This window comes from Ramlibacter sp. Leaf400, from assembly GCF_001424545.1.
Classification (GTDB): domain Bacteria; phylum Pseudomonadota; class Gammaproteobacteria; order Burkholderiales; family Burkholderiaceae_C; genus Ramlibacter.
Map to the genome: position 1 here is coordinate 53295 of NZ_LMQL01000006.1, position 55921 is coordinate 109215.

50 protein-coding genes (2 of these 50 only partly in view) are annotated in these 55921 nt (G+C 71.4%); 25 read left to right on the forward strand and 25 right to left on the reverse strand.

Annotated elements, in window-relative coordinates; genetic code table 11:
* From ASG30_RS05730 to ASG30_RS05750, 5 genes are all read left to right on the forward strand, one after another.
* On the forward strand, nucleotides 1-645 hold the 3' portion of the coding sequence (locus ASG30_RS05730; RefSeq protein WP_055893913.1) for an AEC family transporter. The gene continues 321 nt to the left of window position 1, outside the view; the window shows 645 of its 966 coding nt (coding positions 322-966); its start codon lies beyond the left edge, outside the window; it ends in the stop codon at nucleotides 643-645.
* A 146-nt stretch (nucleotides 646-791) separates the two neighbouring features.
* Nucleotides 792-1427 (forward strand): biliverdin-producing heme oxygenase, encoded by a 636-nt coding sequence (locus tag ASG30_RS05735; protein ID WP_156385437.1) that lies wholly within the window; start codon nucleotides 792-794, stop codon nucleotides 1425-1427.
* The gene (locus ASG30_RS05740; RefSeq protein WP_055893917.1) at nucleotides 1408-3615 is read left to right on the forward strand and encodes an ATP-binding protein; all 2208 of its coding nucleotides are present in this window, start codon (nucleotides 1408-1410) and stop codon (nucleotides 3613-3615) included. Before ASG30_RS05735 ends, ASG30_RS05740 begins: the two co-directional genes overlap by 20 nt.
* Before the next feature lie 35 nt (nucleotides 3616-3650).
* Nucleotides 3651-4109, forward strand: a complete 459-nt coding sequence (locus ASG30_RS05745) for a response regulator (protein WP_055893919.1) — start codon at nucleotides 3651-3653, stop codon at nucleotides 4107-4109.
* Complete coding sequence (locus ASG30_RS05750; protein ID WP_055893920.1) at nucleotides 4102-6066, forward strand: hybrid sensor histidine kinase/response regulator; 1965 nt, start codon at nucleotides 4102-4104, stop codon at nucleotides 6064-6066. The genes ASG30_RS05745 and ASG30_RS05750 overlap by 8 nt, the downstream gene beginning before the upstream one ends.
* A gap of 188 nt (nucleotides 6067-6254) precedes the next feature.
* Here the strand turns inward: ASG30_RS05750 and ASG30_RS05755 are convergent, their stop codons facing one another.
* Both ASG30_RS05755 and ASG30_RS05760 read right to left on the reverse strand, forming a co-directional pair.
* Nucleotides 6255-6557: a hypothetical protein gene (locus tag ASG30_RS05755; RefSeq protein ID WP_055893922.1), complete on the reverse strand. Its 303-nt coding sequence runs from the start codon at nucleotides 6555-6557 to the stop codon at nucleotides 6255-6257.
* Between the two features lie 92 nt (nucleotides 6558-6649).
* A complete protein-coding gene (locus tag ASG30_RS05760) occupies nucleotides 6650-7834 on the reverse strand; it encodes a PGAP1-like alpha/beta domain-containing protein (RefSeq protein ID WP_055893924.1) in 1185 nt (394 codons plus the stop codon).
* A gap of 228 nt (nucleotides 7835-8062) precedes the next feature.
* Between ASG30_RS05760 and ASG30_RS05765 the strand changes: the two genes are divergently transcribed.
* Both ASG30_RS05765 and ASG30_RS05770 read left to right on the forward strand, forming a co-directional pair.
* On the forward strand, nucleotides 8063-8377 hold the full coding sequence (locus ASG30_RS05765; protein WP_055893926.1) for a hypothetical protein: 315 nt from the start codon (nucleotides 8063-8065) through the stop codon (nucleotides 8375-8377).
* Nucleotides 8378-8642: 265 nt separating this feature from the next.
* Nucleotides 8643-9656: an asparaginase gene (locus ASG30_RS05770; protein WP_055893927.1), complete on the forward strand. Its 1014-nt coding sequence runs from the start codon at nucleotides 8643-8645 to the stop codon at nucleotides 9654-9656.
* Nucleotides 9657-10469: 813 nt separating this feature from the next.
* Here ASG30_RS05770 and ASG30_RS05775 read toward each other — a convergent pair.
* From ASG30_RS05775 to ASG30_RS05810, 8 genes are all read right to left on the reverse strand, one after another.
* Nucleotides 10470-11618, reverse strand: coding sequence for a YeeE/YedE family protein (locus ASG30_RS05775; RefSeq protein ID WP_055893929.1), 1149 nt, complete (start codon nucleotides 11616-11618; stop codon nucleotides 10470-10472).
* 90 nt (nucleotides 11619-11708) lie between these two features.
* Nucleotides 11709-13124, reverse strand: a complete 1416-nt coding sequence (locus tag ASG30_RS05780; protein ID WP_055893931.1) for an enolase C-terminal domain-like protein — start codon at nucleotides 13122-13124, stop codon at nucleotides 11709-11711.
* Complete coding sequence (locus ASG30_RS05785) at nucleotides 13117-13965, reverse strand: sugar phosphate isomerase/epimerase family protein (protein ID WP_055893933.1); 849 nt, start codon at nucleotides 13963-13965, stop codon at nucleotides 13117-13119. Before ASG30_RS05785 ends, ASG30_RS05780 begins: the two co-directional genes overlap by 8 nt.
* Nucleotides 13962-15488, reverse strand: coding sequence for a tripartite tricarboxylate transporter permease (locus tag ASG30_RS05790; protein WP_055893935.1), 1527 nt, complete (start codon nucleotides 15486-15488; stop codon nucleotides 13962-13964). Before ASG30_RS05790 ends, ASG30_RS05785 begins: the two co-directional genes overlap by 4 nt.
* A complete protein-coding gene (locus ASG30_RS05795; RefSeq protein WP_055893936.1) occupies nucleotides 15488-16006 on the reverse strand; it encodes a tripartite tricarboxylate transporter TctB family protein in 519 nt (172 codons plus the stop codon). The genes ASG30_RS05790 and ASG30_RS05795 overlap by 1 nt, the downstream gene beginning before the upstream one ends.
* 4 nt (nucleotides 16007-16010) lie before the next feature.
* Nucleotides 16011-17021 (reverse strand): Bug family tripartite tricarboxylate transporter substrate binding protein, encoded by a 1011-nt coding sequence (locus tag ASG30_RS05800; RefSeq protein ID WP_055893938.1) that lies wholly within the window; start codon nucleotides 17019-17021, stop codon nucleotides 16011-16013.
* A 105-nt stretch (nucleotides 17022-17126) separates the two neighbouring features.
* Nucleotides 17127-18194: a dihydrodipicolinate synthase family protein gene (locus ASG30_RS05805; protein WP_055893940.1), complete on the reverse strand. Its 1068-nt coding sequence runs from the start codon at nucleotides 18192-18194 to the stop codon at nucleotides 17127-17129.
* Nucleotides 18195-18366: 172 nt separating this feature from the next.
* Nucleotides 18367-19404: an NAD-dependent epimerase/dehydratase family protein gene (locus ASG30_RS05810; RefSeq protein ID WP_235579741.1), complete on the reverse strand. Its 1038-nt coding sequence runs from the start codon at nucleotides 19402-19404 to the stop codon at nucleotides 18367-18369.
* Nucleotides 19405-19550: 146 nt separating this feature from the next.
* Here ASG30_RS05810 and ASG30_RS05815 point away from each other — a divergent pair, with 146 nt between their 5' ends.
* On the forward strand, nucleotides 19551-22268 hold the full coding sequence (locus tag ASG30_RS05815) for an excinuclease ABC subunit UvrA (protein WP_082521927.1): 2718 nt from the start codon (nucleotides 19551-19553) through the stop codon (nucleotides 22266-22268).
* 45 nt (nucleotides 22269-22313) lie between these two features.
* The gene (locus ASG30_RS05820) at nucleotides 22314-23018 is read left to right on the forward strand and encodes a TerC family protein (RefSeq protein ID WP_055893945.1); all 705 of its coding nucleotides are present in this window, start codon (nucleotides 22314-22316) and stop codon (nucleotides 23016-23018) included.
* 79 nt (nucleotides 23019-23097) lie between these two features.
* On the opposite strand, the gene ASG30_RS05825 is transcribed toward ASG30_RS05820, so the two are convergent.
* On the reverse strand, nucleotides 23098-23655 hold the full coding sequence (locus ASG30_RS05825; RefSeq protein ID WP_055893947.1) for a hypothetical protein: 558 nt from the start codon (nucleotides 23653-23655) through the stop codon (nucleotides 23098-23100).
* Nucleotides 23656-23668: 13 nt separating this feature from the next.
* A complete protein-coding gene (locus tag ASG30_RS05830) occupies nucleotides 23669-24823 on the reverse strand; it encodes a zinc-dependent alcohol dehydrogenase (RefSeq protein ID WP_055893949.1) in 1155 nt (384 codons plus the stop codon).
* 95 nt (nucleotides 24824-24918) lie between these two features.
* Between ASG30_RS05830 and rocF the strand changes: the two genes are divergently transcribed.
* Nucleotides 24919-25839, forward strand: coding sequence for an arginase (rocF, locus tag ASG30_RS05835; protein WP_156385438.1), 921 nt, complete (start codon nucleotides 24919-24921; stop codon nucleotides 25837-25839).
* Between the two features lie 96 nt (nucleotides 25840-25935).
* The gene (locus tag ASG30_RS05840) at nucleotides 25936-26541 is read left to right on the forward strand and encodes a lysozyme inhibitor LprI family protein (RefSeq protein WP_055893953.1); all 606 of its coding nucleotides are present in this window, start codon (nucleotides 25936-25938) and stop codon (nucleotides 26539-26541) included.
* A gap of 24 nt (nucleotides 26542-26565) precedes the next feature.
* On the opposite strand, the gene ASG30_RS05845 is transcribed toward ASG30_RS05840, so the two are convergent.
* Together ASG30_RS05845 and ASG30_RS05850 are read right to left on the reverse strand one after the other, a co-directional pair.
* On the reverse strand, nucleotides 26566-28281 hold the full coding sequence (locus tag ASG30_RS05845) for a RecQ family ATP-dependent DNA helicase (RefSeq protein ID WP_055893954.1): 1716 nt from the start codon (nucleotides 28279-28281) through the stop codon (nucleotides 26566-26568).
* A 3-nt stretch (nucleotides 28282-28284) separates the two neighbouring features.
* Entirely contained in the window at nucleotides 28285-28665 is a 381-nt protein-coding gene (locus tag ASG30_RS05850) for a hypothetical protein (protein WP_055893956.1), read from the reverse strand.
* 129 nt (nucleotides 28666-28794) lie between these two features.
* On the opposite strand from ASG30_RS05850, the gene ASG30_RS05855 reads away from it, so the two are divergent.
* From ASG30_RS05855 to glpK, 5 genes are all read left to right on the forward strand, one after another.
* A complete protein-coding gene (locus ASG30_RS05855; protein WP_156385439.1) occupies nucleotides 28795-29145 on the forward strand; it encodes a hypothetical protein in 351 nt (116 codons plus the stop codon).
* A 31-nt stretch (nucleotides 29146-29176) separates the two neighbouring features.
* Nucleotides 29177-33574 (forward strand): PAS domain S-box protein, encoded by a 4398-nt coding sequence (locus ASG30_RS05860; RefSeq protein ID WP_055893959.1) that lies wholly within the window; start codon nucleotides 29177-29179, stop codon nucleotides 33572-33574.
* An 88-nt stretch (nucleotides 33575-33662) separates the two neighbouring features.
* The gene (locus ASG30_RS05865; RefSeq protein WP_055893961.1) at nucleotides 33663-33929 is read left to right on the forward strand and encodes a DUF378 domain-containing protein; all 267 of its coding nucleotides are present in this window, start codon (nucleotides 33663-33665) and stop codon (nucleotides 33927-33929) included.
* 120 nt (nucleotides 33930-34049) lie between these two features.
* Nucleotides 34050-34271, forward strand: coding sequence for a DUF2945 domain-containing protein (locus tag ASG30_RS05870; protein ID WP_055893963.1), 222 nt, complete (start codon nucleotides 34050-34052; stop codon nucleotides 34269-34271).
* Between the two features lie 74 nt (nucleotides 34272-34345).
* Nucleotides 34346-35839, forward strand: a complete 1494-nt coding sequence (gene glpK, locus ASG30_RS05875) for a glycerol kinase GlpK (RefSeq protein ID WP_055893965.1) — start codon at nucleotides 34346-34348, stop codon at nucleotides 35837-35839.
* Between the two features lie 19 nt (nucleotides 35840-35858).
* Here the strand turns inward: glpK and ASG30_RS05880 are convergent, their stop codons facing one another.
* The 3 genes from ASG30_RS05880 to ASG30_RS05890 form a co-directional block, all read right to left on the reverse strand.
* Nucleotides 35859-37019 (reverse strand): PAS domain-containing sensor histidine kinase, encoded by a 1161-nt coding sequence (locus ASG30_RS05880; protein WP_055893967.1) that lies wholly within the window; start codon nucleotides 37017-37019, stop codon nucleotides 35859-35861.
* On the reverse strand, nucleotides 37019-37822 hold the full coding sequence (locus ASG30_RS05885; protein ID WP_055893968.1) for an alpha/beta fold hydrolase: 804 nt from the start codon (nucleotides 37820-37822) through the stop codon (nucleotides 37019-37021). Before ASG30_RS05885 ends, ASG30_RS05880 begins: the two co-directional genes overlap by 1 nt.
* Nucleotides 37823-37904: 82 nt before the next feature.
* Complete coding sequence (locus ASG30_RS05890) at nucleotides 37905-38597, reverse strand: YggS family pyridoxal phosphate-dependent enzyme (RefSeq protein WP_055893970.1); 693 nt, start codon at nucleotides 38595-38597, stop codon at nucleotides 37905-37907.
* Between the two features lie 44 nt (nucleotides 38598-38641).
* Here ASG30_RS05890 and ASG30_RS05895 point away from each other — a divergent pair, with 44 nt between their 5' ends.
* The 4 genes from ASG30_RS05895 (at nucleotide 38642) to ASG30_RS05910 (ending at nucleotide 42471) form a co-directional block, all read left to right on the forward strand.
* Nucleotides 38642-39685, forward strand: coding sequence for a type IV pilus twitching motility protein PilT (locus ASG30_RS05895; RefSeq protein ID WP_055893971.1), 1044 nt, complete (start codon nucleotides 38642-38644; stop codon nucleotides 39683-39685).
* Nucleotides 39686-39828: 143 nt separating this feature from the next.
* Complete coding sequence (locus ASG30_RS05900; protein WP_055893973.1) at nucleotides 39829-40965, forward strand: PilT/PilU family type 4a pilus ATPase; 1137 nt, start codon at nucleotides 39829-39831, stop codon at nucleotides 40963-40965.
* 151 nt (nucleotides 40966-41116) lie between these two features.
* Complete coding sequence (locus ASG30_RS05905) at nucleotides 41117-41536, forward strand: tautomerase family protein (protein WP_055893975.1); 420 nt, start codon at nucleotides 41117-41119, stop codon at nucleotides 41534-41536.
* 32 nt (nucleotides 41537-41568) lie between these two features.
* Nucleotides 41569-42471, forward strand: a complete 903-nt coding sequence (locus tag ASG30_RS05910; protein WP_055893977.1) for an NAD(P)-dependent oxidoreductase — start codon at nucleotides 41569-41571, stop codon at nucleotides 42469-42471.
* A 77-nt stretch (nucleotides 42472-42548) separates the two neighbouring features.
* On the opposite strand, the gene ASG30_RS05915 is transcribed toward ASG30_RS05910, so the two are convergent.
* From ASG30_RS05915 to ASG30_RS05925, 3 genes are all read right to left on the reverse strand, one after another.
* Nucleotides 42549-43184, reverse strand: a complete 636-nt coding sequence (locus tag ASG30_RS05915) for a BON domain-containing protein (protein WP_055893978.1) — start codon at nucleotides 43182-43184, stop codon at nucleotides 42549-42551.
* The gene (locus tag ASG30_RS05920) at nucleotides 43181-43780 is read right to left on the reverse strand and encodes a phosphoheptose isomerase (RefSeq protein WP_055893980.1); all 600 of its coding nucleotides are present in this window, start codon (nucleotides 43778-43780) and stop codon (nucleotides 43181-43183) included. The genes ASG30_RS05915 and ASG30_RS05920 overlap by 4 nt, the downstream gene beginning before the upstream one ends.
* Nucleotides 43781-43843: 63 nt before the next feature.
* A complete protein-coding gene (locus ASG30_RS05925) occupies nucleotides 43844-44239 on the reverse strand; it encodes a YraN family protein (protein WP_055893982.1) in 396 nt (131 codons plus the stop codon).
* Between ASG30_RS05925 and rsmI the strand changes: the two genes are divergently transcribed.
* A complete protein-coding gene (rsmI, locus tag ASG30_RS05930; RefSeq protein ID WP_055893984.1) occupies nucleotides 44239-45159 on the forward strand; it encodes a 16S rRNA (cytidine(1402)-2'-O)-methyltransferase in 921 nt (306 codons plus the stop codon). The two genes, ASG30_RS05925 and rsmI, sit on opposite strands and share 1 nt — an antisense overlap.
* A gap of 28 nt (nucleotides 45160-45187) precedes the next feature.
* On the opposite strand, the gene ASG30_RS05935 is transcribed toward rsmI, so the two are convergent.
* A complete protein-coding gene (locus ASG30_RS05935) occupies nucleotides 45188-47236 on the reverse strand; it encodes a primosomal protein N' (protein WP_055893986.1) in 2049 nt (682 codons plus the stop codon).
* 342 nt (nucleotides 47237-47578) lie between these two features.
* On the reverse strand, nucleotides 47579-48670 hold the full coding sequence (gene hemE, locus ASG30_RS05940) for a uroporphyrinogen decarboxylase (RefSeq protein WP_055893988.1): 1092 nt from the start codon (nucleotides 48668-48670) through the stop codon (nucleotides 47579-47581).
* 38 nt (nucleotides 48671-48708) lie between these two features.
* Between hemE and ASG30_RS05945 the strand changes: the two genes are divergently transcribed.
* The 3 genes from ASG30_RS05945 to ASG30_RS05955 all read left to right on the forward strand — a co-directional run bounded on the left by ASG30_RS05945 (nucleotide 48709) and on the right by ASG30_RS05955 (nucleotide 51870).
* Nucleotides 48709-49809, forward strand: coding sequence for a tetratricopeptide repeat protein (locus tag ASG30_RS05945; protein WP_055893989.1), 1101 nt, complete (start codon nucleotides 48709-48711; stop codon nucleotides 49807-49809).
* 112 nt (nucleotides 49810-49921) lie between these two features.
* Complete coding sequence (gene galK, locus ASG30_RS05950) at nucleotides 49922-51055, forward strand: galactokinase (RefSeq protein ID WP_082521928.1); 1134 nt, start codon at nucleotides 49922-49924, stop codon at nucleotides 51053-51055.
* 11 nt (nucleotides 51056-51066) lie between these two features.
* Nucleotides 51067-51870, forward strand: a complete 804-nt coding sequence (locus tag ASG30_RS05955) for a general secretion pathway protein GspB (protein WP_055893990.1) — start codon at nucleotides 51067-51069, stop codon at nucleotides 51868-51870.
* A 4-nt stretch (nucleotides 51871-51874) separates the two neighbouring features.
* Here ASG30_RS05955 and ASG30_RS05960 read toward each other — a convergent pair whose 3' ends face one another.
* From ASG30_RS05960 to ASG30_RS05970, 3 genes are all read right to left on the reverse strand, one after another.
* Nucleotides 51875-52498: a DedA family protein gene (locus ASG30_RS05960; RefSeq protein ID WP_055893992.1), complete on the reverse strand. Its 624-nt coding sequence runs from the start codon at nucleotides 52496-52498 to the stop codon at nucleotides 51875-51877.
* A 280-nt stretch (nucleotides 52499-52778) separates the two neighbouring features.
* Nucleotides 52779-54101 carry an O-acetylhomoserine aminocarboxypropyltransferase/cysteine synthase family protein gene (locus ASG30_RS05965; RefSeq protein ID WP_055893994.1) on the reverse strand — a complete coding sequence of 441 codons (1323 nt, stop codon included), beginning with the start codon at nucleotides 54099-54101 and terminating at the stop codon, nucleotides 52779-52781.
* A 19-nt stretch (nucleotides 54102-54120) separates the two neighbouring features.
* Nucleotides 54121-54612 (reverse strand): CoA-binding protein, encoded by a 492-nt coding sequence (locus ASG30_RS05970; protein ID WP_055893996.1) that lies wholly within the window; start codon nucleotides 54610-54612, stop codon nucleotides 54121-54123.
* 158 nt (nucleotides 54613-54770) lie between these two features.
* Between ASG30_RS05970 and ASG30_RS05975 the strand changes: the two genes are divergently transcribed.
* Nucleotides 54771-55921 carry the 5' portion of a glycoside hydrolase family 5 protein gene (locus tag ASG30_RS05975; protein ID WP_235579742.1) on the forward strand. The gene runs 1258 nt beyond the window's last position, so 1151 of the gene's 2409 nt are visible here — the first part of the coding sequence; its start codon is at nucleotides 54771-54773; the stop codon falls past the right edge of the window.

Here is a 55921-nt window from a genome sequence, read left to right on the forward strand (position 1 = left end):
TTCATGGGCGTGCCCCTGCTGGTGGCGTTGCTGGGCGCGCAGGCGGCCGGGCCGGCCATCCTCACCATCCTGATCGACCTGGTCATCACCTCTTCGCTGTGCATCGCCCTGTCGCGGCTGGACAGCGCGGACGAGCACGGCGCTCGCGAGGCGGCTCGCAAGGCGCTCAGGGGCATGGCCACCAACCCCATGCCCTGGTCCATCGCCCTGGGCGGGCTGTCGTCCTGGCTGGGCTTGCAGCCCATCCAGCCGGTGATGGCCACCCTTGGCCTGCTGGCCGACGCCGCCTCGCCGGTGGCGCTCTTCACCATCGGCGCCGTGCTGGCCCGCTCGCAGCGGCTGGCGGCGGCCGAGGAGCACGAGCCGCTGCCCTGGCGCGATTTCGTGCCGGTGGCCCTGGCCAAGCTGGTCGCTCATCCGCTGGTGGTGCTGGCCGCCGGCAGCGGCGCCATCGCGCTCGGGCTGGGCCTGGACCGGTTCGCGCTCACCGTCATGGTGCTGGTGGCCGCGCTGCCCAGCGCCAGCAACGTGTCGCTGCTGGCTGAACGGTTCGGCGCCGACAACGGGCGCATCGCCCGCATCATCCTGCTGACCACGGCCGCGGCCTTCCTGACCTTCTCCGGGGCGGTGGCCCTCCTGCGCTAGAGCTGGCCCCGGTCCCGCGTGAAACCGACGGCTTTTGTGGGAGCCGTCCTACACGGCGGCCGGAAGGCCTCTGGCATGCTCGGCCCGTCTCCGCGAGGGTGGCGTTCGCCGCTCCCTCATCTTCCCACCCCGACAACAACTCCCCGATGGCTGGTCCCCAGCAGTACACGACATCCATTGGCACGCCTGTGGCGGCCGCGAAAGACACCCTGGCCGCGCTGCGCGAGGCGACGGCAGGACACCATGCCCGCATCGAATGCCTGGTGGGCCTCGGCGGCCCGTTCGGCCGGGGCCACTACGGCCGCGTGCTGCAAGGCTTCGGCGCTTTCCTGCACGGCTGGGAGCCCGCAGTGGCCCGGGCCCTGCCTCGGCCGATGCTGCCGTGGTTCGCCCGCGGGCGCCGCGCGTTCCTGGTCGACCAGGACCTGGCCGCGCTGGGCCTGCCGGTGGTGGGCCCGCAGCTGGCGGTGGTGCCGGCGCTGGCCGATCGCGCCGAGGCGCTGGGCTCGCTCTACGTGATGGAAGGCTCGGCCCTGGGCGGGCAGCTGATCGCGGCCAGCCTGCGCCACCGGCTGGGCATCGACGCCGACAACGGCGGCGCCTATTTCAACGGCTGCGGCAGCGGCACCGCCGCGCGCTGGCGCGAGTACCGCGGGCTGGTCCAGGAGCACCTGGACGACGACGCCCGCGCCCGCGCCCGTGCGGTCGACGCCGCCGTGCGCACCTTCGAGGCCCTCATCGCGACCTTCGAGACCCTGCTGGATGAACGCGCCGCTGCCTGACCTGCTCCTGTGCGCGCAGGAGCCGATCCGGGTGCCGGGCGCGATCCAGCCGCACGGCTGGATGGCCGTGCTCTCGTCGCAGGGCAGGCTCGCGGCCTGGAGCGCCAACTGGCGCAATGCCGACCGCGCCGCCGAGGCCGCGGCCCTGGTGCGCGACCCGCTGGGCGCCCTGCAGGCCGGTGAAGGCCCGGCCGCGCTCGGCTGCATCGAGCTGGGCGGCACCGCGCTGGACGTGGCCGGCCACCGCAGCTGCGAGCTGACCGTGCTGGAGTTCGAGCCGGCCTCGAAGGAAACCGGCACGCAGGCCCCGATCTATTCGCTGGCCCGCCACTTCCTGCCCCAGCTGCAGAAGGCCGACTCGGTTCCGATGATGGCCACGCTCGCGGCGGCCGAGATCAAGCGCCTGACCGGCTTCGGCCGTTCCCTGGTCTACCGCTTCGACGAGGAAGGCCACGGCGAGGTGCTGGCCGAGGCGATCGATCCCGGCTACGACTCCTACGCCGGCCACCGCTTCCCGGCTTCGGACGTGCCGCCGCAGGCGCGCGAGCTGTACCTGCTCAACCACATCCGCCTGATCCCCGATGCCACCTACGAGCCGGTGCCGCTGGTGAGCGGCGACCCGGCCTGGGACGCGCGCGCGCTCGACCTGTCCCATGCGGGCCTGCGCAGCGTGTCGCCCGTGCACCTGGAGTACATGCGCAACATGGGCACGCTGGCGTCGATGTCCGTGTCCATCATGGTCCAGGGGCGCCTGTGGGGCCTGATCTCCTGCCACGACCACGCGCCTCGCCACCTGCCCTTCCAGACGCGGGCCGCCTGCGAGCACCTGGGCCGGCTGCTCTCCATGCAGATCGGCGCCCGCGAGGACACCACCGAGGTGGCCGCGCGCCTGGAGCTGCGCCAGCTGACGCTGAACATCGTCTCGCACCTGGCCGACGGCGACGCGACGCTGCATCGCATGGTGGCCGAGCCGGCCCCGCTGCTGCGCCTGGCCCAGGCCGGCGGCGCCGCGGTGCTGCTCGACGAGGACTGCTGGACCACCGGCGACACGCCCGACCGCGCCCAGATCGCCGCGCTGGCCAGGTGGATCGCCGCCAAGAACCGCGACGTCTGGAGCACCGACCGCCTGGCGGAGGACTACCCGCCGGCCGCCGAGTACGTCGCGCAGGCCTCGGGCGTGCTGGCGGTCTCCATCTCGCAGGTGCACCAGCACCTGGTGCTCTGGTTCCGCCCCGAGCGGGTGAGGACCATCCGCTGGGCCGGCGATCCGCGCAAGGAGCTGCGGGCCGCGGGCGGCCGCATCCATCCGCGCAAGAGCTTCGCCAGCTGGCAGGAGCAGGTGCGCGGCCGCTCGGCCCCCTGGTCCGCCGCGCAGGAAGGCGCGGCCGCCGAGCTGCGCCATGCGCTGATCGGCATCGTGCTGCGCCGCGCCGAGGAGATGGCCGAGGTGGCCACTGAACTGGGGCGCGTCAACAAGGAACTGGAAGCCTTCTCCTACACCGTGTCGCACGACCTGCGCGCGCCGATGCGCCACATCGCCGGCTACGTCGACCTGGTGCAGGACATGGAGGGCAAGCACCTGTCCGAGCGATCGATGCGCTACCTGTCGCACGTCAAGGAGGCGGCGGCCTATGCCGGCCACCTGGTCGACGCGCTGCTGGACTTCTCGCGCATGGGCCGCTCCGCGCTCAAGCGCGGGCGGGTGGAGACGCGCCTGCTGGTGGACGAGCTGATCACCGAGTTCAACCGGCAGGAGCAGGCCCGGCGCATCGGATGGACCATCGAGGACCCGCTGCCGTCGCTGTGGGCCGATCCCTTCCTGCTGCAGGTGGCCCTGCGCAACCTGCTGGGCAACGCCGTCAAGTACACCCGCAACCGGCCCCAGGCGCAGGTGCGCATCAGCCCCGTGCGCAACGCCGAGGGCGAGGGCCTGGAGATCACCGACAACGGGGTGGGCTTCCAGCAGAAGTACGTGGGCAAGCTGTTCGGCGTGTTCCAGCGCCTGCACCAGGCCGAGGATTTCGAGGGGACGGGCATCGGCCTGGCCAGCGTGCGGCGGATCGTCGAGCGCCACGGCGGCACCGTCTGGGCACGCGGAGAGCCGGACCAGGGGGCCGTGTTCGGCTTCACCCTGCCCCGGCAGAAGGCGGACCCCAAGCCGCGGGACACGGGCCGCGCGCGGCCCTAGAGGACTAAAACGAGGAAGAGGAAAGAGGACCCAAGATGCTCAAGCCGATCCTGCTGGTCGAAGACGACAAGCGAGACCTGGAACTGACGCTGGTGGCGCTGGAACGCAGCCAGCTCGCCAACGAGGTGATCGTGGTGCGCGATGGCGCCCAGGCCCTGGACTACCTGATGCGCGAAGGCGACTTCAGGAACCGCGAGGAAGGCAATCCCGCGGTCGTGCTGCTCGACCTGAAGCTGCCTAAGGTCAACGGCCTGGAAGTGCTGCAGCGGGTGCGCGGCACCTCCTGGCTGCGCAGCATGCCGGTCGTCATGCTCACGTCCTCCCAGGAGGAATCGGACGTGATCAAGAGCTACGAGCTGGGCGTCAACGCCTATGTGGTCAAGCCGGTCGAATTCAAGCAGTTCGTCTCGGCGATCGCGGACCTGGGGGTGTTCTGGGCCGTGCTGAACGAGCCCCCGCCGGGGTCGATGAAAGCCATCCGACGACATGAATGAGCACCTGCCGGAGAACGGTTCCCACGACAAGGCGTTCAAGGTCCTGCTGCTGGAGGATTCGCGGTTCGACGCCGAACTGCTGCGCGAGACCCTGCTCGCCTCCTACCCGCAGGCCTCGCTGGACATGGTGCGCGACGAAGACGGCTTCGCCGCGGCCCTGGCCGCGCACCGCTACGACCTGATCCTGTCGGACTTCGAGCTGCCCGGCTTCACGGGCGAGCAGGCGCTGGCGCAGGCCCGGGCGACCGATCCGCGGGTGCCCTTCATCTTCGTCTCCGGCGTGATCGGGGAGGACAACGCGGTGGAGATGCTCAAGCGCGGCGCCACCGACTACGTGAGCAAGAACCGGCTGGCGCGGCTGCCGCTGGTGATCGACCGCGCGCTGCGCGAGGTGGCGCAGCGCCAGGCGCGCGATGCCGCCCAGGTGATGCTGCGCGAGGCCAACGCGGTGTTCGGGCGGGTGGTCGACTCGCTGCGCAACTACGCCGTGATCCTGATGGACACGCGCGGCACCATCCGCTTCTGGAACCAGGCGGCGCGCGACATCTTCGGCTGGGACGACGACGACGTGGTCGGCCGCGGTGCCGAACTGCTGTTCACGCCGCGCGACCGCGAGTCCGGCGTGTTCCGCCAGGAGATGGCCCAGGCCCTGGCCGGCGGCAAGGCCGACGACAACCGCTGGATGCTGCGCAGCGACGGCCTGCACCTGTGGGCCGAGGGCGTGCTGATGCCGCTGTTCAACGACGCGCAGGAGCACAGCGGCTTTTGCAAGATCCTGCGCGACGCCACCGCCGACTACCGCGACGCCGAGGCGCTGCGCGCGGCCAAGGAGGAGGCCGAGCGCGCCAACCAGGCCAAGGACCGTTTCCTGGCGGTGCTGTCGCACGAGCTGCGCACGCCGCTGTCGCCCATCGCGACGGCCGCCCACCTGCTCGAGCGCACCGCCGCCATCCCGCCCAAGTACCAGCACCTGCTGCCGATGATCCAGCGCAACGTGGCGCTGGAGGCCCGCCTGATCGAGGACCTGCTGGACCTGACCGCGATCTCGGCCGGCAAGGTGAGCCTGCGGCCCAAGTCGGTCGACATGCACAACCTGGTGCGGGTGGTCCTGGACATGCTGGACGGCCAGGTCAAGGAGAAGAAGCTGGTGCCGGTGCTGGACCTGCGCGCGGCCTCCGCGCTGGTGATGGCCGACGAGGCGCGCATGCAGCAGGTGCTGTGGAACCTGCTGCGCAACGCGATCAAGTTCTCGCCCGAAGGCGGCCGCCTCGAGGTGCGCAGCCGACTCGAGGGCAGCTCCTTCGTCCTGGAGTGCACCGACCACGGCATCGGCATCGAGCCCGAGGCGCTGCCGCGGATCTTCAGCGCCTTCGAGCAGGCCGACCGCGAGGTGTCGCACCGCTTCGGCGGCCTGGGGCTGGGCCTGGCCATCGCGCGCGGCCTGGTCGCCGAGCACAAGGGCGAACTCACCGCGCACAGCGAGGGGCGGGGCCTGGGCGCGACCTTCCGCCTCAAGCTGCGCAGCCACGTGCCGGCCGAGACCGCGGACGACGGCACGCTGCCCGGGCTGGACGAGGAGGGGGGCGGCGGCTGGCGGCTGCTGCTGGTGGAAGACAACCAGGACGCGGCCGAAACCATCGTCATGTGCCTGGAAACCTACGGCTACCAGGTCACCCACGCGAGCACCTGCGCCGAGGCCGTGCGCACCGCGCGGCAGGAGCCGTTCGACATCGTGCTCACCGACCTGGGCCTGCCCGATGGCAGCGGCATCGACGTGGGGCGCGCGCTGAGCAAGTCGGTGCCGGTGGTGGCGCTTTCCGGCTACGGAGCCTCACCGGACCTGCAGCGGTCGGCGATGGCGGGCTTCGCGGGGCACCTGGTGAAGCCGGCGGAGCCGCAGGCGATCCATGCGGCGCTGCAGAAGGCGCTGGCGGGGCGCATGGCCAACGCGGGGTAGGCGGCGCCGCGAGCTTTCTTTGGACGTCATCCCCGCGAAGGCGGGGACCCAGGGCTTTCGGCAGTCCGCGAAAGCGGACGCACTGGATTCCCGCCTCCGCGGGAATGACGGCAGGGGGGCGCGCCGTGGCGGGCCCGGGTCATCACCGGGACGCGCCCCCGGATCTCCGGGACGCGGTCATCCCCGGATCACCGGTACGCGGTCAGCCGCGCCACCGCGTCCACATGCACCGACTTCAGCAGGTTGCGGCCGCGCCGCTCCTGCTCCGGGTCGGGCAGGTCCAGCATCTCGCGAACGGTGGGCAGCGGCTCTAGGCAGGTGCCCAGTGCGGTCTCCAGGGCGGCGAGGCCCTGGGTCTCCACCTCGGGGGAGCCGGTGCGCTCCAGGTGGTCCTTCAGGTCGCGCACCAGGCGGTGCAGGAAGAGTTTGGTGGCCTCGGGCAACAGCAGGTCGCCGTTCATCTGCTCCTGGGCGCGGGGAAGGTAGGACATCGCTGGATCTCCACTGTTTGCGGCCAGTGTGGGCCGCTCCCCGGGGTGCGCCTGTCAGCCGCGCACGCACAGGACTGTGCGCGCGCCACGATTCACGTCGACAGCCACTGGCGCATCTTCAGGAAGGCCGCTTCGCTGCGCAGCAGGCCGAAGTGGTCCACGCCCTGGATGACCCAGCGGTGTTCCGGCGGCAGCAGCAGGTCCAGGCCCGCGGTGGGATGGCGGCCCAGCGCGCTTTCGATCGTCACCAGGCCGTCGCCCAGCCCGTCGCCGATCGCCCCCGCGATCGCGTAAGCCGGCACGCCCGTGGGCAGGACCACCGGCGCGGGCGGCGAGGGCACGCCGGCGCGCGGCTCCTCTTCGGCTACACGCCCTTCCAGGAAGTCGCGCATGCCGGGACTGCGGCGCCGGCCCAGCCGTGCCAGGGGCGCGAGCGCGCCGACCGGCCCGAACCCCAGTCGGGTGAGCAGGTCGCCCGAGGGCGCGGCCCCCAGGTGCGGCGTGCCCAGGAACACCAGCTGGCGCACGTGGGCCGGCCATGCCATCCCGGCCCGTTGCGCCTGCTGCAGCGCGCTGCGAAGGACCAGCCCGCCCATGCCGTGGCCCAGCAGGGCCACGCCCTGCAGCGGCACGCGCCAGTGGGCCAGCAGCACCTCGAGTTCGGCCGCGAGTTCGCGCCCCGTGGCCGCCACGGGGCGGCCGCTGTTGTAGAGCGCGTAGACCGGCGTTGAGCCCAGCGCGTCGGCCAGGGCCTGGGCCTGGTCCTGCGGGCCCAGGTGCCAGTGCAGGTCGCTGCGGGCGATGTCGTGGACCAGCAGCAGCACGCGCGGCCGGGCTTCGGCGATGCGGGTGCGCAGCTCGAGGGGGATGGCCAGCGGGTTCTCGGTGCGGTGCAGGTGGTCCCCCAGCAGCGCGTTGAGCATCGCCACCGCGGCTTCGCGCGAGGGCATGGGCTCGGACGGAAGGCGTTCGCGCTGCGGGTCCAGCAGCCAGGCCTGGAACGAGGCGAGCACCAGGTCGAGCGCGCCGCCGGCCAGGTCGGTCGTGCCGCGCAGGCCGCGATAGACCAGCGCGCCCACGCCGCTGGTGGGCCGGCCGACGCGGGCGCCGCGCACCGGTGGCTCGACGCTGGCCACGCGCCCGTGCACCGACTCCACGTGGTCGAGCCCGCTGCGCACCGCGTCCACGATGAGCCGCATGCCGCCGCGCAGGTCGCGCAGGGCGTCGGCCGCCTGGCTGGGCCAGGCTTCCCGATGGGCGGATGACGGTTCTTTCATGCGGTGTGCGCCGGTGCTGTACCGGATGCTAGGCAGCCGCGGGACCACACGCCGTAGGAGGAAGGTGACAGAAGGCCGCGCTACGTGGCCCTCGTGCAGCCGAGGTTGGTCCCCACAGGGGCCGCCGCCGCGTTCCTACAGTCCGGTACAGGGGTGGCCACCACAATTTTCGGCAGGGATGCGGCGTGCCGCTTCTCATGACTCATCAATCTTTCGGGAGTATTCGACATGATCAAGACCACCCTCACCGCCGCCCTCGTCTCCGCCGCCGCGCTGGGCCTGACCGCCTGCGACGTGCAGAAGACCCAGGAAGGCAACGTCAACCTGCCCAAGTACGACGTCTCCAAGACGCAGGAAGGCAGCGCCCAGCTGCCCAAGTACGACGTGAAGGGCCCGGACGTGAACGTCTCGTCCACCGAGAAGCAGGTGACCGTTCCCAACGTCGACGTGAACGCCGAGAAGAAGACCATCGAAGTTCCGAAGGTCACCGTGACCACGCCGAAGGAAAAGGAACAGCAGGCGAACGCGGGCGCGAAGCAGTAAGCGGACGCACTGGATTCCCGCCTCCGCGGGAATGACGCAGAGGGGTTGGCCTGCCAGGTGTCGATCGCCCGGGCGCCATCGTCCCTCGACGGGGGCGCCGAGGCGAGGGCGCGGGCCAGCCAGCCGCGCGCCTCGGCCGGATCGATCACCGCATCGATCTCCAGCGTCTGCGCCATCCGCAGCGCCTGGCCTTGCTCGCAGTGCCGCGCCAGAAGCTGCTCGAGAGCGCTTCGCGGGCCGGCGCTCCGGGCCGCGACAATGGGCCATGGACCCGCTCGTTCCCCTCATCGACACCTTCCGCGGCGGCACGCTGGAGTGCCGGCACTTCGGCGCCGTCGCGGTGACCGACACCCAGGGCCGCGTGCTGGCGCATGCGGGCGATCCGCACTGGCTCACCTTCACCCGCTCGACACTCAAGGCGCTCCAGGCGCTGCCCTTCGTGCAGGGCGGCGGCCCGGCGAAGTTCGGCTTCAGCGACCGGCAGCTGGCCATGCTCTGCGCCAGCCACAACGGCGAGGCGCAGCACGTCGAGGTGGTGCAGGGCATGCTGGAGCGGGTCGGGCTCGACCACCGCGCGCTGCAGTGCGGCTGCCATGTGCCGATGTACGTGGAGCTTGGCGTCGGCCCCGCGCCCGCGCCCGGCAGCTTCGACGAGCGCCACCACAACTGCAGCGGCAAGCACTCGGGCTTCCTCGCGTGGTGCGTGCAGCACGGGGAGCCGGTCGAACGCTACCTGGAGACGGGGCACCCGTTGCAGCAGGCGATCCGCCGCGATGTCGCGCGGGCCGCGGGCGTCGCGCCCGAGCATTTGAAGGCGGGCACCGATGGTTGCTCGGCGCCGAACTACGCGATGCCTTTGTCGAACCTGGCGCGGGCTTATGCGCGGCTGGCCAGCGGGGAGCGCGATCCGGAGTTCGGCTCGAGCTTCGCGGCCTTGTCGCGGGCGATGACGGCGCATCCGGACCTGGTGTCGGGGACGGGGCGCAACGACCTGGCCTTCATGCAGGTGGGGCGAGGGGATTGGGTCACCAAGGTGGGCGCGGATGGCGTGCAGGCCGTGGGCAGCGTCAGCCGCGGACAGGCGTTCGCGATCAAGGTGATCGATGGGAACAAGACCGCGCTGTATGCGGCGACGGTGGAGGTGCTGGACCAGCTGGGGTGGCTGGATGAGCGGCAGCGGGAAGAGCTGCGACCCTGGCGGGCGGCGGAGATCGCGAGCGTGTTGGGGGCGGTGGTGGGGGAGAGGAGGGCGGGGTTTCGGTTGGCGGGTGGGGTTTAGGCTCGCTCGAGCGCCTGCGCCCGCGCGGCAGGCGGTGCCTGGCCCGGGCTCATGGTGGGCCGGTTGCTCGCTGCACTCGCAACTCGCAGGGCATTCCGCGGCCCGGCCTGCGCNCGTTCAGACAGCTGCCGCGAGTCAGTTGTTCATTTCAAGCTCGCCTGCGGCTCGCAACGGCCGGGCCGCGGAAAGCCCGGCTCGTCCCACAAATCGCCCGGGCCAGGCACCGCCTGCCGCGTGGAGACAGGGTGCGGGGGTGGGCAGGGATCGACTAAGCCGTGCTGCTCGCTTCGGCTCCGGGGCGCCCCCACCCTGCCCTCCCCCGGAGGGGGAGGGAAAAGACAAGGGCTCCGGACCGAGACACGCACAACGAGCAGCGGCTATTCCTCCCTCCCCCTCCGGGGGAGGGTTGGGGTGGGGGCGGTGGCGGTGGAGAGCGCAGCGTGAGACTCCCTGGGCCCTGCCAACGAATCACCTCTGCCTCCAGCGGCAGGGGGTCCCCGGCGGGGGGCGATTTCTGTGCCGAGCGTCGCGCAGTGGTGCGGGCCCTGCGAGCCCGCGGCAAGCGGGCGCAGCTCGTCGATCAACCACTGACTCGCGGAAACTGTCTGAACGGAGCGGTGCGCAGCAGCGCGGAGTGAGTTTTTTCCGCGAGGGCCCGCACCACTCAAGCGATGCGCGCAGCAAAGCGAAGCGTCAGCGAGCTCGGAGAGGCACAGCATGAGCCCCCCGCCGGGGACCCCCTGCCGCAGGCAACGAACAGCAATGCGCCATTGACCAAGCTGCCGCAGGCAACGGAAGCTAGAAAAGAACTACTCAGGCCGCGCGGACCGCCGCCGGTTCGCCTTGCGCGCGACCGTCCGAGCGTGCCTGCCACTTCAACACCAGCACCGTCCCCACGACCATCCCCACGATCGCCAACACCGACCCCGTGGACAACAGCGCAGCCCCCGTCACGCCATTCCCCACCGAGCACCCCAGCGCCGTCACACCCCCGAACCCCATCAGCGCCCCACCCACCACGCTGTGCCGCAACTCGCGCACGGTGGCGAACGATTCGACCTGGTACTCCCCGCGCCAGCGCGCGCTGGCGTGGCTGCCCAGCACGATGCCCAGCGACAGCATCACGCCGAAGGTGGCGACCGTGTTCTTGTCCGTCCACAGCGTGAGCAGGTCCAGCGCATTGGCCAGCGGCGCCACGAACGACAGGCCCTCGGGCCGCTTGCCCTGCGTGCCCAGCCAGGCCGGGTCCAGCGTCTCGGGATGCTCGGCCACGAAGCCGACGCGACCGGTCAGGTAGAACGCCAGCGCGAGCACCAGGCCCACGCCGAGCCCACCGGCCCACGCGGCCGCATCGAGCTGGCGCCGCGCGCGCCAGGCGAACAACGCGGTGCCCGCGACCAGCAGCGCGGTGAGCGCCGCGCGCACGAGGCCGGCCGGCGTGGCCAGGGCGCCGCCCAGCAGCGAACCCAGGTCCTGCGGGTGCGACAGCGTGACCGACAGGCTGTCGAACAGGCCCACGCGCGGCACGGCGAGGATGCCGCGCAGCGTCATGACGGCCACGACGGCGATCACGAGCAGCGTGACCCCGGCGGTGAGATCGCCCGCACCGGCCTTGACCAGGCAGCGTTGCGGGCAGCCCGGCGCCAGCATCATCCCGATGCCGAACAGCAGGCCGCCGGCCAGCGCCGAGAACCAGAGCAGGCGCTCATTCCAGGCCAGCGTGCGGCCGGCGTCGAACAGGCCCAGGCCGATCATCGACTGCAGCAGCACCGCACCGACCGCGATGGCCAGCACCCAGGAAAAGAGCCGCGCCGGCCCCTGGAAGGTCACCCAGTCGGCGATGCCGCCGCGCACGCAGAACCGCGTGGACTGCGCCACCGCGCCCAGCAGCAGGCCCAGGGGCAGGGCGCCCCAGACCACGGCACGGGTCAGGAACGCGAGGGTTTCGGGCGTGGCATTCATCTCGGGGGGCACTGCGTGGGGGAGGGCGGACGATGATAAACGCCGCGCTGTCGGCGAGCCTCGGGGCCCGCCGATGGCCGCGAAGGCCGATCAGCCGCCAAGCGGCTTCATCGCCGCGAAGTCCGGCATCGCGCCGCTGGCAAAGCCGGGACCGGCCAGCGAGCCCAGGGCCAGCCGCCCGTCGCGCAGGCGCAGCCGCACCGCGCCGTGGCTGTGCTCGTACAGGTCGGGATGCGCCTGCAAGAAGCGCTGCTGCTCCGCCTGCGGCACCGCGGCCAGGCCGTCGACGTAGTGGTGGCCATTGCGCTCCACGTGCCGGATGCCCAGCAGGTTCACCAGGGCCAGGTCCTGCTGCACCGACAGGCCGGCCTGGGTGGTCAGGTCCTCGGCCGACATGAAGAACGCTTCGCGTCCCAGCTCGCGGTTCCAGCGCGTGCAGCGGGCGGCGTTCAGCAGCGACTTGTAGAAGCCCTTGCAGGTCTTGGACGAGACGCCGCTGTAGCCGCGCTCGCGCGCCTGCACGAACGAGTCGAGCTCGCCGTCCGATTCGTCCACGATGACCGGCTTGCCCAGGTCGGTGCCGCGCAGGTCCTCCTGCAGCGCCAGCTTGCGGGCGATGGGCTGTTCGATGAAGCGCACCGACGACCACAGGCGCGCCAGCGCGGGGGTGGCGCGCACGGCCGCGACCAGTTCGGCCACGCCGGCGGCCGAGGTGTACTGCTCGTTGCCGTCCAGCGAAACGAAGTACGCCTGCGGGCTGCGGTCCAGCACCGCCGCGATGGCGCGCAGCCGCTCCAGGTCGGCTGCGACCTGGCCGCCCACCTTGAGCTTGAACCAGCGGTGGCCGTAGGTGGCGATCACCTCCTCCAGCGTCTCGGGCAGGCCGTCGTCCACGCGCTGCGACAGGTCCTGCGCCGTGATGGCATCGACCAGGCCCACGGTGTGGCGGGCCTCGATGTCGCCCTGGGGCGAGAGGCCGGAGAGGAAGGCCTCCAGGTCCAGGCCCTCGAACTCGCGCCGGCCCGCGCCGATGCCCGCCAGGGGGCCGCGCACCGCTTCGTAAAACGACACGCCCTGCAGCCGGCAGGCCGCGTCGAGCACGGCACGATCGAGCAGCGCGGGGCCGTAACTGGCCAGCAGCGGATTGAAGCCCTGCGCGGCGGACGCGGCCTGGTGAGCGTCGTGGTGCCGCGCGAAGTGGCCGAAGGCCGAAGCCGGCGCGGCATCGGACAGGTAGGCGTCGCGCGCCAGCCGCAGCACCTGCCGCAGCTGGTCGAAGTTGTCCTCGTTGGACAGCTGCAGGTTCTTGTCGAACCACTTGGGCGCCATCAGTTCGGCCGCGGCGCCCCAGCCGGAGCGGCCGTCCGCCGTCTCGACCCGCGCGCGCACGAAGGCCTGCGGGCATTCGGTCAGCGTCACCACGCCGAAGCGGAAGGGCAGCCGCAGCCGCACCGGCCGCTCGTACAGCTCGATCTCGCGCAGCTTGACCCGCATCGCTTCAGCCATGGCCGATCCCCTGCAGCACGCCGCGCAGGTAGCCGATGGCCCGGGCCGCGCAGCCCGGCCCGTCGGGCACGTAGTCGAAGGGCTCGACGGCGATCGTGTCGCCATAGTGGCCCTGGCGCTGCATCTCGCGCAGCGTGCGCAGGATGGGCGCGAAGTCCATCGCGCCCTGGCCGGGGCCGCGCCGGTTGGGGTCGTTCACCTGCACGTGGGCGATGTGGCCGGTGGGCATCCAGCGTGCCATCAGCTCGTGCACCGGCTCCTGCTCGGCCTGGCCGGCGGCGCTGCAGTCGATCATGGTCTTGAACGCAGGGCTGCCGATCTCCTGGACCATGCGCGCCGCCTCGGCCACCGTGTTGACGAAGTCGGTCTCGTTGCGTGACAGCGGCTCCAGGCAGTAGGTGACGCCGCAGGCCTCGGCCCGCCGCGCGGCGCGTTGCAAGACCTCGCGTGCGCGCTCCCAGGCCTGCTCGCGCGTGGCGCCCGCGGGCACCGAGCGCTGGCGCGGCGAGCCGTGCACCAGGTAGCGGCCGCCCATGGCGGCGCACAGTCCCACCAGCCGCTCCATCACGGCGGCGGTGCGGCCGCGCAGCACCGCGTCATCGGAGACGATCGACAGGCCCGGAGGCGCCACCAGCAGCCAGTGCAGGCCGGTGATCGCCAGCCCGTGGTCGGCGGCGGTGCGGTGGAACTGCTGCGCCTGCGCGTCGGTGATGCGCAGCGGGTCCTCGGCCAGCGTGAAGGGCGCCACCTCCAGCCCGTCGTAGCCCAGGGCCGCCGCCAGCTTGCACTGCTGCTCGAACGGCAGCGGCTGCAGCACCTCGTTGCACAGCGCGATCTTCATCGCGGCTGCCTCCGCAGGAGGCCCCACACCCGGGTGTTGATCGCCCGCACGCGCCGGTTGAACCCCGGCACGTACATCAGCATGGTGAACACGGTGACGGCGGCGAGCAGCGCGCAGATGGGCCGGGTGAAGAAGGGCGTCAGGTCGCCGTTGCTCAGCGTGAGGCCCCGGCGCAGGCTCTTGTCCAGGATGTCGCCGAGCACGATGCCCAGCACGAAAGGCGGGATCGGGTAGTTCAGCCGCCGCAGCACGAAGCCGCACACGCCGATGAACAGCATGATGTAGACGTCGAAGAGGCGCGAGGCGATGGCGAACGAGCCGACGGTGCACAGCACCATGATGACCGGCATGATGATGGTGCGCGGGATGCGGATGATGGCCAGCAGCGGCCGCACCAGGAACAGGCCGAAGAACAGCATCGCCAGCGTGGCCAGCAGCGTCATGGCCACCACGTCGAACACGAACTGCGGCTGGTTCACCATCAGCATCGGGCCCGGCTGCACGCCGTGGATGATCATCGCGGCCATCAGCACGGCCGACGGCGCCGAGCCCGGGATCGCCAGCGCCAGCGCCGGGATGATGCCGCCGGGGATCGATGCGTTGTCGCCGGTCTCGGCGGCCATCAGCCCCTCGACCGAGCCCTTGCCGAACTGCTCCTTCTCGCGGCTGGCGCGGCGCGCGGCGGCATAGGACGACCAGGCCGCCATGTCCTCGCCCACGCCCGGCAGGATGCCGATGTAGACGCCGATCACGCCCGACCGCAGGATGGTGCGCCAGTACTGGACCACGTCGCGGATGCGCGGGATCACCGAGTCGGCGCTGTTCACCATCGCCTTGCGGATGGGCTCGGAGAGCACGGTGAGGATCTCCGCCAGCCCGAAGGCGCCGATCAGCGCCGGGATCAAGGAGAGCCCGCCGGACAGCTCGGGCACGCCGAAGGTGAAGCGGTCGTGCGCGTGCATGCCGTCCTGGCCGATCAGCGTGAGGAACAGCCCCGCGAAGCCCATCAGCCAGCCCTTGACCGGGTCGCTGCCGGCGATGGTGCCGGACATCATCACGCCGAACAGCGCCAGCCAGAAGAACTCGAAGGCGCCGAAGGACAGCGCCATCTCGCCCAGCGCCGGCGTGAGCAGCGCCAGGCAGAGGATGCCGAACAGCGACCCGGCGACCGAGCCGCAGGTGGCGATGCCCATGGCGCGGCCGGCCTGGCCCTTGAGCGCGAGCTGGTAGCCGTCCAGGCACGCGGCCGCGTTGGCCGCGGTGCCGGGGATGTTCAGCAGGATGGCCGTGCGGCTGCCGCCGTAGATGGCGCCGACGTACGCGCAGATCAGGATCAGGATGGCGTCGTTGGGCGGCATCTGGATCGTCAGCGTGGTCAGCAGCGCGATCGCCAGCGTGGCCGACAGCCCCGGCATGCAGCCCACGAGGATGCCCACCAGCGTGGCCCCGAGCGCGTACACCAGCGGCCAGAAGGTGAAGAACGCCGCCAGCGAGCGGCCCAGCGCGTACAGGCCGTCCAGCATCAGGGCAACCGCACGAGGAAGACGTGCTGGAACAGCATCGCGATGCCCACGCCGGCGAACAGCGCGACGGCCGCCGCCAGCGCGAGGCCGCGGCCGACCTGGCCGGCCGCGCGGCGCTCGGGCCACTGCAGCAGGGCGATGTGCAGGAACAGGTACGCCGGCGCCGCCACCCAGAACGGCAGCCCGTGGCCCACCAGCCCGGCCGCGAAGCCGATGCACAGCACCAGCGTGATGCCGGCGCGGCGCCAGTCGAGCGAGGCCTCGGGATCGGTGCCGCCTTCCGGGGTGAGCGCGCCGCGCCGCAGCGAGCGCAGCACGATCGCCAGCGCCGTCAGCGTGATGAGCACGCCTAGGATGCCGGGCACCAGGCCGGGCGCGGCGAACGGCGGCACGCCCTGCTTGTCGAGCCGGTCCATGTTCCAGGCGCCGACGGCGATGGCCACGCCGATCACGGCCCACACGCCGCCGGACACGAGGTCCGAGCGCGGCGAGGGCAGCCTTTCCTGCGGAGCGTCCATCCCGTCAGGGCCGGGGGATGCCCACCTTGTCGGGCGAGACCTTGGCCTTGCCGGTGTCCTGCATCAGCCACGCGTTGGCGGCGATCGCCGGCATGGCGGCGCTGAGCGCGGCGTCGCCGGCCACCGGGGCGAAGAGCGCGCCGCGGGTGGTGGCGTACTTCTTGAGCGCCTCGCTCTTGCCGATGTGCTCGGTCCAGACCTGCTGCACCGTGGCCACGACTTCCGGCGGCACGCCCTTGGGGATGAAGATGCCGAAGTAGTTGGTGGGCACCTTGATGCCGGGCACGAACTTGGTGATCGGCTCGATGGTGCCGAAGCCTTCCAGCTCCAGCGGCTTGTCGCTCACCGCCGCCAGCGGGCGGATGCGCTTGCCGCGGATGAAGTCGGCCTGCTCGACCGCCAGCTGGGTCGTGAGGTCGGTTTCGCCGGCCACGGTGGCCACGGCCGCGGGGTTGCCGCCGTCGTAGGTGACATGGCGGTACTTCACGCCGGTGGCGCGCGAAATCAGCTCCATCGCGTTGTGGCCGCCGGAGGTGACGCCGGCGGTGGCCACCTTCACCTCGTCGGGCTTGGCCTTCATCGCGTCGAGCAGTTGCTTCATGTCCTGCCAGGGCCGGCCGGCGTTGACGCCGACCACCGGCACGTTGGCCACGGTGAGGAACAGGTGCCACTGGGTGGCCGGGACGTCCAGCATGCCCAGCGTCTGGTAGGCGCCCAGGTCCTGCGCCGCGCCCGCCGCCCAGGTGTAGCCATCCTTGGGCGCGTCCCACACGCTCTTGGTGCCGATGGAGCCGGAGGCGCCCGGCTGGTTGACGATCACGATCTTCTGGCCCAGCACCTTCTCCAGCTCGGCGGCGGTGACGCGCGTGACCTGGTCGGTGGAGCCGCCCGCGGCCCAGGGCACGACCAGGTTGATCGGCTTGCTCGGCTTCCACTGCTGCGCCATCGCCGGCGCGGCCAGCCCGACGGCCAGCGCGGCCAGGGAGAGGGACTTCAGGAAGAAGCGCTTGTGCATGGTGGGTCTCCGGTTAATTCCCCAGGCGGTGAATTGAGTGACTCTAGAGTGGGGGTGTCGGGGGTGTCAACGCGGCTTGCCCTAGTGGCCCGTCGGCGAGGGTCGTCACGCCAGCCAGCGCTCGCGGTTGGCGGCGACGAAGTCGTCGTCCACCAGGTGCGGGTAGTCGCGCTGCACGCGGCTGAGCTCGGCGGCCTGGCCGGGGCTCAGCCCTTCGGCCGGGTCCAGGCACCAGATGCCTTCGAGCAGCCCCTGGCGGCGCAGCACCTCGTGGCAGCCGGCGATGCAGCCGTGGAAGTCGTGGGCCACGTCGAACAGCGCGGCGTTGCAGTCGGTGACCTGGGCGTCCAGCGCGAGCAGGTTCATCGGCACCTGGCCCGCATCGACCGCCGCGTGGATCACCGCCAGCAATTCCACCGCGCGCTGGGTCCACACGCTCCAGTGCCCGAGCAGGCCGCCTCGCACGCGCACGGTGACCGGCTGGCCGTCGCGCGGGAAGGTGAAGGGCGCCAGCAGGTCCAGCACGATGTGGTCGTCGTTGCCGGTGTAGAGCGTCACGCGATCCTCGGCCCGGGCCGCGATCACGCCGCGGATCACGTCGAGCGTGCGGTAGCGGTGGAAGGGCGCCATCTTGATCGCGACCACGTTGTCGATGGCGGCGAAGCGCGCCCAGAACGAGGCCGGCAGCGCGATGCCGCCCACCGCCGGCTGCAGGTAGAAGCCGACCAGCGGCATCTCGGCGGCCACGGCTTCGCAGTGGCGCACCAGCTCGTCTTCGCTCGCGCCCTTCATCGCGGCCAGGCTGAGCAGGCCGGCGTGGTAGCCGAGGCCGCGCGCGATGCCCGCCTCGCGAACGGCCTGTTCGGTGCGGCCGGACAGGCCGGCGACCATGAACAGCGGGCGCCGGCCGCCGATCGGTTCCCACTCGCGGGCGGTCTGCATGGCGAGCGACAGCACCGGCTCGTAGAGGCCGGTCTCGCGGATGGCGAACTGGGTGGAGTGCACCCCGACCGCCACGCCCCCCGCGCCGGCGTCCAGGTAGTAGCGCGTCATCGCGCGCTGGCGGCGCTCATCGAGGCGGCGCTCGGCGTCGAGCGCGAGCAGGTGCGCGGGGATGACGGCGCCGCGTCGCAGGACGGCGAGGGAGTCGGCGGGGATGTCGGTGCGGTGCATAGGGCGTCGTCATTCCCGCGAAGGCGGGAATCCAGTGCGTCCGCCTTCGGCCGACTGCCGGAAGCCCTGGATCCCCGCCTTCGCGGGGATGACGGCGAGGGCGGGTCCCCGCCTCCGCGCGGACGACGGGATCCTCCGCGAGGCCGACGGGTTCCTCGGCCAAAACGACGGTTCAGTACTTCCCATCCCGCGCCTCGTAATGCGTCGGCTTGCCCAGGCTGGCGCCGCCGCGCGACACCCAGTCGGCCGTCCAGTCCAGCATGCGGTCCAGCCCCACCTGCGGCGGCCCGAACAGCCGGAAGGCTTCGCTGCAATCGACCAGCCAGGCCGTGGGCGCCTCCTGGCCTTGCAGCACCGGCTCGATGCCCAGGCGCTCGCCCAGCGCGCGCGCCACGTCGCGGATGGCGATCTTCGGTCCGCTGATGTTCAGCGGTGCGGTGGGCGACTCGCAGTGCGCCAGCGAGCGCAGCGCCCAGTCGTTGGCCTCGCCCTGCCAGATGATGTTGGCGTGGCCCATGGACAGGTCGATCGGCTCGCGGCGCAGCACCTTCTGCGCCACGTCGTGCAGCACGCCATAGCGCATGTCGATCGCATAGGACAGCCGCAGCAGCCGGCCCGGCGTGCGGTGCTGGTGCGAGAAGTGCTCGAACATGCGCTCGCGCGCCACGCAGGAGTTGGCGTACTCGCCCGATGGCGCGGTGGGCGGCGTGGCCTCGGGCGCGCCCGGGCCGCCGGTCTCCACGAAGGGGTAAACGCAGGCGGTGGAGAAGGCGACGATGCGCGAGCGGCGGAAGCGCTCGGCCACCAGCGCCGGCACGTGCGCGTTCATCGCCCAGGTCAGCCATTCGCTGCCGGTGGAGCCGAACTTGCGGCCGGCCATGAACACCACGTTGGGCGCGTCGGGCAGGGCGGCCAGCGCCTCGCGCGACAGCAGGTCGGCCTCCAGGCAGGTGATGCCTTCGCGCTCCAGTTCCTGGCGCAGGCCCGGCTGCGAGAAGCGCGCGACGCCGACCACGCGGCGCAGCGGGTCGGCCCGCTTGGCCATGCGCGCCAGCGTCGGGCCCATCTTGCCGCCCACGCCCAGCACCAGCAGGTCGCCTGGCGCGCGTCGCAGCGCGTCGACCAGCGCTTCGGAAGGGCGCGACATCTCGTCCTCGAGTTGCGCGACGGTGGTGAAACGCTCGGGCAGGCTCATCGGTGTGCGGGGCAAAACCGCCATCATTCACGTTCCGGTGAATTGCAGCCATCCGGCCCCACCCGTAGAACGAAAGGGCTGTTCGGTCCTCCGTCCGGTCCTACGCCGCGGGACAGGCGTGTCCGACCGGCGGGCCGCGGCCGCACCCCTAAGGTCGGCCCATGGCGCGAGAGAAGTCCAGGCCCGATCCGTCCCGGTCCGACCCCGGCCCAGGCCCCGGCGAACATCCCGATGAGCCTGCCGCGCCCAAGCCGGGCGGAGGCTGCGTGCGCGTGCGCGGCGCCCGGGAGCACAACCTGAAGGACGTGGACGTGGACATCCCGCGCGACGCGCTGGTGGTGTTCTCCGGCGTGTCGGGCTCGGGCAAGTCGTCGCTGGCCTTCGGCACGCTGTACGCCGAGGCGCAGCGCCGTTACCTGGAATCGGTGTCGCCCTACGCGCGCCGGCTGATCGACCAGGTGGGCGTGCCCGATGTGGACTCCATCGAAGGCCTGCCGCCGGCCGTGGCCCTGCAGCAGCAACGCGGCTCGCCGAGCACGCGCTCGTCGGTGGGCAGCGTGACCACCATCTCCAGCTCGCTGCGCATGCTGTACTCGCGCGCCGGCAGCTACCCGCCCAAGCAGCCCATGCTGTACGCGGAGGACTTCTCGCCCAACACGCCGCAGGGCGCGTGCCCGCGCTGCCATGGCCTGGGGCAGGTGTACGAGGTCACGGAAGACTCGATGGTCCCGGACCCCTCGCTCACCATCCGCGACCGCGCCATCGCCGCGTGGCCGCCCGCGTGGCACGGGCAGAACCTGCGCGACATCCTGGTCACGCTGGGGTACGACGTCGACACGCCCTGGCGCGATCTGCCGAAGAAGGACCGCGACTGGATCCTCTTCACCGACGAGGCGCCCACGGTGCCGGTGTACGCCGGCTTCTCTCCGAAGGAAACGAAGGCCGCGCTGCGCCGCAAGATGGACCCCAGCTACATGGGCACCTTCACCAGCGCGCGCAACTACGTGCTGCAGACCTTCGCCACGACCGAGAGCGCCATGATGAAGAAGCGGGTGTCGCGCTTCATGCGCTGGGCCTGCTGCCCGGCGTGCGAAGGCAAGCGGCTCAAGCCCGAGGCGCTGTCGGTGACCTTCGCGGGCCTGGACATCGCGCAGCTGTCGCAGCTGCCGCTGGGCGAGGTGAGCGAGCTGCTGGCGCCGGCCGCGCGCGGCGACCTGCACGCCGACGAAGGGGGCAAGGTGCTGGACCGCGCGAGCGCCCGCAAGGCGGTGCAGGCCCGCGTGGCCCAGGGCGGGTCGGCTCACGCGGCGGCGCCCGACGTGCGCCGCACGCCCAACCTGTCGGAGGAAAAGCGCATCGCCGCCCAGCGCATCGCGCGCGACCTGATGGGCCGCATCGCGACGCTGCAGCAGCTCGGCCTGGGCTACCTGTCGCTGGACCGGGCCACGCCCACGCTGTCGCCCGGCGAGCTGCAGCGCCTGCGCCTGGCGACGCAACTCGGCTCGCACCTGTTCGGCGTCGTGTACGTGCTGGACGAGCCCTCGGCCGGCCTCCACCCGGCCGACAACGAGGCACTGTTCTCCGCGCTGCAGCGGCTCAAGGCCGCGGGCAACACGCTGTTCATCGTGGAGCACGACGTGGGCACCATGCGCCGCGCCGACTGGCTGGTGGACGTGGGCCCGGACGCCGGCGAGCACGGTGGCCGCGTGCTGTACAGCGGCCGCCCGGAGGGCCTGGCGGCGGTGAAGGCTTCGCGCACCCGGGCCTACCTGTTCGAGGAGCTGCCGGCGCCGGCGTCCTCGAACCGCGAGGCGCAGGGCTGGCTGCGCCTGCACGGCGTGCGGCGCAACAACCTGCAGGCGCTGGACGCCGAGTTCCCCCTGGCCTGCCTGACGGTGGTGACCGGCGTCTCCGGCTCGGGCAAGTCCAGCCTGGTCACGCAGGCCCTGCGCGAGCTGGTGGCGGCGAGGCTGGGCGCGGAGCCGGAAGTGCAGGAAGAGACCGACCCGCACGGCGTGCCGCCCCCGGACACCACGCCCGCGGAAGGCCGCCTCGAAGGCGCCGAGCGGATCGGGCGCCTGGTGCAGGTGGACCAGAAGCCGATCGGCCGCACGCCGCGTTCCAACCTGGCCACCTACACCGGCCTGTTCGACGCGGTGCGCAAGCTGTTCGCCGCCACGCCCGCCGCGCGCCGCAGACGCTACGACGCCGGGCGCTTCTCCTTCAACCTGCCCAAGGGCCGCTGCCCCACCTGCGAGGGCGAGGGCTTCGTGTCGGTCGAACTGCTGTTCATGCCCAGCGTGTATGCACCCTGTCCCGAGTGCCACGGCGCCCGCTACAACGCGCAGACGCTGGAAGTGACCTGGAACGACCGCAGCATCGCGCAGGTGCTGCGCATGACGGTGGACGAGGCCGCCGGCTTCTTCGCGCAGGAGCCCGCCGTGGCGCGGCCGCTGGCCGTGCTGCGCGACATCGGGCTGGGCTACCTGCGCCTGGGCCAGCCCGCCACCGAGCTGTCCGGCGGCGAGGCGCAGCGCATCAAGCTGGCGACGGAGTTGCAGCGCGCCAGCCGCACGCCCACGCTCTACCTGCTGGACGAACCCACCACCGGGCTGCACCCCGCCGACGTCGACCGCCTGATGCGCCAGCTGCACGGGCTGGCCGACGCCGGCCACACGGTGGTGGTGGTGGAACACGACATGCGGGTGGCGGCGCAGGCCGACTGGATCGTCGATGTCGGGCCCGGCGCCGGAGGCGAGGGCGGCCGCATCGTGGCGGCCGGCCGGCCGGTGGACGTGGCGGGCCGCAAGCTCGGCCGCACTTTTTCCTACCTCGCCGAAGCGCTGCGCCGCAGTACGCCGCGCCGCGAGCGGGGATAATCGCCGGTTCCACCGAAGCTCAACGCATCAGCAAGAAGCCCTCCCATGCTCGAGTTCCTCACCCCCGCCTTCTGGATCGCCGTCGGCCAGATCATCCTCATCGACATCCTGCTGGGCGGCGACAACGCCGTGGTGATCGCCCTGGCGTGCCGGGGCCTGCCGGCCAAGCAGCGCAAGATGGGCATCATCTACGGCACCGCCGGCGCCATCGTCCTGCGCGTCATCCTGATCGCGTTCGCGCTGGCGCTGCTGGCCATCCCGTACCTCAAGCTGGTCGGCGGCCTGCTGCTGGTGTGGATCGGGGTCAAGCTCATGCTGCCGCAGGACGACGACGACCACGGCAACATCGCGTCCAGCGACAAGCTCTGGGCCGCGGTCAAGACCGTGATCGTGGCCGACCTGGTGATGAGCGTGGACAACGTGCTGGCCATCGCCGGCGCGGCCGAGAGCGCGGGCCAGCACCAGCTGCCGCTGGTCATCTTCGGCCTGCTGGTCAGCATCCCCATCATCGTGGCCGGCAGCCAGCTGGTGCTCAAGCTGATGGACCGCTTCCCGGTCATCATCACCCTGGGCGCGATGCTGCTGGGCTGGATCGCCGGCCAGATGATCTTCACCGACCCCGGCCTCAAGCCCTACCTGCCGGAAGCGAAGGTCTGGGAGTACGTGATGGCGGGCGCGGGCGCCCTGATCGTGCTGGCCCTGGGCAAGGGCCTGGCGGCGCGGCGGCCGGCCAGCCAGGAAGCCGCCTGAGGAAGTACCGGATCCCCGCCTGCGCGGGGATGACGGTTTCCGCCTGCGCGGGGATCACGGCTTCCGCTTGCCGCCGGCCTCAACGCCGCCGGCGCAGCAGGTACACGGCCAGGCCCACCACGGCCGAGGCCACCACCGCTTTCTTCACGAAGCCGGCGCGGTTGTAGCGCCACTCCGCCGGCCCGCCCATCTCGCGGTAGAGGTTGGGCACATGGCCGTGGGCCAGGTCCTCGATCAGGCCTTCGCCCACGTTCACGCGGTCGGCCAGCATCAGGATCAGCCAGTGCCGCATGTCGCTCTCGCTGAAGCGGTAGGCGACGTCGCGCAGCTTGCCCGAGAGGCCCCGCGGCGGCGTGCTGGTGCCGAACACCGGCGTGAGGCCGGGCCGCTCCACCGAATGATGAATCTTGACGTGCGGCGTCTGCTGCTCGGGCGCGTCCCAGTGCACGCCCTCCAGCCGCGGGGGCGTGCGCTCGCGCGGCACGGCAGGGCGGTTGGCCGGGTCGAGGTCGGCGCCCCAGCCCTGGATGTGGGAGGTGTCGCCGTGCTGGCGGCGCACGTCGGGGTCGGTGCGCTCGGCATACGGCGCCTCGCGGCGGTCGGTGCCCGGGGTGGCGGGGGTGAGGGTGGTGTCCATGGGCGGTCCTCCTTCAATGCCGCACCGAGGGCGGGATCAGCACCGGCTTGATGCAGTGGTCCAGCTTGCTGGAAAAGAGGTGGTAGCCGTCGGCCACGTCCTCCAGCGGGATCCGGTGGGTGATGACTTCGCTGGGCTTGAGGCGCCCGGCCTGGATGTGCTCGATCAGCCGCGGCAGGTGGCGCTTGACGCTGGCCTGGTTCATGCGCAGCGTCAGGCCCTTGTTGATCGCATTGCCGATCGGCACCGCGTTGAAGGTGGGCCCGTAGACGCCGACGATGGACACCGTGCCGCCCTTGCGGACCGAGTTGATGCACCAGTGCAGCGCGGTGGCCGCCCCGGCCTGCAGGGGCACCGTGACGCCGGTGAAGCGCTGGAGCGCGTTGCCGTCGGCTTCGGCGCCCACGGCGTCGATGCACACGTCCGGCCCCAGTCCGTCGGTCATCTGCTTCAGGTGCACGGCCATGTCGCGCACCTCGCGGAAGTTGATCGTCTCGCACTGCGCGAAGCGCTTGACGAACTCCAGCCGGTAATCGAGGTGGTCCACCGCGATCACGCGGCCGGCGCCCATGAGCCAGGCCGACTTTGCGGCAAAGATGCCGACCGGCCCGGCGCCGAACACCACCACGGTGTCGCCTTCCTTGATGTCGCCCATCTCGGCGGCCTGGTAGCCGGTGGGGAGGGCATCGGTCAGAAGCACCGCGTCGTCCAGGTCCATGTCGGGCGGGATGATCGTGGGGCCGACGTCGGCCATCGGCACCCGCACGTATTCGGCCTGCCCGCCGTCGTAGCCGCCGGTGGTGTGCGAGTAGCCGTAGATGCCACCCACCGCGGTGGCATTCGGGTTGGTGTTGTGGCAGTTGCTGTACAGCTCCTTGCGGCAGAAGAAGCAGCTGCCGCAGAAGATGTTGAAGGGCATCAGCACGTGGTCGCCCTTGCGCAGGTTCTGCACCGAGGAGCCGACCTCCTCGATGATGCCGGTGAACTCGTGCCCGAACGTCATGCCGACGCGGGTGTCGGGCACCAGCCCGTGGTACAGGTGCAGGTCGGAGCCGCAGATGCACGAGCGCGTGACGCGCACGATGGCGTCTTGCGGGTGCTCGATCTCGGGCTCGGCCTTGTGCACCGCGCGCACGCGGTAGGGGCCTCGGTAGTTCATCGCCAGCATGGGGGGGACTCCGTTTCCTTGGGGGTTGAAGTGCGTGAAGGGCAAGCCGCGTGCCTCGCCGCCGCGGCCCCCGCGTCGCGCGGTTCGCCCGCACAATGGCGGCGATGAGCAAGACCGTCTGCCTGATCGGCGCGCCCACCGACGTGGGCGCCAGCGTCCGCGGCGCGGGCATGGGACCGGACGCGCTGCGCGTGGCCGGCCTGATGGAGGCGCTGCGCGCGCACCGGCTGGACGTGGTGGACCACGGCAACCTCGCGGGCCCGCCCAACCCCTGGCAGCCGCCGCAGGGCGGGCTGCGCCACCTCGACGAGGTGGTGGCCTGGAACCGCGCCGTGTACGCCGCGGTCGACCAGGCGCTGGGCCAAGGCCAGGTGCCGCTCGTCATGGGCGGCGACCATTGCCTGGCGATCGGCTCCATCAGCGCGGTGGCGCGCCACTGCCGCGCCGTCGGCAAGCAGCTGCGCGTGGTCTGGCTGGACGCGCACACCGACGTCAACACCGAGACCATCAGCCCCAGCGGCAACCTGCACGGCATGCCGGTGGCCTGCCTGCTGGGCCACGGACCGAAGTCGCTGGTCGGCTGGAGCGGCGAGCCGGCGGCGGTCACGCCCGAGCAGATCGATTTCATCGGCATCCGCAGCGTGGACGCGGACGAGAAGCAGGCGATCCGCCAGCTCGGGCTGCAGGTGTTCGACATGCGGCACATCGACGAGAACGGCATGCGCACCACCATGTCCGAGGTGCTGCAGGACGTGCACGAGGACACCCACCTGCACGTGAGCTTCGACCTCGACTGCCTGGACCCGCTGGAGGCGCCCGGCGTGGGCACCGGCGTGCGCGGCGGGCCCACCTACCGCGAGATGCAGCTGTGCATGGAGATGATCGCCGACACCGGACGGCTGGGTTCGCTGGACGTGGTCGAGATCAACCCGGCGCTGGACGTGCGCAACCGCACGGCCGAGCTGGCCGTGGAGTTCGTGCAGAGCCTCTTCGGCGCCTCCACGCTGGTGCGCTGAGCCTTCGCGTTTCCGGCTCGTCACCTTTGCGCCGAGTTGTGAACGCCCGTGGCGGGGGTGCTCGGCCGGCGTATCGTCGGTTGGAAGAGCACGACGATGGACCCGGCGATCGAGAACCTGGACCTGGGACCGCCGCCCTCGCCTCCGATCCTCTCGCGGGGGCTGCCGGTGGCGGTCGTCGCGCACGTGCTGCTGGCCGTTGCCCTGGCCTGGGGCGTGCAATGGAAGCGCCAGCCCGATCCCGCCATGGCCGCGATCCCGCTGCCGCCGGTGACGGCCGCCGCGCCGTCGACGGCCACCATGGGCGCGGGTCCCGCAGCAGCCGTGCCGGCGCAGCCTGCCGCTGCCGCGCCTGCACTCCCGCCGCCCCAGGTCGTCGCGCGCAACACCGTTCCCGTCGTCCCGCGTCCGGAGCCCGCCGAACGCGTGTCGCCCAGCTTCGACTGCGCCAAGGCCCGGTCGACGACCGAACGCCTGATCTGCGCCGACCCGGAGCTCTCGCGCCAGGACCGCGACCTCGGGCGCCTCTTCGCGCGCGCCCAGGCGGCCTCGCCCGACCCGCGGGCTTTCAGGCGCGCGAGCGATGCGGAGTGGTTCCGACGCGAACGCGAGTGCCGCGACCGCGAGTGCCTGCTGCGCTGGTACGCGCAAAGGCGCGAGCAGCTGACCGCTGCCCTGAACACGGAGGGTGCCGCGCGCTGAGCGCCGGCCGATGAATCGCGGCGCTCAGGGCGCCGCCGGCGAAGCCCTGGTCCTGGCCTTCTTCACGTACTCCGGCTGGAACGCGCGCAGCGTGTTGTCGGCGAAAGCCACCGTCACTTCGGTCGCGCTGGCCTGCCGCACTTCGCCCCGGCCGTAGCGCTTGACCAGGACGATGTCGCCCGAGGCGAACACGGCGTGCGCCGCGCGGTCCGGTTCCTGCGGCGAAGCCTCGGCCGCCTGGGCCGTCGCCAGCACTGCTTCCTGGCGGGCGATGCGCAGGCAGTTGTCGCAATGCCCGCAGCGTTCGAAGCTGGTCTCGCCTTCCAGGTGGTCCAGCAGCAGGCGCCAGCGGCACTGGCCGGTCTGCGCGTAGAACACCATGCGCTCCAGCGTGCCGCGGTCCTGTTCGCGCTTGTCGCGGTAGGCCGCCATCAGCGGGCGCAGGGCCTCGCCCTCCAGGCCGCGCCGCAGCAGGCGCACGGTGCCGTCCGCCTCCATCGCCACCACCTTCTGGCGGCGCAAGAGGCCCAGGGCCACCTGCAGCTTGGCGCGCGGGCGTCCCAGTCGCGCCTGCAGCAGGGGCAGGGTCCAGGACCCGCCCTCGTGGGGTGGCCCGCTCAGGGCCTCGTACATCGCCACCGCGTCGTCGTCGGTGGGGTAGCGGCCGACCAGGAAGAATTGCTGCACCGCCTTGTCCGCGCGCAGGTACAAGAGCCGGCACAGCGCAGCCTGGCCGTCGCGGCCGGCGCGGCCGGCCTCCTGGTAGTAGGACTCCAGGCCCGACGGCAGCTGGTAGTGCAGCACGAAGCGGATGTCGGGCTTGTCGATGCCCAGGCCGAAGGCGTTGGTGGCCACCATCACGCGCACCGAGCCGTCCATGAAGGCCTCCTGCGCCGCGTGGCGCTCGGTGGCCGCGAGCTTGCCGTGGTACAGGCCCACCGATTCGCCCGCCCCCTGCAGCGCCTCGTGCACCGCGACCGCGGCCTTCACGGTGGCGGTGTAGACCAGCCCGCTGCCTTCGACGGCCTTGACGAAGGCCAGCGCGCGTTCGAGCTTGTGCTCCTCGCGCGCCACCTGCTCGACCTCGAGCGCGAGGTTGGGGCGGTAGGCGCCGGTGTTGATGATCCCGCCGCGCGCGATGCCCAGCTGCTGCGCGATGTCGCGCGCGACGTCTTCGGTGGCCGTGGCGGTCAGCGCCAGCACGGTGGGCTGGCCCAGCGCCTTCAGCGCGGGGCCGATGTCCAGGAACGCGGGGCGGAAGTCGTGTCCCCACTGCGAGATGCAGTGCGCCTCGTCCACCACCAGCAGGCTGGTGGGATGGCGCGCGAGTTGGTCGACGAAGCCGGGCTCGGCGAGCTTCTCCGGCGTGGTCATCACGATGCGGGCGCTGCCGTCCAGAGCCGCGGCCAGCGCGGTGCGCGCTTCTTCGCTGTCGGTCGCGCTGTTCAATTGCACCGCGGCGATGCCGTGCTCGCGCAGGGCCTCGACCTGGTCCTTCATCAGGGCGATCAGCGGCGAGACAACCACCGTGCGGCCGGGCAGCAGCAGCGCCGGCACCTGGTAGCACAGCGACTTGCCCGCGCCGGTGGGCATGATGGCCAGCGTGGCCTGGCCGGCCAGCACCTGGTCGATGACCGCGCGCTGGCCCGGCCGCAACCGCTGCAGGCCGAAGGTGTCCTTCAGGACGGTGGCGACGCGCCTGGCGCGCGCGGAAGCGGACTCGGTGCGCGGGCCCGCCATGGGTCAGCGGTCGGCGTCGCCGTCCGCCGCGTCGGCGTCGCTGTCGGCATCCAGGTCGGTGAACTCCCGGGCGTCGGTGTCGGCTTCGGGGAATCCCCGGCCCGAACCGGGACCATCGTCCAGCGCGTCGGCGTCTTCGTCGCCTTCCTCCGCGCCCATGCGCACGATGCGGTCGGGCGCGATGTCGGCGCCTTCGATCGCCTCGGGGCCGTACACGGAACCGCGCTCGCCGGTGCCCGAGCCGTCGGAGTCGGCGTGGTCTTCGCGCGTGCCGATGGCGTCGCTGCCGGAGTCGGAGTTGTCGCTCGGGCCCAGCAGGTCGCTGCTGCGGCCGCTGGGCTGGGCGGGCGCCGGATCGGCGCCCAGGATGCTGCTGTAGGCCATGGGGATTGCCTCCTGGTTCGACGCCAGTGTGCGGCGCGGGCCTGCCGATTGCCGTCGGAACCCGAGTGCGTTCGCTGTGGGACTAGGGCTACGGCGGAGCCCTCGCACCGATCGAAGGAGACAACCCCCATGGAGCAACCCCCGGCCTCTGGAAGGCCCGTGCCGCTGACCTGCCCGGAGTGTGGCGGCACCCTGTCGGAATTGCCGGTAGCGCGGCCCCCGCGCTACCGCTGCCATACCGGTCACGCGTTCACCGCCACCGACCTGGTGAGCGCCCAGGCCCGGCGCAACGATGCCGCCCTGCAGTCCAGCCTGCGCGTGCTCCAGGTGCGCGAGCAGCTGCTTCGGCGGGTGGCCGCGGTCTCGCGCAACATCGGCGAGGAGGCGCAGGCGCAAGCGGGACTGCGGCAGGCGGCCAAGGTGCGCGAGCAGGCGCGGCGGCTGGCCGGCCTGTTGGAGCAGGAGACCGGCGGCGCATAATCTCCGGCCCCCCACCTCCCCCAGCATCCGGATGGCCGAAGCGCCCACGCCCGCACGCAGACAAGAGGACATCGACAGCGACCGCGACGACATCGCCCCGGGCAGCGGCCACGGGCCCGTGCCGCTGGTCGCCCTGGGCGGCTCGGCCGGGGCCATCGAGGGCCTGCAGGCCTTCCTCGGCCACCTGACCGCGGACTGCCCGCTCGCCTTCGTGGTCTCGGTCCAACTGGGCGCGGAGCACGATCCGAAACTGGCCGAACTGCTGCAGGGCAGCAGCGCCCTGCCGGTCACGCAGCTGGCGCGGCGCGAGACGGTGCGGCCCGGCGTGGTCTACGTCATCCCGCCGGGCCAGTCGATCCGCCTGAAGGACGGCGCGCTGTCGCCCGAGGCTTCGATGCCCGACCCCAGGCGGCCGGTGGCGGTGGACCTGCTCTTTCGCTCGCTGGCCGAATCGCATGGCGCGCATGGCGCCGCCGTCGTCCTGTCCGGCGCGGACGGCGATGGCGCCATCGGCATCAAGCGCATCAAGGAACGCGGCGGCCTGACCATCGCGCAGGACCCCGACGAGTGCCTGAACCCCGGCATGCCGCGCACCGCGATCGCGACCGGCATGGTCGACTGGACCCTGCCGGCGGCCGACATCGTGCCGCGCCTCCTCGACTACTTCCGCCTGGCGCAGCACCTGCGGCTGCCGGCCGAGGAAGCCCCGCCGGCACCGGCGCCGGCCAGCCGCGAGGCCGAGGACGAGAACGCGCTGCGCGAGATCCTGGACCTGCTGCACACGCGCACCGGCCGCGACTTCAGCGGCTACAAGCGGGCCACCATCGTGCGGCGCATCGCCCGCCGGATGCAGGTCAACGGCACCGGCCATCCGGCCGCCTACCTGGAGTTCCTGCGCACCCGCCCCGGCGAGGCGCAGGCGCTGCTGCAGGACCTGCTGATCAGCGTCACCCATTTCTTCCGCGACGCCGAATGCTTCGAGGCGCTCGCGCCGCACCTGCGCGAGCGGGTCCGCGCCAAGGCGGCCAGCGACGTGCTGCGGGTCTGGGTGCCGGGCTGCGCCACCGGCGAGGAGGCCTACGCCATCGCCATCCTGCTGTCCGAGCAGGTGCGCGGGATGGAGGCGCCGCCCCGGATCCAGGTGTTCGCCACCGACCTGGACGAGGACGCGATCCGCACCGCACGCGAGGGCGTCTACCCCGCCACGATCGAAGCCGACGTGTCGCCGGAGCGGCTGCGCCGCTGCTTCACCAAGGAACACCGCGGCTGGCGCGTGAGGCGCGAGGTGCGCGAGATGGTGCTGTTCGCCCAGCACGACCTGCTGCAGGACCCGCCGTTTTCGCGGCTGGACCTGGTGTCCTGCCGCAACCTGCTGATCTACCTGGACCGCGCCGCCCAGCAGCGCGTGCTCCGGTCCTTCCACTTCGCCCTGCGGCCCGGGGGCCTGCTGTTCCTCGGGTCGGCGGAAAGCTGCGAGGAGGGCGGCGACCTGTTCACCGTGGCGGACCAGCAGCACCGCATCTACCTGCAGCGGCCGCAGCCGCGCACGGCGGCGCCGGTGCCGCAGGCAAGCCCGCCTGCGCAGGCGTGGGGTGAGCTGCACCTGCGATTGCTGGAGGCGCTGGCGCCGCCGTCGATCCTGGTGGACCAGGACCACGAGATCGTGCACCTCTCGCCCACGGCCGGCCGCTTCCTGCAGTTCACGGGCGGCGAGCCCAGCCGCAACCTGCTGCGGGTCGTGCACCCGGTCTTGCGCGCCGAGCTGCGGACCGCGCTGGACCAGGCGGCCGCGTCGCAGCGGGAGGCGCAGGCGCGGATCGAGAACGTGCCGACGACCGAAGGAGCGGTCACCGTCACGCTGCGGGTCTGGCCGGCGCATGACATGGGCGCCGACCTCTTCATCGTGCAGCTGGACCCGCGCGCATCCGGCGCCGTCGAAGCCCGTGCCGCGGACGCGCAGCAGGGCGCCGCGGCCCCCGATCGCGATGGCGAACTGCAGCGGCTGCGTTCGGCGGCCGAGGAACTCCAGGCCCGCCGCGAGGAGCTGCAGTCGCTCAACGAGGAGCTCAGCACGGTCAACCACGAGCTCAAGGGCAAGGTCGAGGAACTGGCGAACGCCAACACCGACATGCAGAACCTGATGGACGCGACGTCCATCGCCACGCTGTTCCTGGCCCGCGACCTGACCATCATGCGGTACACGCCCGCGGCGGTGCAGCTGTTCAACCTGATCCCCAGCGACGTCGGCCGCCCGCTGGCCGACCTGGCCTCGCGGCTGGACTACCCGCAGCTGCCCGAGGACGCCGAACGCGTGCTCGAGCGGCTGGTGCCCGTCGAGCGCGAGATGGGCCTGCCCGACGGCACCTGGTTCCTGGTGCGCATGCTGCCCTACCGCACCCTGGAGGACCGCATCGCGGGGGTGGTGCTGTCCTTCATCGACATCACCGAAAGGCGGCAGGCGGAGGAGGTGCGCACCTGGCTGTCGGCCGTGGTCCATGCGTCCACCGACGGCATCGTCAGCTTCGCGCTGGACCGCACCATCCTGAGCTGGAACGCGGCCTGCGAACGCATCTTCGGCTACACCGCGTCGGAGGTGATCGGCCAGTCGCTGGCGATCCTGGCGCCCGGCCCGGACCTGACACGGGTGCAGGAGCAGAACATCGCGCGGCTCAGGCAAGGCGAGTCGTTCGACTACGAGGCGGTGCGCCGGCGCAAGGACGGCCAGGAGATCCAGGTGGTGATGGCGCTGTCGCCCATCCGCGACCCCGACGGCACGGTGATCGGTGGCACGAGTGTCGTGCGCGACATCACCGAGGCCCTGCGCTCGCAGGAAGCGCTGCGCGCCAGCGAGGAGAGGATGCGCCTGATCGTGGAGAACGTGCGCGAGTACGCCATCTTCTCGATCGGCCTGGACCGCCGCGTGATCAGCTGGAACAGCGGGGCCGAGCGGCTGCTGGGCTACGCCGAGCGCGAGGCCATCGGCATGGGCGCCGACTGCATCTTCACCGAGGAGGACCGGGTGGCCGGCATGCCCGAGGCGGAGGTGCGCACGGCGCTGCTGGAAGGGCGCGCGTCCGACGACCGCATCCACGTGCGCAAGGACGGCAGCCTGTTCTGGGCCGAAGGCATGGTGATGCTGATGCGCGACCGCGCGGGGCAGGCGCTGGGCTTCGTCAAGGTGCTGCGCGACCAGACCCGGGCGCGCGAGGCGCAGCAGGCCCTGGAGCGCAGCCAAACCGAACTCAAGCAGTCGCTGGAAGAGACGCAGCTGGCGCGCCGCGCGCTGGAGGCGGCCGACGCGGCCAAGGACCGCTTCCTGGCGGTGCTCTCGCACGAGCTGCGCAACCCGCTGGCCTCCATCGCCAGCGCGTCCGAGCTGCTGCTCATGCCCAAGCTGCCGGAGTCGGCCCGCGAGAAGGCGGCCGAGGTGGTGCAGCGCCAGGGCAAGGCCATGAAGGTGCTGCTGGACGAACTGCTGGACGTCTCGCGCCTCACGCTGGGCCGGCTCGACCTGGCCAAGCGGCCGGTGTCGCTGGCGATGGTGGTGCAGCAGGCGCTGGAGGCCACGCGGCCGCTGGTGCAGGCGGCCGCGCACGAGCTGGTGGTGAACCTGCCGCCGCATTCGATCGAGGTGGAGGCCGATCCGCTGCGGCTGGCGCAGGTGGTCTCCAACCTGGTCAGCAATGCGGCCAAGTACACGCCCGAGGGCGGCCGCATCGAGGTGTCGGCCGACGTCTTCAGCGACGAGGTGGTGATCCAGGTCAGCGACAACGGCATCGGCATGGACCCCTCGCAGATCGACCGCATGTTCGACCTGTTCTCGCAGGGCGAGCAGGTCACGGGGCATCCCAACAGCGGGCTGGGCATCGGCCTGGCCCTGGCGCGCAACATCGTGGAGATGCACGGCGGCTGGATCATGGCCAGCTCCGCCGGGCCGGGGCAGGGCAGCCAGCTGCGGGTGGGCCTGCCGCTGCTGCGCGTGGGCTCGGCCGACCTGCCGGCCGACCTCGACGAGCCGGTCGTTCAGCCCCTGTCGCCGGCCGCCGCCGCCGACGGCGAGCTCATCCTGGTGGCCGACGACAACGGCGACGCCGCGTGGGGCCTGGCCAAGCTGCTGGAACTGTCGGGCTTCCGGGCCGTGCTGGCCCGCTCGGGCGAGGAGGCCCTGCACGTGGCGGCGCTGCACCGGCCGGCCATCGCGCTGCTGGACATCGGCATGCCGGACCTCAGCGGCCACGAGGTGGCGCGGCGCCTGCGCACCGAGGACTGGGGCCGCGAGATGATCCTGATCGCCGCCACCGGCTGGGGCCAGGAGGCGGACATCCGGCATTCGATGGAAGCGGGCTTCGACGCCCATCTGACCAAGCCGCTGAACGTCGGGCGCATCAAGGGCCTGATCGAAGAGCTCAAGAGCAAGCGCCGGGGTTGACGCGTTTCACGCGCCGCGGCCCCGTGCCGCGGCCGGGCATGGCAATTGCCGAGCCGCGAGGGTCACCATCCTTGCGAAGGAGCACCGCATGGCCGAATCCGAACTGCACGCCGGCACCGGCACGTCCTACCCCTACGCCACACCGGGCCGGTTGAACGGGCTGGACTGGATCGCCCTGGTCCTGCTGATCGTGGGCGGGATCAACTGGGGCCTGGTGGGGGCCTTCGACCTCGACCTGGTCGCCATGCTGTTCGGGCCGGGCTCGATGGTCTCGCGCATCACCTACATCCTGGTGGGCCTGGCCGCGATCTGGGGCTTCGCGATCATGCGACTGGGCCGCGGCGAACGGGCCTGAAGGGGCCGGCGCGCCGCCGCTGCGCTAGGAAGCGTTGCTTCGGAGACGGCGGGTAACGTCGTTGCGGGCCCTGTGCGCGGCGATGATGTGTCGCTTGTTCCAGCGAATCGAGGAGTACGCATGAGCGACAAGTTCCGGGCCGGCGACGCAGTGGAGTGGAACTCCCACGGCAGCATGGCCAAGGGCAAGGTCAAGAAGAAGCTGACCAGCCGCACCACCATCAAGGGCCACCAGGTGGCCGCATCCCCCGACAACCCCGAGTTCCTGGTCGAGACCGGGACCGGCGGCCAGGCGGCGCACAAGCCGGACGCGCTGCGCAAGGTGCAGGACCCGCAGGCCTGAGGGCCCGCCGCCCCGCACGAAACCGGGGGCATGCCCGGATGATGGAAGGCCGGGGCGGCCGCTAGCATCCGCGCATGACCTACCTGCTTGCGCTCGACCAGGGCACCTCCAGCTCCCGCAGCATCGTCTTCGACCGCCGTGGCGGCATCGTCGCCATGGCGCAGCGCGAGCTGCCGCAGATCTACCCGCAACCCGGCTGGGTCGAGCACGACCCGATGGAGATCTGGCGCGGCCAGCTGGCCACGGCGCAGGAGGCCCTGGCGAAGGCCGGCATCGCCGCGCGCGACGTGGCGGCGCTGGGCATCACCAACCAGCGCGAGACCGCGGTGGTGTGGAACCGCAAGACCGGCCAGCCGATCCACCACGCCATCGTGTGGCAGGACCGCCGCGGCGAGCCGCTGTGCGCGCAGCTGCGCGAGCAGGGCCACGCGGTGCTGATCCAGTCGCGCACCGGCCTGCTGATCGACTCCTACTTCTCGGGCACCAAGATCCGCTGGCTGCTCGACAACGTGGCCGGCGCGCGGGAGCAGGCCGAGCGCGGCGATCTGGCCTTCGGCACCATCGACAGCTGGCTGCTGTGGCAGCTGACCGGCGGCGCGCTGCACGCCACCGACGTGAGCAACGCCTCGCGCACCATGCTGTTCGACGTGCACCGCAACGCCTGGGACGCGCAGCTGCTCGACCTGCTGCAGGTGCCCGCGTCGATGATGCCCTCGGTGCTGCCCTCCAGCGCCGAGTACGGCACCAGCGTGGCGTCGCTGCTGGGGGCGCCGGTGCGCATCGGCGGCGTCGCGGGCGACCAGCAGAGCGCGCTGTTCGGCCAGGCGTGCTTTCGCGAAGGCATGGCCAAGAACACGTACGGCACCGGGTGCTTCCTGCTGATGCACACCGGCGGGCGCTTCCAGCAGTCGGCCAACGGCCTGCTCACCACCAGCGCGGCGCAGACCTCGGCCCAGCCCCAGTACGCGATGGAAGGCAGCGTGTTCGTGGGCGGCGCGGTGGTGCAGTGGCTGCGCGACGGGCTGCATGCCATCGAGAGCAGCGCGCAGGTGCAGGCGCTGGCCGAGAGCGTGCCCGACGCCGGCGGCGTGATGCTGGTGCCCGCGTTCACCGGCCTGGGCGCCCCTTACTGGAAGCCGGATGCGCGCGGCGCGATCACCGGGCTGACGCGCGGATCGACCGTGGCGCACATCGCGCGCGCGGCGCTGGAGAGCATCGCCTACCAGAGCGCCGCGCTGCTGCAGGCCATGAGCCGCGACGCGACGGCGGCGGGTTCGGCGCCGGTGGCCGAGATGCGGGTGGACGGCGGCGCCTGCGTCAACAACCTGCTGATGCAGTTCCAGGCCGACCTGCTGGGCATCCCGGTCGTGCGGCCGGCGATCACCGAGACCACGGCGCTGGGCGCCGCCTACCTGGCCGGCCTGTCGTGCGGCGCGTTCACCGGCTGCCAGGAGCTGGAGGCGCTGTGGCAGGCCGAGCGCCGCTTCACGCCGACGCTCTCGCGCGACCGGGCGGGCGAGCTGATGCAACGCTGGGAGCACGCGGTGCGGCAGGCCACGCTGGCCTGATCCGCGCCCGCGCCTGCGTTTACGAGTCCGGGCTGGCGCCGGCGTTGGCGCGCGCGCCGTGCCGGGGGAAGCTCGCGACGAAGATGGTGCCCTCGGCTTGCGTGGAGTGCACCACCACCTGGCCGCCATGGGCCTTGGCGATCTCGCTCACGATGAACAGGCCCAGGCCGACGCTGCGGCTCGCACCGCCGACGACGCCCCGCACCATGGGCTGGAACAGGGCGGCCTGGGTGTCCGGCGGGATCGGTGCGCCGGTGTTGTGCACCGCGACGCGGCACTGGGTGCCGGTGAGGACGGAACGCACAGTCACCTGCGCCGCCGGGTCGCCGTAGGCCATGGCGTTGGACACCAGGTTGCCCACCAGCTGGGCCAGGCGGTCCGGGTCGAGCGTGCACGCGCCTTCGCCCTCCTGCTCGTGCAGCAGGCGGCGCCCGGGGAAGGCCTGTACCAGTTCATCGATGACGTCGGCCACGATGGCGTGCAGGTCGATGGCCCGGGGGTGGACGGCGATGCCCTTGCCCAGCCGGGCCTGGGTGAAATCGAGCAGGTCCGCGATCAGGCGCTGGGCCCGCTCGCCGGCCCGGGTGATGCGGCCCAGCACATTGAGCTGGTGCGGCGTGGGCTCGCCCCGGCTGAGCAGCAGCGCGCCCATCTGGATCGTCTGCAGCGGGTTGCGCAGGTCGTGGCTCACGATGCCCACCATCTGCTCGGCGATCTGGGCCAGGTGGTGGGCCTCTTCCTGGCGGGCCTTCTCCTCGTTCACCAGGGCCTCGAGCCGCCGGCGCGCGTGCAGCAGTTCGCGCTCGTACTTGTCGCGGTCGCGGGCGACGAAGATCGCCAGCTCGGAGAACACGCGGCCGCCGGCTTCATGGCGCCTGCCGTTCAGCACCATCGGGATGACCTGGCCGTCGCGACGCACGAATTCGAGCTTCACCTCGGACACCGAACCCTGCATCTGCATCAGCGGCGCCAGGTGCGTCTGGTGGAAGATGCGCCCGCCCACCGTCAGCAGGTCGGCCAGCTTGCGCCCGATCAGCTGCTCGCGTTCGTGGTCGACCCACCGGCAGAACGTCAGGTTGACGCTCTCGATGACGCCGAAGGGGCCGGTGCGCAGCAGTCCGCAGGGGGCCAGGTCGAGCGCTGCCTGAACCTCGGGCGGCAACGGGTCCTGGCGCTCCATCAGAGGCCGCGCGCGGCGAGGAAGCGGTCGATGGCGTCGGCGCTGGCGCCCGGCGCGCTCAGGTGCGGGCAGTGGCCGAAGTTCTCGATGACCTCCAGCGTGGCGTCGGGCAGCACTCGGTGCAGGTAGTCGCCCACGGCGCGCGGCGCGATGATGTCGTCGCTGCACTGCAGGATCAGCGTCGGGGTCTTGAGCTTGGGCAGGTCGGCGCGGTTGTCCGCCATGAAGGTGACGCGGGCGAAGTGCTTGGCGATCTCGGGGTCGGTGCGGCAGAAGCTGTTGGTCAGCTCCTCGGCCAGCTCGGGCTGCTCGGGCGCGCCCATGATGGCCGGGGCCATGTTGCTGGACCAGCCGAGGTAGTTGCTCTCCAGCGTCTCCAGCAGGCCTTCGATGTCCTGGCGCTCGAAGCCGCCGAAGTAGTCGCCGTCGTTGATGTAGCAGGGCGAGGGGCCCACCATCACCTGGGCGGCGAAGCGCGCGGGCGTCTTCAGGTTGGCCAGCAGGCCGATCATGGCGCTCACCGAATGACCGACGAACACCACCGGGCCCTGGGCGAACTCCTCGACGATCTCCACCACGTCGTCGGCATAGCCTTGCAGCGTGGCGTACCGGGTGGGGTCGTAGGCGGAAAGGTCCGAGTTGCCGCTGCCCACCAGGTCGAACAGCACGGTGCGGTACCGCTGCGCGTAGGCCGGCTGCATCTTGCGCCACATGTTCTGGTCGCAGCCGAAGCCGTGGGCGAAGACCAGCGTGGCCGGACCGGCGCCGGCGACGTGGACGTTGTTGCGCTGAGCTGTGCTCATCAATGCCTTTGCTGAAGGGGGCGACGATTGTTCCACACGGTCCCGCGGCCGAGATCCGGAGCCAGGGTTCCCGCGAAGTGCGTCAGTCTTTCTTCGGCCGGCCGCCGAAGATGGCCGTGCCCACCCGCACCATCGTGCTGCCGGCCGCCACGGCCGCTTCCAGGTCCGCCGACATGCCCATGGAGAGCGTGTCCAGCTCCAGGCCGGCGTCGCGCAGCCGATGGAACAGCGCCGCGGCGCGTTCGTGCACCGCCCGCTGCGCCTCGAAGTCTTCGGCCGGCTCGGGGATCGTCATGAGGCCGCGCAGGCGCAACCCGGGCAACTGGGCCACTTCGCGAGCGAGGTCCTCGACTTCTTCCGGCGCGACACCCGACTTGCTGGGGCCGCCGTCGATGTTCACCTGCAGGCAAATCGACAAAGGCGGCCGGTCCGGCGGGCGCTGCTCCGAAAGCCGCTGCGCGATCTTCAGGCGGTCGACGGTATGGGCCCAGTCGAAGTGCTGCGCCACCAGCCGGGTCTTGTTGCTCTGGATGGGGCCGATGCAGTGCCATTCCAGCGGCAGGTCGGCCAGGAGGGCCATCTTCTCCACCGCTTCCTGGATGTAGTTCTCGCCGAAGGCGCGTTGGCCGGCGCCATGCGCCTGGCGCACGGCGTCGGGGCCGAACGTCTTGGAAACGGCCAGGAGCGTGACTTCTTCCGCGGGCCGTTGCGCCCGGGCACAGGCGGTCTGGATCCGCTCCCGGACGGTATGGAGGTTGAGACCGATGCTGGTCATAATCGACCGACGAGGATTCGTATCAAAACGTCAAGAGGGACTCGGTGGATATTACCCAGCTGCTGGCTTTCAGCGTGAAGAACAAGGCGTCGGACCTGCACCTGTCGGCCGGCCTGCCGCCCATGATCCGCGTGCATGGCGACGTGCGCCGCATCAACGTCGAGGCCATGGACCACAAGCAGGTCCATGCCATGGTGTACGACATCATGAGCGACACGCAGCGCAAGCAGTACGAGGAGTTCCTCGAGTGCGACTTCTCCTTCGAGATCGAAGGCCTGGCGCGCTTCCGCGTCAACGCGTTCAACCAGAACCGCGGCGCGGCCGCCGTGTTCCGGACGATCCCTTCCAAGATCCTCAGCCTGGAGCAGCTCAACGCGCCCAAGATCTTCGGCGACCTCGCGCTCAAGCCGCGCGGCATGGTGCTGGTGACCGGCCCGACCGGCTCTGGGAAGTCGACCACGCTGGCCGCGATGATCAACCACCTGAACGAGACCGAGTACGGCCACATCCTGACGGTGGAAGACCCGATCGAATTCGTGCACGAGTCCAAGAAGTGCCTGGTCAACCAGCGGGAAGTCGGCCCGATGACGCTGTCTTTCGCGGCCGCGCTGAAGTCGGCGCTGCGCGAGGACCCGGACTGCATCCTGGTGGGCGAAATGCGCGACCTGGAGACCATCCGCCTGGCGATGACCGCGGCCGAGACCGGCCACCTGGTGTTCGGCACGCTGCACACCTCCAGCGCCGCCAAGACCATCGACCGGATCATCGACGTGTTCCCGGCCGAAGAGAAGGAGATGGTGCGCGCGATGCTGTCCGAGTCGCTGCAGGCGGTGGTCTCGCAGACGCTGTGCAAGACCAAGGACGGCTCGGGCCGCGTGGCGGCGCACGAGATCATGCTCGGCACCTCGGCCATCCGGAACCTGATCCGCGAGGCCAAGGTGGCGCAGATGTACTCGGCCATCCAGACCGGCAACAGCTTCGGCATGCAGACGCTGGACCAGAACCTCACCGACCTGGTCAAGCGCAACATGATCAGCCCGGCCGAGGCGCGGAGCAAGGCGAAGATCCCGGAGAACTTCCCCGGGTAAGGGGCTAGGGGCTAGGGGCTAGGGGCTAGGGAAAAGACAAGGATGCGGGCGAGGCGGAGTGGGCGGGCAGGGCTGTTCCCCTAGTCCCCAGCCCCTAGTCCCTAGCCCCTAGCCCCTACGAGCGACAACGGAGCGAGCAACACATGGAACGCGACCAGGCCAGCAAATTCATCAACGACCTGCTCAAGCTGATGGTCAGCCGCAACGGCAGCGACCTGTTCATCACCGGCGACTTCCCGCCGGCGATCAAGGTCGACGGCAAGGTCACCAAGGTGTCGCCGCAGCCGCTGACGGGCCAGCACACGCTGGCGCTGGCGCGCTCGATCATGAACGACAAGCAGGCGTCGGAATTCGAGCGCACCAAGGAGTGCAACTTCGCCATCTCGCCGCCCGGCGTGGGGCGCTTCCGCGTCAACGCCTTCGTGCAGCAGGGCAAGGTCGGCATGGTGCTGCGCGTGATCCCGCAGACCCTGCCCACCATCGACAAGCTGGGCGTTCCGCAGGTGCTCAAGGAAGTGGTGATGGCCAAGCGCGGCCTGGTGATCCTGGTGGGCTCCACCGGTTCGGGCAAGTCGACCACGCTGGCCGCGATGATCGACTGGCGCAACGAGAACAGTTACGGCCACATCATCACCATCGAAGACCCGGTGGAGTTCGTGCACCCGCACAAGAACTGCGTGATCACCCAGCGCGAGGTGGGGCTGGACACCGACAACTGGGAATCGGCGCTGAAGAACACGCTGCGCCAGGCGCCCGACGTGATCCTGATGGGCGAGATCCGCGACCGCGAGACCATGGAGCACGCCATCGCCTTCGCCGAGACCGGCCACCTGTGCATGGCCACGCTGCACGCCAACAGCGCCAACCAGGCGCTGGACCGGGTGATCAACTTCTTCCCCGAAGAGCGCCGCACCCAGCTGCTGATGGACCTTTCGCTCAACCTCAAGGCCATGGTGTCGCAGCGGCTGGTGCCCAAGCAGGACGGCAAGGGCCGCGCGGCGATGGTGGAGATCATGCTCAACAGCCCGCTGATCAGCGACCTGATCTTCAAGGGCGAGGTCTCCGAGATCAAGGAGATCATGAAGAAGAGCCGCAACCTGGGCATGCAGACCTTCGACCAGGCGCTGTTCGATGCGTACGAGAACAACGCGATCACCTACGAGGACGCGCTGCGCAACGCCGACTCGGTGAACGACCTGCGACTGCAGATCAAGCTCAACTCGCAGCGGGCCAAGTCGCAGGACCTGTCGTCGGGGACGGAGCACCTGGCCATCGTCTGAGCGCGGTCGACTGGAAAGTGGGACGAAGCCGGGCATCGCCCGGCTTTTTCTTTGCGCACAGTGCAAAGCTGTTGTGCCGGCGGCCGGCTTTCCGCTCCCGGCTGGCGCCGGCACAGTGCGCCTTGCCCCTCCACTCTTTCCAGGAATTGCCATGCCGCTCGTGCGCATCGACCTCCCCGCCACCACCTCTTCCATCGAGGCCGCCGCGGTCTCGCGCGCTGTCCACCAGGCGCTGGTGGACCTCTTCAGCGTGCCGCAGGACGACCTGTTCCACGTGGTCGCGCGCCGCGCGCCGGGCGAACTCGTCTGCAGCCCCAGCTACGTGGGCATCGAGCATTCGGACAAGGTGGCGTTCGTGCAGATCGTCTGCTCGCCCGGACGCACGGTCGGGCTGAAGGAGGCGCTGTACGCGCGCATCGCCGCCGACGTCGAGGCCGGCACGGGCTTTCGCGCGGACGACGTGATCATCAACCTGGTCGAGACCGCGCGCGAGAACTGGTCGTTCGGCGCCGGCCTGGCGCATTACGCGGTGGCCGACCGGCAGCGGCCCGCGGGCCGGCCCGGCTCCTAGAATCCGGCGTTCCAATCCTCCAAGGACGACGCATGCCGAGCACCAACCCGAAGACGTACGACTCCACTCCGCCGCGCAAGGTGGCCTTCCTGGGCCTGGGCGTGATGGGCTTCCCGATGGCGGGGCACCTCGCGCTGGCCGGCCACGACGTGACCGTCTACAACCGCAGCGCCGCCAAGGCGCAGGCCTGGACCGGCGAGTTCAGGGGCCGCTCGGCGCCGACGCCGCGCGAGGCGGTGGCCGGTTGCGAGCTGGTGTTCTGCTGCGTCGGCAACGACGAGGACCTGCGCAGCGTGGTGCTCGGCGACGACGGCGCCCTGGCCGGCATGAAGCCTGGCGCGATCTTCGTGGACCACACCACGGCTTCTGCCGACGTCGCGCGCGAACTCTCCGGCGTCGCCGCAGGCAAGGGCCTGCAGTTCGTCGATGCGCCGGTGTCCGGCGGGCAGGCGGGCGCGCAGAACGGGCTCCTGACCGTGATGTGCGGCGGCGATGCGCAGGCCTTCGAGGCGGCCCGGCCGGCCGCGATGGCGTTCTCGCGCGCCTTCGCCCTGCTGGGCCCCAGCGGCGCCGGCCAGCTGGCCAAGATGGTCAACCAGATCTGCATCGCGGGCCTGGTGCAGGGCTTGTCGGAGGGCATCGCCTTTGGCATGCGCGCGGGCCTGGACATGGAGCAGGTGCTCGAGGTCATCGGCAAGGGCGCCGCCCAGAGCTGGCAGATGGACAACCGCGGCAAGACCATGATCGCCGACAAGTTCGAGTTCGGCTTCGCGGTCGACTGGATGCGCAAGGACCTGGGCCTGGTGCTCGACGAGGCCAAGCGCAACGGCGCGCGGCTGCCGGTGACGGCGCTGGTCGACCAGTTCTATGCGGATGTGCAGAACCTGGGCGGGCAGCGCTGGGACACGTCGTCGCTGATCAAGCGGCTGCGCTGAACGCCGCTCGCGCCATGAAGAAGGGCCGCTGTCGCGGCCCTTCTTGTTTGCTGGCAGACGGCTCGCGCCGTGCAGGTTCAGCGCGAAGCGCTCGCCGGCCGCGCCTGCTGCGGCGCGATCTGCCGCAGCTCCTCGTCGGTGATGACCTCGAACACCCGCACCACGCGCTGCACGCCCGGGACGGTCCGCGCGATCTGGGTGGCGCGCTCGGCCTCGCGCTGCGTGACGCGGCCCATCAGGTAGGTGGTGCCGCGCTCGGTGACCACGCGGAAGGCGCTGACGGACAGCTCCTTGTCGTCCACCAGCGAAGCCTTGACCTTCCCGGTCGTGAGCGTGTCCGCCGAGCGCTGCGCGAACGACGAGGTGCCCATCACGGCCAGCTCGTTGACGATGCCCTTGACGTTTTCCACGCGCGAGACGAGCTGCTCGGCGGCCTGCTTGTCCTGCTCGCGCTGCACTTCGCCGGTGAGCAGCACCTGGCGGTTGTAGCTGGAGACGTTGACGTGGCCGGCGACCCCTTCGCGCAGGCGCGACGCCGCGCGCAGTTCGATCCCTTCGTCTTCGAGCTGCGCGCCCGAGGTGCGGCGATCGACCGCCACCATCGTGCCGACCGCCGCGCCGCCGAGCACCAGGGGCGCGCAAGCGGACAGGGTGGCCGACAGCACGGCGGCCGAAATCGAAACGAGGGCGAAACGGGGGAAGCGAAGGGTCATGGGGTGGGTTCCTGTTCTCCGAGCAATTGGGCATCCACGCCGTCGCAGATGCAGTGGATGGCGAGGATGTGGACTTCCTGGATGCGGGCGGTGCGCTCGTGCGGCACGCAGATGTGCACGTCGGTCTCGCGCAGCATCGCGCCGATCCTGCCGCCGCCGCGGCCGGTGAGGGCGATCACGCTCATCTCGCGCTCGTGCGCGGCTTCGATGGCGGTGATCACGTTGGCCGAGTTGCCGCTGGTGGACAGCACCAGCAGCACGTCGCCGGCCTGGCCGAGCGCGCGCACCTGCTTGGAGAACACGCGCTGGAAGTCGTAGTCGTTGGCGATGGCCGTGAGGATGGAGCTGTCGGTGGTCAGCGCGATGGCGGCCAGCTCGGGCCTCTCCCGCTCGAAGCGGCCGACGAATTCCGCGGAAAAGTGCTGCGCGTCGGCGGCCGACCCGCCGTTGCCGCAGGCCAGCACCTTGCCGCCGCTGGTGACGCAGGCCAGCACGGCCTGCACGGCGGCGGCGATGGGCTTGCTCAGCGTCTGCGCCGCCTGGTATTTCAGGTCGGCGCTGTCGATGAAGTGCTGCTGGATTCTCTGTTCGAGCATGGGCCGGGATGATAGCGCGCGGCCACTTACCTCCCGCTCCGTGCGCCTTTGAGGCCGGGGCGCTCAGCCGGCATCGAACGCCGCCCGCAGCCAATGCACCCGCTGCGGCTCGACCGCCACCACGTCGAACCGGCAAGGCGGCGGCGAGGCCAGCCGCAGCAGGAAGTGCCGGGCCGCGAACACGATGCGCCGCTGCTTGGCCCACCCGACGCTGGCCGCGGCGCCGCCGAAGTCGCGGCGGGAGCGCCGCCGCACCTCCACGAACACCAGCGTGGCGCCGTCGCGCATCACCAGGTCGATCTCGCCGCCGCCGCGCCCCGGCGTCCGATAATTGCGCGCGACCAGCCGCAGGCCGGCGTCCAGCAGGTGCGCGAGCGCCCAGTCCTCGGCGGCATCGCCGGCGGCCTTGGTGGTCGGCGACGCTGCCGGCGCCGTCCTGAACTTTCGTGGAGTTCCCATTGGTTTCCAGCGCCTCCTCTTTCGCCGCCGCGCTGAGCGCCGCGCGCGCCGCCGCCGGTGCCCAGGATTATCCGAAGGGGACGCTGTACGTGGTGGCCACGCCCATCGGCAACCTTGCGGATATAGGCCTGCGGGCGCTGCATGTCCTGGACCTGGTGGACCGCGTCGCCTGCGAGGACACGCGGCACACGCAGCAGCTGCTGCGCGCCTACGGGATCGACCGCCCGGGTGACCGCTTGCTGGCGCTGCACCAGCACAACGAGGCCGAGGCGGCGCAGCGGGTGATCGGGTGGCTGGCTGCGGGCGAAAGGGTCGCCTATGCGAGCGACGCCGGCACGCCGGCCGTGAGCGATCCAGGGGCGCGGCTGGTGGCGGCCGTGCGGGCCGCGGGGCACAGGGTGCTGCCACTGCCGGGCGCGAGCAGCATCACCACGCTGCTGAGCGCCGCCGGCAGCGTGCAGGAGGGCGGCTTCGTGTTCGAGGGTTTCCTGCCCGCCAAGGCGGGCGAGCGGGACGCGGCCGTCGCGGCGATGGCCGCCGAACCGAGGGCGGTGGTTCTCCTGGAAGCGCCGCACCGCATCGAGGCGCTGGCCCGTTCACTGGCCGTCTTGGGCGACCGGCTGGTGACGGTGGGGCGCGAACTCACCAAGCAGTTCGAGGAGATCGCGACGATGCCGTGTTCGGCACTGGCGGACTGGCTGGCCGCCGATGCGCAGCGCTCGCGTGGCGAGTTCGCGCTCGTGCTGCATGGTGTTGCCGAAGCCGCGCCAGCGGACGACGGCGAGAGGGTGCTGCGGCTGCTGCTGGCGGAGTTGCCGGTCAAGATGGCGGTGAAGCTGGCCGCGGAGATCACGGGCGCCCCGCGAAATGCGTTGTACGAGGCAGCTTTGAAATCGAAGGCCGGCGACCAAACCTCCTGAGGGATCGGGCCGTGTGCGAACCCGCGGGCTAGATCGCCAACGGATCCACATCCACCGCCCACCGGATCAACCCCTTCACCCGCTGCCCCTGCAGCACCGGCCCCCACCCCGCCAGGAACCTTTGCAGCGCCGGCCGCGAGACGCTCTCCACCACCATCTGCGCTCGCTCCACGTTCGCCACGCGCTGCACCGCCATCGGCACGGGCGGAAAGACCGTCACCTGGTCGGCTTCCGGCAGCTCCTGCGCGGCCTCGCTGGCCGCCCGCAGGAACGCCTGGGCCACTTCCTGCGTCCTCGCGTCCGCCCGCACGAGCGCCTGGAACGAGAACGGCGGCATGGCCGCGGCTTCCCTTTCGGCCAGCTGCTGGCGCGCGAACGCGGGATAGTCGTGCTTTCGCAGGGCCGCGAACAGCGGATGGTCCGGGTGCCAGGTCTGCACCCACATCTGGCTGTGGCCGGCGCGGCTGGCGTCGCGGCCGGCGCGGCCGCCGGCCTGCATCAGCAGCGCGAACAGGCGCTCGGGCGCGCGGAAGTCGCTGGAGAACAGCGCCGACTCGGCATTGAGCGCGGCCACCAGCGTGATGCGGCGGAAGTCGTGCCCCTTGGTCACCATCTGCGTGCCCACCAGCACGTCCACCGCGCCCGAATGCACTTCGCCCAGCTGCGCTTCCAGCGAGCCCTTCGCGCGCGTGGTGTCGGCGTCCATGCGCGCGACCCGTGCCGGCTGGCCGTCGGGCCGCAGCGTGCCGGCGAACAGCGTCGCCAGGTGCTCCTCCAGCTGCTCGGTGCCGCGGCCCACGGGCGCGATGTCCAGGTTGCCGCAGGTGGGGCAGGCGCGCGGCACGCGCTCGGTGAACCCGCAGTGGTGGCAGCGCAGCGTTCGGTCGATCTTGTGGAAGACGCGGAAGGCGCTGCAGTTGGGGCACTCGCTCTTCCAGTCGCAGGCGGTGCAGGCCAGCACCGGCGCATAGCCGCGGCGGTTGAGGAACAGCAGCGCCTGCTCGCCGCGCGCGATGCGCTCCTGGATCGCCAGCAGCAGCGGCGGCGACACCACCGTGCCCCGGGGCTGGTGGTTCATGTCCACCAGCCGCACCTCGGGCAGCCGGCCCTGGCCCACGCGCGAGGGCATGGCCAGGCGCCGGTAGCGGCCCTTCTCGCTGGCCTGCCAGCTCTCCAGCGAAGGCGTGGCCGAGCCCAGCACCACCTTGGCGCCTTCCAGCTTGCCGCGGTACAGCGCCAGGTCGCGCGCCGAGTAGCGCGCGCCTTCCTGCTGCTTGTAGCTGGGGTCGTGCTCCTCGTCGACCACGATCAGCGCCAGCTTCGGGATGGACGCGAACACCGCCATGCGCGTGCCCAGCACGATGCGGGCGGCGCCGGTGTGGGCCGCCAGCCAGGCCTTCAGCCGCTGCGGGTTGGTCATCCCGCTGTGCAGGGCCACCACCGCGCCCTCGCCGAAGCGCTCGACGAAGCGGGCCTGCAGCTGCGGCGTGAGGTTGATCTCCGGCACCATCACCAGCGCCTGGGCCGCCGCATCGGCCGCCAGCACGTCGGCCACGGCGCGCAGATAGACCTCGGTCTTGCCGCTGCCGGTGGCGCCGAACAAAAGGAAGGGACCCGGTTCGGTGCGGATTTGCGACAAAGCCCCCGCCTGTTCGTCGGTCAAAGGCGGCGGATCGTCGGCCGGGGCGCCTTCGCCCGTGGCCGTCTTGCGACGCTGGCGCCTTTCCCACTGCTCGGGGCTGAGTTCGCGCAGCTGGGGCGGCACGGCCGCCAGCGCCACCTCGCCGACGCTGCGCTGGTAGTAAGCGGCTGCAAACCCCACCAGCCGGCGCCAGCCTTCGCCCAGCGGCGGCAATCCTTCGAGCGTGCCGGCGATCTTTTTTTCGACGCCGGCCGGCAGCGCATCGCCGTCGGCTTCGCCCCAGACGATGCCCAGCACGTCGCGTTGGCCGAGCGGCACGCGCACCAAAGTGCCAGGGGGAAGCGCGAACTCACTTCCGTAGGTGAGCGGACCGGCGATCGTGCTGTGCGCGGGGGTCGGCACCACCACCGCCAGTCGGTGCGGCCAGGAACTCATCGTTAGGGAAGATTCCTTAAGCTTTGATGCGAAAACTTACCCAAGTGGTTGATTTGCCAGCCTTTTGTCACTGTCCAGAGCTTTTGTGGATAACTTTGTTGATAGAACGTCGCGGGGACGCCGCAGAGCCCGTCGAATCAAGGGCTTGGCCGCTTTGCCTCGAAAAGCGGCATTCCCGCAATCCTAGGAAAATCAACGACTTAGCGGCGCTATCGGTTTCGTAGCAGGATCGCGGCGTCCGGCGGCATTGCGTTGCCCCGCCACACGGTTTTTGTGCATAAGTCAAGACGAAGGGCCGTCCTGCCCCATCCGTCCACTAGGGTAACTCCCGATGCCCCGCCTTCACGCGACAACTTGCCGCTGCGACAGCTTGTGCACCGCGTCCACCAGCACCTGCACGTTTTCGGCCGGCGTGTGCTGGCTGATCCCGTGGCCCAGGTTGAAGACCTGCGTGGGCCCGGTGCCGGGCCCGGTGTGCGGCGCGCCGAAGCTTCGCAGCGTGGCGCGCACCTGCTCTTCGATGCGCTCGGGCGGCGCGAACAGCACGTTCGGGTCCAGGTTGCCCTGCAGCGCCTTGCGGTCCCCCACCAGGGCGCGGGCGCGCCCCAGGTTCACCGTCCAGTCCACGCCCAGCACGTCGCAGTCCAGCCCGCCCATCTCCTCGAGCCAGAGCCCGCCGCCCTTGGTGAAGACGATGCGCGGGATGGCCTGGCCGTCGTGCTCGCGGTGCAGCTTCGCCAGCACGCGCCGCGTGGCCGCCAGGCTGAATTCCTGGAAGGCGCCGTCGGCCAGCACGCCGCCCCAGCTGTCGAACACCATCACGGCCTGGGCGCCGGCCTCGATCTGCTGGTTGAGGTAGGCGGCCACCGCGTCGGCGTTGACCTCCAGCATGCGGTGCATCAGGTCCGGCCGCGAATACATCATCGACTTGACCAGGCGGTAGTCGTCCGAGCCCTGGCCTTCCACCATGTAGCAGGCCAGCGTCCAGGGGCTGCCGGAAAAGCCGATCAGCGGCACCCGCCCGTCGAGCGCCCGGCGGATCGAGGTGACCGCGTCGAACACGTAGCGCAGCTTGTCCATGTCCGGCGCCGCGAGCTTGCGCACCGCCGCCTCGTCGCGCACCGGCGAGGCGAAGCGCGGGCCTTCGCCGGTCGCGAAGGACAGGCCCAGGCCCATCGCGTCGGGCACGGTGAGGATGTCGGAGAACAGGATGGCCGCGTCCAGCGCGTAGCGCTCCAGCGGCTGCAGCGTCACCTCGGTGGCGAACTGCGGGTTGGTGGCCAGGCCCATGAAGCTGCCGGCCCGCTCGCGGCTGGCGCGGTATTCCGGCAGGTAGCGGCCGGCCTGCCGCATCAGCCAGACGGGCGTGTACGGCGTGGCCTGGCGCCGGCAGGCGCGCAGGAACGTGTCGTTCTTCAGGGGAGCGAAAGGCATCACGGGATTGTCGCAGGCCGCTCCTATGATCCGGGGCCATGGACGCCCGCGTCGAACAGGCCAAGGCCTTCTTCCTCCAGGGGCTGGCGCACTACCGCGCCGGCCGCTTCGAGTCGGCCGACCGCGAGTTCAGCGCCGCGCTGGCGCTGGTGCCGGGCCGGCCGTCCACGCTCACCAACCTGGGCGCCACCCGCCTGAAGCTCGGACGGGTGGAGGAGGCCGCCAGGCTGCTGCGCGAGGCGCTGCGCCAGGAGCCGGACAACGCCGAGGCGCTGGGCCACCTGGCCGCCGCGCTGGCCGAGACCGGCCAGCGCGAGCAGGCGCTGGAGGCCATCACCCGCGCCGTCGCGCTGTCGCCCGGCAACGGCGCCGCCTGGAGCCTGCGCGGCACGCTGGCGCGCGAGCTCGGCCGGCGCGCGGAGGCCGCGCAGGCCTACCGCCGGGCGCTGGCGCAGGGCGCCGACCCGCAGCTGACGTCCTATTACCTGGCCGGCCTGGCCGAGGAAAGCGCACCGGCGGCGCCGCCGAGGCAGTACGTGGAGCAGCTCTTCGACGCCTACGCCCAGGACTTCGACCGGCACCTGGCCGGCACCCTGCAGTACCGGGCGCCGGAGATCCTCGCGGCGGGCCTGGCGTCGCCGCGCTTCGCCGCCGCGCTCGACCTCGGCTGCGGCACCGGCCTGTGCGCGCCGCTGCTGCGGCCGCGCTGCGACCGGCTGGAGGGCATCGACCTGTCGGCCAACATGGTGGACGTCGCCCGCGCCGGCGGGCTGTACGACGAGGTCGCGCAGGCGGACGTCTCGGAGTTCCTGGCGACCACGCCGCGCCGCTACGACCTGCTGGTCGCGGCCGATGTGTTCATTTATGTGGGCGCACTGGAGCGCGTGTTCGAAGGCGCGGCACGCGTGCTCCAGCCCGGCGGCGCATTCTGTTTCTCGCTGGAGGCGGCCGATGAGCACGAAGGCTTCGTGCTGCGCATGAGCCTGCGCTACGCCCATTCGGAGCGTTACATCCGGATGCTGGCCGCCCATGCCGGTTTCGACGTCCTCGCCACGGCCCGGCATCCTCTGAGGATCGACCAGGGGCAGCCCGTGGCGGGCCTGTTCGCCTGGCTGCGCAAGCCCGGCGCGACGTCCTGAGGCACCGCCCACGGACGGAGTTCTTCGCGTCGCCCCCGAGCGGGGCTCCTGGTCCCTGGACGCGCTGCCGCGGGAATGGGCACGGTCCGCAACAGGTGGAGGTCTCGCTGACATGAGCCATGTGGCATGGGAAGCCGAGGTGCAGGCCCGCGCGGAGCATCCGCGCACGCCCTGCGCCCGCGAATTCGAGCAGGTGTTCCACGGCTGGCCGCAGGCCGAGGCGCAGGCGCCCGGCCGGGTGAACCTGCTGGGCGAACACACGTGCGACCACGAGGGCTTCGTGCTCCCGGTCGCGATCCCGCAGCAGACCCGGGTGGCGATGCGCCGCAACGGGCGCTCGCATTTCCGCCTGTACGCGGCGAATCTGCCCGGCACGGTGGAGTTCACGCTGGAGGAGGACCCGGGCCAGCATTTCGCCAGCTACGTTTACGGGTGCCTCCGCCTGGCGCGCGAGGAAGGCGCCGAGGTGCCGCCGCTGGACATCCACGTGGGCTCGGAAGTCCCGACGGGCATGGGCCTGGCCTCCCGCGCCGCGCTGGAGGTGGCCACGCTGCGCTGCCTGCGCGAGCTGCTGCCGTTCGCGGTGGACGACGAGCGCATCGCGCAGCTGGCCCAGCAGGCCGAGATCCAGTACGCCGGCGAGCGCTGCGGCATCCTGGACAAGATCGCGTCCAGCCTGGGCGGCACCGACGAGGCGCTGCTGGTGGACGCCCGCTCGCTGGAGCGCCGCGCCGTGCCGCTGCCGACAGGCAGCCAGGTGCTGGTGCTGGACTCCGGGGTGCCGCGCAGCCAGGCCACCAGCGGCTGCGGCCAGCGCCGCCTGGAGTGCGAGGAAGCGGCGCGGCTGCTGGGCGTTCCGTCGCTGCGCGACGTCGAGCACCTGGAGCCGATCGAGGCGCTGCCCGAGATCCCCAAGCGCCGGGCCCGCCACGTGTTCACCGAGAACGCCCGCGTGCTGCGCGCCGCGGCCTGCAAGGACGCCCGGGCCTTCGGCGAGCTGATGAACGCCTCGCATGCCAGCCTGCGCGACGACTTCGAGGCGTCCACGCCCGAACTCGACCTGCTGGTGGGGCTGCTGCAGCGGCAGCCGGGCGTGTACGGGGCGCGCCTGACCGGCCCTGGTTTCGGCGGCGCCTGCGTGGCCCTGTGCGAAGCGCAGGCTGTGCACCAGGTCGCGCAGGAGGTGCTGGCGCAGTATCGGCAGAAAGGGCACGCCGGCCGGCTGCTCGTGCCGGCCATGGCTTGAAGGAGGACGACATGAACCGTCTCGAATTCCCGGCCGTGCGCCTCGGGGTCGCGCGGTTCGCGTTCGGCGTGGTGGCGCTGGCCGCGGCCGCGGGCGCCGGCGCGCAGGTCACGCCGGTCGAGCCCTTCGGCGGCCGGCCTTTCGGCGCCGACAGGGCGCCCGCACCGGCACCGGCGAACACGCCCTCGCCGATGGTGGTGCAGCCCGGCGCCGCGCCGGTGGTCGTGCAGCCGGGCGGCGGGCCGGTGGTGGTGCAGCCGCAGCCGGCGCAGCAGGTCCCGCCCCAGGCGCAGGTGCCGGCGCCGCAGCCGCAGCTTCCATCGCAAGGGCAGGCGATGGGCGCGGGCCCGAACATGGCCGGGCCGAGCGGCCGGCCGTCCTCGTCGGTGAACCCGCAGCCGCCCGCGATGTCCGCCGTGCCGTCCCCGCAAGGCAGCCCCGCCTCGCGGCGCGCAAACGGACAGGCGCCCGCGCAGCCGGCCGAGGAGGCGGAGGGATCGGCCGCGCCGCCGATCACGAATCCGCAACCGCCCGCGCAGGTCACGCCGCCCTTTGCCGCCAACCGTCCGGCTCCTGGCGGCGCGGCCCCGGCGGCGGCCGCCGGGCAGCCGGTGCGCGGGCTGCCGCCCGATGCGCCGAGGCTGGTGATCAGCGGCGCCGTCTATTCGCCCGATCCGGCGCGGCGCATGCTGATCGTCAACGGCCAGGTGGTCCGCGAAGGCGCCGACCTGGGGTCGGGCGTCGTGCTGCAGCAGGTGCGGCCGGAAAGCGCGGTGCTGGGGTTCAAGGGCGAGCGGTACAACGTGTACTTCTAGCCGCTCAGGCGGCTTCCTGCTCGCGCTTGCGGTCCGCCTTGCCGAACCGCCACACGCGCCACAGGTAGCCGCCCACCAGGACCACCAGCACGCCGCGGGTGATCCACTCGACCAGGTCCTTGGCTTCCTCGTAGCGCGACTGCAGCATGTAGCCCACGCCCATCAGCAGCGCGCTCCAGGCCGTCGTGCCGACCAGCGACCAGAGCAGGAAGCTCGCCACCGGCATGCGGCCCACGCCGGCGGGCATGGAGATCACGCTGCGCACGGCGGGCACCAGGCGCCCGAACGCCACCGACATCGGCCCGTGCCGCTTGAACCACGCCTGCGCGCGGTCGATGTCCTGCGGCTCCAGCGTGAGCAGCCGGCCATGCCGCTGCGCGAACCGCTGCAGGCCGCCGTGCCCCAGCTTGCGGCCGAGCCAGTACCAGGGCAGCGCGCCCAGCAGCGACCCGGTGACGGCCGCGACCAGCACGCCCACCGGCTGCAGCTTGCCCGAGGCCGCCACGTAGCCGGCGAACGGCAGCACGAGTTCCGAGGGGATCGGCGGGAACACGTTCTCCAGCATCATCAGCAGTGCGATGCCCAGGTAGCCGGTGCGCTCGATGACGCTGATGATCCATTCGGACATGCAGGGAGCTTAGGAAGCCGCGCGCCCGCGCGGCGTCCCTCAAGCGCCTGCGCGGCTGTCGGACTCGCGCTGACGCGCGGCGGGGCGGGAAACAGGGTGTGAGTTGGGGCCGTGCCTGGGCTACGTTTGGCCCCACGTCGTCATTCCCGCGAAGGCGGGAATCCAGTGCGTCCGCCTTTCCGGCGGACTGCCCGAAGCCCTGGATCCCCGCCTTCGCGGGGATGACGGGAGTTGATTGACGGGATGACGTGCTTGTCGGCGGGGATGGGGAGGCGCCCTCTCAGCCCACCGCCTTGCGCAACGCCTGGTCCACGTCCCACAGGATGTCTTCGCACTCCTCGATCCCCACCGACAGCCGGACCATGTCCGCGCTCACCCCGGCCTGCGCCAATTGCGCGTCGTCCAGTTGCCGGTGCGTCGTCGACGCCGGATGGATCACCAGCGTCTTCGCATCGCCGATGTTCGCCAGGTGGCTGGCGAACTCGCAGGCATCGATGAAGCGCTCGCCCGCACGCGCGGGATCGGCCGCCTTGATGCCGAACGTGAGGATGCCCGAGCACCCCGGCGTGCCATCGACCGCACGGAACTGCTTCTTCGCCAGCGCATGGTCCGCGGAAGAGGACAGGCCCGGATAGTTCACCCAGCTCACCAGCGGATGCTCGGCCAGGAACTGCGCCACGGCCAGCGCGTTGCGGCAGTGCGCCTGCATGCGCAGGTGCAGCGTCTCGATGCCCTGCAGGATCAGCCACGCATTCAGGGGCGACAGCGAACCGCCGAAGGTGCGGTTGACCTCCATGCGCGCCTTCATCGTGTAGCCGAAGTCGCCGAAGGTCTCGTAGAACTTGACGCCGTGATAAGCCTTGCTGGGCTCCAGCATCTCGGGGAACTTGTCGCGCGAAAGCGGCGAGCCCCAGTCGAACTTGCCCGACTCCACCACCACGCCGGCCATCGTGGTCCCGTGGCCTCCCAGGTACTTGGTCGCGCTGTGCACGACGATGTCGGCGCCGAAGGCGAAGGGGTTGCACAGGTAGGGGCTGGCCACCGTGTTGTCGATCACCAGCGGCAGGCCGTGCTCGTGCGCGATCTTCGCCACCGGCTCGATGTCGAACACGTTCACGCGCGGATTGCCCAGCGTCTCGCCGTAGACCGCGCGAGTGGTGGGCCGGATCGCCTTGCGGAAGTTGTCCGGGTCGGCGGGGTCCACGAAGGTGGTCTCGATCCCCAGCCGCGCGAAGCCCACGCCCAGCTGCCCCACCGTGCCGCCGTACAGCGTGGACGCCGCCACGATGTGGTCGCCCGCCTTCACGATGGCCAGCAGCGCCGTCATCTGCGCCGCCATGCCGGTGGCGCAGGCCAGCGCCGCGCGGCCGCCTTCGAGGGAGGCCACGCGCTCCTCCAGCACCGCCACCGTGGGGTTGCTGATGCGGCTGTAGACGTTGCCGAAGGTCTGCAGGTTGAACAGGCTGGCCGCGTGCTCGGCCGAGTCGAACACGAAGCTGGTGGTCTGGTGGATCGGCGTGGCGCGCGCGCCGGTCACCGGGTCGGGGATGGCGCCGGCGTGCACGGCACGCGTGGCGAATCCGAATTCGCGGTCCTGGGCCATGAGGTCCTTCGTTCTTTTTTCAGTAAGGCAGTTGCTGCGGGCGGCGCGCGGAGATCACGCGCGTGTTCACGCCGGCCCAGTTGAGGCCACCGAAGAGGCGCGCGTGCTCGATCTTCACGCAGCGGTCCATCACGACGTCCAGGCCCGCGGCGCGCGCCTGCGCCGCCGACTCCTCGTTCACCACGCCCAGTTGCAGCCACAGGCACTTCGCGCCGATGGCGATGGCCTCGCGCGCGATCGGCGGGATGTCCTCGCTGCGCCGGAAGCAGTCGACCATGTCGATCTTCACGCCCTGCGCGCCCAGGGCCTCGGCCGCGGCCGCGAGGCTCGGGTGGCAGCGCTCGCCCAGGATCTCCTGCGCGCCCGGGTTCACCGGCACGATGCGGTAGCCGTGCGCCTGCATGTACTTGGCCGCGAAGAAGCTCGGCCGGTGCCACTGCGGCGACAGGCCCACCACGGCGAGGGTGCGGCAGGTGCCCAGGATGTGCCGCAGCTGGAAGATCGAGTTCACTGGAAAACCTCCGTGCTGCGCACTGCGATGCGAGCCCCTTCGGGCGGCGGTGCGGAGCTCATGCGCGCCAGTGTACGGCGCGCGAAAACGCGAAACCGTCCTACCTCCCCGACCGCTGGCTCAGCCTAAGGTGCGCTCCGATGGGCTCAAGACATGACATGGAACTGATCCGCAGGCGCACGCTGATGCAGTGGGCGGCGGCCGGCGCGGTGCCGGCGCTGCCGGGCTGCCTCTGGAGCGAGAACGGCAACGCGCACCCGCCACGGCCGGGCTTCACCGTGGGCACCAACCTCTCGGGCATGGAGTGGCCCAAGCCCGGCATCCGCAAGGGCGGCAGCTCGGCGCCCAACGTGCACTTCACCGTGCCGCGCCGGGCCGACATCGCCTGGCTGGCCGACCAGGGCTTCCGCCGCAACCGGCTGCCGGTGCTGTGGGAGATGCTGCAGCCGGTGTTGCACGACGCCCGGCCCAACGCGCAGGCGCGTTCGCTGGTGGGCGAGCCCGGCGAGTTCCATGCGCAGTACGCGCAGGCCATCACCGACGTGCTCGATGCCCACGCGGCCGTGGGCGCCAAGGTCATCCTGGACCTGCACAACTACTGCCGCTACCGCGACTTCCGCTACGCGCCCGATGGCAGTGTTCCCGGGCTCAAGCCCGGGCCCACGCCGCTGCAGCGCGCCTACACCGAGGACGCGGGCGGCGTGCAGGAACGCATCTTCTCGCTCGCAGCCGGGGCCACGCTGACCCAGGCGCACTTCGCCGATTTCTGGACGCGGGCCGCGCGGCGCTGGAAGGACCACGCCGGCCTGGCGGGCTACGGCCTGATGAACGAGCCGCACGACCTGCCCCGGCCCGGGCAGTTGCAGGAGAGCCAGGGCGGCGGCGAGGACCTCGCGATCTGGCCGGCCTACGCGCGCGCGGCGGTGGCGGCGATCCGCAAGGTCGATCCGCGCACGCCGATCTACGTGGCCGGCAACGAATGGAGCGCGGCCATGTCCATGGCCAGCCGCAACCCCGGCTTCCCGCTGGCCGGCGAGAACTTGGTCTACGAGGTCCACCTGTACCTGGACGCGGCGAGCAACGGCCATGCGTTCGACTTCGAGACCGAGGTGGGCAAGGGCTTCAGCGCGGGCGTGGGCCGGCGGGCCATCGACATGGACACGGGTGCGAAACGCCTCGCCCTGGCCGCCAGCTGGGCCCGCGAGAAGAACCTGAAGCTGGCCCTCACCGAGATCGGCATGCCGCTGGGCGACGCGCGCTGGCAGGAGATGTTCCAGCGCACGCTGGCGCAGGCCGCGCGTGAAGGCGT

Excerpts from the sequence above, each read along its gene's own strand:
- ASG30_RS05880 (WP_055893967.1), bottom strand. The coding sequence starts at position 37,019 with ATGGAGCGCCAGGACCCGTTGCCGCCCGAGGTTCAGGCAGCGCTCGAC.
- ASG30_RS05850 (WP_055893956.1), bottom strand. The coding sequence starts at position 28,665 with ATGGCCTACAGCAGCATCCTGGGCGCCGATCCGGCGCCCGCCCAGCCC.
- ASG30_RS05965 (WP_055893994.1), bottom strand. The coding sequence starts at position 54,101 with ATGGCCCAGGACCGCGAATTCGGATTCGCCACGCGTGCCGTGCACGCC.
- ASG30_RS05805 (WP_055893940.1), bottom strand. The coding sequence starts at position 18,194 with ATGCACCGCACCGACATCCCCGCCGACTCCCTCGCCGTCCTGCGACGC.
- ASG30_RS05785 (WP_055893933.1), bottom strand. The coding sequence starts at position 13,965 with ATGAAGATCGCGCTGTGCAACGAGGTGCTGCAGCCGCTGCCGTTCGAG.
- ASG30_RS05915 (WP_055893978.1), bottom strand. The coding sequence starts at position 43,184 with ATGACCCTTCGCTTCCCCCGTTTCGCCCTCGTTTCGATTTCGGCCGCC.
- ASG30_RS05800 (WP_055893938.1), bottom strand. The coding sequence starts at position 17,021 with ATGCACAAGCGCTTCTTCCTGAAGTCCCTCTCCCTGGCCGCGCTGGCC.
- ASG30_RS05925 (WP_055893982.1), bottom strand. The coding sequence starts at position 44,239 with ATGGGAACTCCACGAAAGTTCAGGACGGCGCCGGCAGCGTCGCCGACC.
- ASG30_RS05955 (WP_055893990.1), top strand. The coding sequence starts at position 51,067 with ATGAACCGTCTCGAATTCCCGGCCGTGCGCCTCGGGGTCGCGCGGTTC.
- ASG30_RS05860 (WP_055893959.1), top strand. The coding sequence starts at position 29,177 with ATGGCCGAAGCGCCCACGCCCGCACGCAGACAAGAGGACATCGACAGC.
- ASG30_RS05830 (WP_055893949.1), bottom strand. The coding sequence starts at position 24,823 with ATGCTGGCGATGAACTACCGAGGCCCCTACCGCGTGCGCGCGGTGCAC.
- ASG30_RS05775 (WP_055893929.1), bottom strand. The coding sequence starts at position 11,618 with ATGAATGCCACGCCCGAAACCCTCGCGTTCCTGACCCGTGCCGTGGTC.
- hemE (WP_055893988.1), bottom strand. The coding sequence starts at position 48,670 with ATGCCTTTCGCTCCCCTGAAGAACGACACGTTCCTGCGCGCCTGCCGG.
- ASG30_RS05755 (WP_055893922.1), bottom strand. The coding sequence starts at position 6,557 with ATGTCCTACCTTCCCCGCGCCCAGGAGCAGATGAACGGCGACCTGCTG.
- ASG30_RS05890 (WP_055893970.1), bottom strand. The coding sequence starts at position 38,597 with ATGACCAGCATCGGTCTCAACCTCCATACCGTCCGGGAGCGGATCCAG.
- rocF (WP_156385438.1), top strand. The coding sequence starts at position 24,919 with ATGGCGGCGATGAGCAAGACCGTCTGCCTGATCGGCGCGCCCACCGAC.
- ASG30_RS05795 (WP_055893936.1), bottom strand. The coding sequence starts at position 16,006 with ATGGACGCTCCGCAGGAAAGGCTGCCCTCGCCGCGCTCGGACCTCGTG.
- ASG30_RS05745 (WP_055893919.1), top strand. The coding sequence starts at position 3,651 with ATGCTCAAGCCGATCCTGCTGGTCGAAGACGACAAGCGAGACCTGGAA.
- ASG30_RS05760 (WP_055893924.1), bottom strand. The coding sequence starts at position 7,834 with ATGAAAGAACCGTCATCCGCCCATCGGGAAGCCTGGCCCAGCCAGGCG.
- ASG30_RS05780 (WP_055893931.1), bottom strand. The coding sequence starts at position 13,124 with ATGGCTGAAGCGATGCGGGTCAAGCTGCGCGAGATCGAGCTGTACGAG.
- ASG30_RS05735 (WP_156385437.1), top strand. The coding sequence starts at position 792 with ATGGCTGGTCCCCAGCAGTACACGACATCCATTGGCACGCCTGTGGCG.
- ASG30_RS05815 (WP_082521927.1), top strand. The coding sequence starts at position 19,551 with ATGGCGCGAGAGAAGTCCAGGCCCGATCCGTCCCGGTCCGACCCCGGC.
- ASG30_RS05935 (WP_055893986.1), bottom strand. The coding sequence starts at position 47,236 with ATGAGTTCCTGGCCGCACCGACTGGCGGTGGTGGTGCCGACCCCCGCG.
- ASG30_RS05885 (WP_055893968.1), bottom strand. The coding sequence starts at position 37,822 with ATGAGCACAGCTCAGCGCAACAACGTCCACGTCGCCGGCGCCGGTCCG.
- ASG30_RS05790 (WP_055893935.1), bottom strand. The coding sequence starts at position 15,488 with ATGCTGGACGGCCTGTACGCGCTGGGCCGCTCGCTGGCGGCGTTCTTC.
- ASG30_RS05855 (WP_156385439.1), top strand. The coding sequence starts at position 28,795 with ATGGAGCAACCCCCGGCCTCTGGAAGGCCCGTGCCGCTGACCTGCCCG.
- ASG30_RS05865 (WP_055893961.1), top strand. The coding sequence starts at position 33,663 with ATGGCCGAATCCGAACTGCACGCCGGCACCGGCACGTCCTACCCCTAC.
- glpK (WP_055893965.1), top strand. The coding sequence starts at position 34,346 with ATGACCTACCTGCTTGCGCTCGACCAGGGCACCTCCAGCTCCCGCAGC.
- ASG30_RS05820 (WP_055893945.1), top strand. The coding sequence starts at position 22,314 with ATGCTCGAGTTCCTCACCCCCGCCTTCTGGATCGCCGTCGGCCAGATC.
- ASG30_RS05750 (WP_055893920.1), top strand. The coding sequence starts at position 4,102 with ATGAATGAGCACCTGCCGGAGAACGGTTCCCACGACAAGGCGTTCAAG.
- ASG30_RS05740 (WP_055893917.1), top strand. The coding sequence starts at position 1,408 with ATGAACGCGCCGCTGCCTGACCTGCTCCTGTGCGCGCAGGAGCCGATC.
- ASG30_RS05845 (WP_055893954.1), bottom strand. The coding sequence starts at position 28,281 with ATGGCGGGCCCGCGCACCGAGTCCGCTTCCGCGCGCGCCAGGCGCGTC.
- ASG30_RS05770 (WP_055893927.1), top strand. The coding sequence starts at position 8,643 with ATGGACCCGCTCGTTCCCCTCATCGACACCTTCCGCGGCGGCACGCTG.
- ASG30_RS05765 (WP_055893926.1), top strand. The coding sequence starts at position 8,063 with ATGATCAAGACCACCCTCACCGCCGCCCTCGTCTCCGCCGCCGCGCTG.
- ASG30_RS05900 (WP_055893973.1), top strand. The coding sequence starts at position 39,829 with ATGGAACGCGACCAGGCCAGCAAATTCATCAACGACCTGCTCAAGCTG.
- ASG30_RS05840 (WP_055893953.1), top strand. The coding sequence starts at position 25,936 with ATGGACCCGGCGATCGAGAACCTGGACCTGGGACCGCCGCCCTCGCCT.
- ASG30_RS05910 (WP_055893977.1), top strand. The coding sequence starts at position 41,569 with ATGCCGAGCACCAACCCGAAGACGTACGACTCCACTCCGCCGCGCAAG.
- ASG30_RS05945 (WP_055893989.1), top strand. The coding sequence starts at position 48,709 with ATGGACGCCCGCGTCGAACAGGCCAAGGCCTTCTTCCTCCAGGGGCTG.
- galK (WP_082521928.1), top strand. The coding sequence starts at position 49,922 with ATGAGCCATGTGGCATGGGAAGCCGAGGTGCAGGCCCGCGCGGAGCAT.
- ASG30_RS05920 (WP_055893980.1), bottom strand. The coding sequence starts at position 43,780 with ATGCTCGAACAGAGAATCCAGCAGCACTTCATCGACAGCGCCGACCTG.
- ASG30_RS05905 (WP_055893975.1), top strand. The coding sequence starts at position 41,117 with ATGCCGCTCGTGCGCATCGACCTCCCCGCCACCACCTCTTCCATCGAG.
- ASG30_RS05825 (WP_055893947.1), bottom strand. The coding sequence starts at position 23,655 with ATGGACACCACCCTCACCCCCGCCACCCCGGGCACCGACCGCCGCGAG.
- ASG30_RS05960 (WP_055893992.1), bottom strand. The coding sequence starts at position 52,498 with ATGTCCGAATGGATCATCAGCGTCATCGAGCGCACCGGCTACCTGGGC.
- ASG30_RS05870 (WP_055893963.1), top strand. The coding sequence starts at position 34,050 with ATGAGCGACAAGTTCCGGGCCGGCGACGCAGTGGAGTGGAACTCCCAC.